Origin of the sequence: Weissella bombi (assembly GCF_900094835.1) — a bacterium.
GTDB classification, from domain to species: domain Bacteria; phylum Bacillota; class Bacilli; order Lactobacillales; family Lactobacillaceae; genus Weissella; species Weissella bombi.
On the sequence record NZ_FMAO01000004.1, the window covers coordinates 57,672 to 115,342 of the forward strand.

Annotated in this window: 59 protein-coding genes, 1 pseudogene and 3 other annotated features (2 of these 63 cut by a window edge); of the genes and pseudogenes, 6 read left to right on the forward strand and 54 right to left on the reverse strand. The window is 36.8% G+C overall.

What is annotated here, in order from left to right; genetic code table 11:
• The 9 genes and pseudogenes from GA0061074_RS04125 to GA0061074_RS04165 all read right to left on the reverse strand — a co-directional run.
• Positions 1–499, reverse strand: the beginning of a protein-coding gene (locus GA0061074_RS04125) for a M42 family metallopeptidase (RefSeq protein ID WP_092462132.1). The gene continues 581 nt to the left of window position 1, outside the view; 499 of the gene's 1,080 nt are visible here — the first part of the coding sequence; it begins with the start codon at positions 497–499; its stop codon lies beyond the left edge, outside the window.
• Between the two features lie 20 nt (positions 500–519).
• Positions 520–1,872 carry a peptide ABC transporter substrate-binding protein gene (locus GA0061074_RS04130; protein ID WP_240005832.1) on the reverse strand — a complete coding sequence of 451 codons (1,353 nt, stop codon included), beginning with the start codon at positions 1,870–1,872 and terminating at the stop codon, positions 520–522.
• Between the two features lie 41 nt (positions 1,873–1,913).
• Positions 1,914–2,156: a hypothetical protein gene (locus tag GA0061074_RS04135; protein ID WP_092462136.1), complete on the reverse strand. Its 243-nt coding sequence runs from the start codon at positions 2,154–2,156 to the stop codon at positions 1,914–1,916.
• Between the two features lie 197 nt (positions 2,157–2,353).
• Positions 2,354–2,970: pseudogene (locus GA0061074_RS04140) on the reverse strand (bifunctional 2-keto-4-hydroxyglutarate aldolase/2-keto-3-deoxy-6-phosphogluconate aldolase).
• A gap of 63 nt (positions 2,971–3,033) precedes the next feature.
• Positions 3,034–3,576, reverse strand: coding sequence for a 6-phospho-3-hexuloisomerase (gene hxlB, locus GA0061074_RS04145; protein ID WP_092462139.1), 543 nt, complete (start codon positions 3,574–3,576; stop codon positions 3,034–3,036).
• Complete coding sequence (locus GA0061074_RS04150) at positions 3,573–4,199, reverse strand: orotidine 5'-phosphate decarboxylase / HUMPS family protein (RefSeq protein WP_092462141.1); 627 nt, start codon at positions 4,197–4,199, stop codon at positions 3,573–3,575. The genes hxlB and GA0061074_RS04150 overlap by 4 nt, the downstream gene beginning before the upstream one ends.
• On the reverse strand, positions 4,196–5,158 hold the full coding sequence (locus tag GA0061074_RS04155) for a sugar kinase (protein WP_092462143.1): 963 nt from the start codon (positions 5,156–5,158) through the stop codon (positions 4,196–4,198). Before GA0061074_RS04155 ends, GA0061074_RS04150 begins: the two co-directional genes overlap by 4 nt.
• Before the next feature lie 35 nt (positions 5,159–5,193).
• Entirely contained in the window at positions 5,194–6,489 is a 1,296-nt protein-coding gene (locus GA0061074_RS04160; protein ID WP_092462145.1) for a transporter permease, read from the reverse strand.
• Position 6,490: 1 nt separating this feature from the next.
• A complete protein-coding gene (locus GA0061074_RS04165; RefSeq protein WP_092462147.1) occupies positions 6,491–7,240 on the reverse strand; it encodes a sugar phosphate isomerase/epimerase family protein in 750 nt (249 codons plus the stop codon).
• Between the two features lie 360 nt (positions 7,241–7,600).
• On the opposite strand from GA0061074_RS04165, the gene GA0061074_RS04170 reads away from it, so the two are divergent.
• Positions 7,601–8,593 carry a LacI family DNA-binding transcriptional regulator gene (locus GA0061074_RS04170; RefSeq protein WP_092462149.1) on the forward strand — a complete coding sequence of 331 codons (993 nt, stop codon included), beginning with the start codon at positions 7,601–7,603 and terminating at the stop codon, positions 8,591–8,593.
• Between the two features lie 68 nt (positions 8,594–8,661).
• Here the strand turns inward: GA0061074_RS04170 and GA0061074_RS04175 are convergent, their stop codons facing one another.
• From GA0061074_RS04175 to GA0061074_RS04190, 4 genes are all read right to left on the reverse strand, one after another.
• The gene (locus tag GA0061074_RS04175) at positions 8,662–9,030 is read right to left on the reverse strand and encodes a DUF2255 family protein (RefSeq protein WP_092462151.1); all 369 of its coding nucleotides are present in this window, start codon (positions 9,028–9,030) and stop codon (positions 8,662–8,664) included.
• 53 nt (positions 9,031–9,083) lie between these two features.
• A complete protein-coding gene (locus tag GA0061074_RS04180; protein WP_092462153.1) occupies positions 9,084–9,725 on the reverse strand; it encodes a hypothetical protein in 642 nt (213 codons plus the stop codon).
• Between the two features lie 152 nt (positions 9,726–9,877).
• Positions 9,878–11,182 (reverse strand): PTS sugar transporter subunit IIC, encoded by a 1,305-nt coding sequence (locus GA0061074_RS04185; RefSeq protein ID WP_092462155.1) that lies wholly within the window; start codon positions 11,180–11,182, stop codon positions 9,878–9,880.
• Between the two features lie 14 nt (positions 11,183–11,196).
• Complete coding sequence (locus GA0061074_RS04190) at positions 11,197–12,567, reverse strand: glycoside hydrolase family 1 protein (RefSeq protein ID WP_092462157.1); 1,371 nt, start codon at positions 12,565–12,567, stop codon at positions 11,197–11,199.
• Positions 12,568–12,721: 154 nt separating this feature from the next.
• Here GA0061074_RS04190 and GA0061074_RS04195 point away from each other — a divergent pair, with 154 nt between their 5' ends.
• The gene (locus GA0061074_RS04195; RefSeq protein WP_092462159.1) at positions 12,722–13,447 is read left to right on the forward strand and encodes a GntR family transcriptional regulator; all 726 of its coding nucleotides are present in this window, start codon (positions 12,722–12,724) and stop codon (positions 13,445–13,447) included.
• Between the two features lie 96 nt (positions 13,448–13,543).
• On the opposite strand, the gene GA0061074_RS04200 is transcribed toward GA0061074_RS04195, so the two are convergent.
• The 13 genes from GA0061074_RS04200 to GA0061074_RS04260 all read right to left on the reverse strand — a co-directional run bounded on the left by GA0061074_RS04200 (position 13,544) and on the right by GA0061074_RS04260 (position 26,764).
• Positions 13,544–14,695 (reverse strand): ArgE/DapE family deacylase, encoded by a 1,152-nt coding sequence (locus GA0061074_RS04200; RefSeq protein ID WP_092462161.1) that lies wholly within the window; start codon positions 14,693–14,695, stop codon positions 13,544–13,546.
• Between the two features lie 346 nt (positions 14,696–15,041).
• Positions 15,042–15,848 carry a hypothetical protein gene (locus tag GA0061074_RS04205; protein WP_092462163.1) on the reverse strand — a complete coding sequence of 269 codons (807 nt, stop codon included), beginning with the start codon at positions 15,846–15,848 and terminating at the stop codon, positions 15,042–15,044.
• Between the two features lie 966 nt (positions 15,849–16,814).
• Entirely contained in the window at positions 16,815–17,591 is a 777-nt protein-coding gene (locus tag GA0061074_RS04210; protein WP_092462165.1) for an HNH endonuclease family protein, read from the reverse strand.
• 54 nt (positions 17,592–17,645) lie between these two features.
• A complete protein-coding gene (locus tag GA0061074_RS04215) occupies positions 17,646–18,872 on the reverse strand; it encodes a DNA/RNA helicase domain-containing protein (protein WP_092462167.1) in 1,227 nt (408 codons plus the stop codon).
• Positions 18,842–19,594, reverse strand: a complete 753-nt coding sequence (locus tag GA0061074_RS04220) for a helix-turn-helix domain-containing protein (protein ID WP_092462169.1) — start codon at positions 19,592–19,594, stop codon at positions 18,842–18,844. The genes GA0061074_RS04215 and GA0061074_RS04220 overlap by 31 nt, the downstream gene beginning before the upstream one ends.
• 70 nt (positions 19,595–19,664) lie before the next feature.
• A complete protein-coding gene (locus GA0061074_RS04225; RefSeq protein ID WP_092462171.1) occupies positions 19,665–20,108 on the reverse strand; it encodes a hypothetical protein in 444 nt (147 codons plus the stop codon).
• Between the two features lie 236 nt (positions 20,109–20,344).
• On the reverse strand, positions 20,345–22,228 hold the full coding sequence (locus GA0061074_RS04230) for a P-loop NTPase fold protein (RefSeq protein ID WP_092462173.1): 1,884 nt from the start codon (positions 22,226–22,228) through the stop codon (positions 20,345–20,347).
• A gap of 274 nt (positions 22,229–22,502) precedes the next feature.
• Positions 22,503–22,895 carry a 30S ribosomal protein S9 gene (gene rpsI, locus GA0061074_RS04235; protein WP_092462175.1) on the reverse strand — a complete coding sequence of 131 codons (393 nt, stop codon included), beginning with the start codon at positions 22,893–22,895 and terminating at the stop codon, positions 22,503–22,505.
• A gap of 26 nt (positions 22,896–22,921) precedes the next feature.
• A complete protein-coding gene (gene rplM / locus GA0061074_RS04240) occupies positions 22,922–23,365 on the reverse strand; it encodes a 50S ribosomal protein L13 (RefSeq protein ID WP_092462177.1) in 444 nt (147 codons plus the stop codon).
• A gap of 156 nt (positions 23,366–23,521) precedes the next feature.
• Positions 23,522–24,271 (reverse strand): tRNA pseudouridine(38-40) synthase TruA, encoded by a 750-nt coding sequence (gene truA, locus GA0061074_RS04245; RefSeq protein WP_092462179.1) that lies wholly within the window; start codon positions 24,269–24,271, stop codon positions 23,522–23,524.
• A 12-nt stretch (positions 24,272–24,283) separates the two neighbouring features.
• Positions 24,284–25,087 (reverse strand): energy-coupling factor transporter transmembrane component T family protein, encoded by an 804-nt coding sequence (locus GA0061074_RS04250; RefSeq protein ID WP_092462181.1) that lies wholly within the window; start codon positions 25,085–25,087, stop codon positions 24,284–24,286.
• Complete coding sequence (locus GA0061074_RS04255; RefSeq protein WP_092462250.1) at positions 25,080–25,946, reverse strand: energy-coupling factor transporter ATPase; 867 nt, start codon at positions 25,944–25,946, stop codon at positions 25,080–25,082. Before GA0061074_RS04255 ends, GA0061074_RS04250 begins: the two co-directional genes overlap by 8 nt.
• Positions 25,922–26,764, reverse strand: a complete 843-nt coding sequence (locus GA0061074_RS04260) for an energy-coupling factor ABC transporter ATP-binding protein (protein ID WP_092462183.1) — start codon at positions 26,762–26,764, stop codon at positions 25,922–25,924. The genes GA0061074_RS04255 and GA0061074_RS04260 overlap by 25 nt, the downstream gene beginning before the upstream one ends.
• A 195-nt stretch (positions 26,765–26,959) precedes the next feature.
• On the opposite strand from GA0061074_RS04260, the gene GA0061074_RS04265 reads away from it, so the two are divergent.
• On the forward strand, positions 26,960–27,562 hold the full coding sequence (locus GA0061074_RS04265) for a TrmH family RNA methyltransferase (RefSeq protein ID WP_092462185.1): 603 nt from the start codon (positions 26,960–26,962) through the stop codon (positions 27,560–27,562).
• A 137-nt stretch (positions 27,563–27,699) separates the two neighbouring features.
• On the opposite strand, the gene GA0061074_RS04270 is transcribed toward GA0061074_RS04265, so the two are convergent.
• The 26 genes from GA0061074_RS04270 to cysS all read right to left on the reverse strand — a co-directional run bounded on the left by GA0061074_RS04270 (position 27,700) and on the right by cysS (position 52,333).
• A complete protein-coding gene (locus GA0061074_RS04270; RefSeq protein ID WP_092462187.1) occupies positions 27,700–29,379 on the reverse strand; it encodes an NAD(P)/FAD-dependent oxidoreductase in 1,680 nt (559 codons plus the stop codon).
• A gap of 270 nt (positions 29,380–29,649) precedes the next feature.
• Complete coding sequence (locus GA0061074_RS04275; RefSeq protein WP_092462189.1) at positions 29,650–30,594, reverse strand: metal ABC transporter solute-binding protein, Zn/Mn family; 945 nt, start codon at positions 30,592–30,594, stop codon at positions 29,650–29,652.
• Positions 30,578–31,438: a metal ABC transporter permease gene (locus tag GA0061074_RS04280; protein ID WP_092462191.1), complete on the reverse strand. Its 861-nt coding sequence runs from the start codon at positions 31,436–31,438 to the stop codon at positions 30,578–30,580. The genes GA0061074_RS04275 and GA0061074_RS04280 overlap by 17 nt, the downstream gene beginning before the upstream one ends.
• A gap of 1 nt (position 31,439) precedes the next feature.
• The gene (locus tag GA0061074_RS04285; protein ID WP_092462193.1) at positions 31,440–32,174 is read right to left on the reverse strand and encodes a metal ABC transporter ATP-binding protein; all 735 of its coding nucleotides are present in this window, start codon (positions 32,172–32,174) and stop codon (positions 31,440–31,442) included.
• Between the two features lie 216 nt (positions 32,175–32,390).
• On the reverse strand, positions 32,391–33,284 hold the full coding sequence (locus GA0061074_RS04290; RefSeq protein ID WP_092462195.1) for a serine hydrolase: 894 nt from the start codon (positions 33,282–33,284) through the stop codon (positions 32,391–32,393).
• Positions 33,285–33,457: 173 nt separating this feature from the next.
• Positions 33,458–33,823, reverse strand: coding sequence for a 50S ribosomal protein L7/L12 (gene rplL, locus GA0061074_RS04295; protein ID WP_042491800.1), 366 nt, complete (start codon positions 33,821–33,823; stop codon positions 33,458–33,460).
• Positions 33,824–33,910: 87 nt separating this feature from the next.
• A complete protein-coding gene (rplJ, locus tag GA0061074_RS04300; protein WP_092462197.1) occupies positions 33,911–34,414 on the reverse strand; it encodes a 50S ribosomal protein L10 in 504 nt (167 codons plus the stop codon).
• 29 nt (positions 34,415–34,443) lie between these two features.
• Positions 34,444–34,570, reverse strand: a sequence feature (ribosomal protein L10 leader region).
• A 65-nt stretch (positions 34,571–34,635) separates the two neighbouring features.
• Complete coding sequence (rplA, locus tag GA0061074_RS04305) at positions 34,636–35,325, reverse strand: 50S ribosomal protein L1 (protein ID WP_092462199.1); 690 nt, start codon at positions 35,323–35,325, stop codon at positions 34,636–34,638.
• A gap of 94 nt (positions 35,326–35,419) precedes the next feature.
• Complete coding sequence (rplK, locus tag GA0061074_RS04310) at positions 35,420–35,845, reverse strand: 50S ribosomal protein L11 (RefSeq protein WP_042491805.1); 426 nt, start codon at positions 35,843–35,845, stop codon at positions 35,420–35,422.
• 143 nt (positions 35,846–35,988) lie between these two features.
• Complete coding sequence (gene nusG / locus GA0061074_RS04315; RefSeq protein WP_092462201.1) at positions 35,989–36,546, reverse strand: transcription termination/antitermination protein NusG; 558 nt, start codon at positions 36,544–36,546, stop codon at positions 35,989–35,991.
• Between the two features lie 103 nt (positions 36,547–36,649).
• Complete coding sequence (gene secE, locus GA0061074_RS04320) at positions 36,650–36,820, reverse strand: preprotein translocase subunit SecE (protein WP_092462203.1); 171 nt, start codon at positions 36,818–36,820, stop codon at positions 36,650–36,652.
• A 21-nt stretch (positions 36,821–36,841) separates the two neighbouring features.
• Positions 36,842–36,991 carry a 50S ribosomal protein L33 gene (gene rpmG, locus GA0061074_RS04325; protein ID WP_092462205.1) on the reverse strand — a complete coding sequence of 50 codons (150 nt, stop codon included), beginning with the start codon at positions 36,989–36,991 and terminating at the stop codon, positions 36,842–36,844.
• A 67-nt stretch (positions 36,992–37,058) separates the two neighbouring features.
• Positions 37,059–37,610, reverse strand: coding sequence for an RNA polymerase sigma factor (locus GA0061074_RS04330; protein ID WP_159426651.1), 552 nt, complete (start codon positions 37,608–37,610; stop codon positions 37,059–37,061).
• A 123-nt stretch (positions 37,611–37,733) separates the two neighbouring features.
• Positions 37,734–38,567, reverse strand: coding sequence for a 23S rRNA (guanosine(2251)-2'-O)-methyltransferase RlmB (gene rlmB / locus GA0061074_RS04335; protein ID WP_092462209.1), 834 nt, complete (start codon positions 38,565–38,567; stop codon positions 37,734–37,736).
• On the reverse strand, positions 38,551–38,976 hold the full coding sequence (locus GA0061074_RS04340) for a Mini-ribonuclease 3 (RefSeq protein ID WP_092462211.1): 426 nt from the start codon (positions 38,974–38,976) through the stop codon (positions 38,551–38,553). Before GA0061074_RS04340 ends, rlmB begins: the two co-directional genes overlap by 17 nt.
• A gap of 58 nt (positions 38,977–39,034) precedes the next feature.
• Positions 39,035–39,655: an orotate phosphoribosyltransferase gene (pyrE, locus tag GA0061074_RS04345; RefSeq protein WP_092462213.1), complete on the reverse strand. Its 621-nt coding sequence runs from the start codon at positions 39,653–39,655 to the stop codon at positions 39,035–39,037.
• 2 nt (positions 39,656–39,657) lie between these two features.
• On the reverse strand, positions 39,658–40,365 hold the full coding sequence (gene pyrF / locus GA0061074_RS04350) for an orotidine-5'-phosphate decarboxylase (RefSeq protein ID WP_092462215.1): 708 nt from the start codon (positions 40,363–40,365) through the stop codon (positions 39,658–39,660).
• 10 nt (positions 40,366–40,375) lie between these two features.
• On the reverse strand, positions 40,376–41,350 hold the full coding sequence (locus tag GA0061074_RS04355) for a dihydroorotate dehydrogenase (protein WP_092462217.1): 975 nt from the start codon (positions 41,348–41,350) through the stop codon (positions 40,376–40,378).
• 19 nt (positions 41,351–41,369) lie between these two features.
• A complete protein-coding gene (gene carB / locus GA0061074_RS04360; protein WP_092462219.1) occupies positions 41,370–44,546 on the reverse strand; it encodes a carbamoyl-phosphate synthase large subunit in 3,177 nt (1,058 codons plus the stop codon).
• Positions 44,539–45,624 carry a carbamoyl phosphate synthase small subunit gene (locus GA0061074_RS04365; RefSeq protein ID WP_092462221.1) on the reverse strand — a complete coding sequence of 362 codons (1,086 nt, stop codon included), beginning with the start codon at positions 45,622–45,624 and terminating at the stop codon, positions 44,539–44,541. The genes carB and GA0061074_RS04365 overlap by 8 nt, the downstream gene beginning before the upstream one ends.
• A gap of 8 nt (positions 45,625–45,632) precedes the next feature.
• On the reverse strand, positions 45,633–46,910 hold the full coding sequence (locus GA0061074_RS04370; RefSeq protein WP_092462223.1) for a dihydroorotase: 1,278 nt from the start codon (positions 46,908–46,910) through the stop codon (positions 45,633–45,635).
• A complete protein-coding gene (locus GA0061074_RS04375; RefSeq protein WP_092462225.1) occupies positions 46,891–47,814 on the reverse strand; it encodes an aspartate carbamoyltransferase catalytic subunit in 924 nt (307 codons plus the stop codon). The genes GA0061074_RS04370 and GA0061074_RS04375 overlap by 20 nt, the downstream gene beginning before the upstream one ends.
• A gap of 272 nt (positions 47,815–48,086) precedes the next feature.
• Positions 48,087–49,040, reverse strand: coding sequence for a KpsF/GutQ family sugar-phosphate isomerase (locus GA0061074_RS04380; protein WP_092462227.1), 954 nt, complete (start codon positions 49,038–49,040; stop codon positions 48,087–48,089).
• Positions 49,024–49,875, reverse strand: coding sequence for a 3-deoxy-8-phosphooctulonate synthase (gene kdsA, locus GA0061074_RS04385; RefSeq protein ID WP_092462229.1), 852 nt, complete (start codon positions 49,873–49,875; stop codon positions 49,024–49,026). The genes GA0061074_RS04380 and kdsA overlap by 17 nt, the downstream gene beginning before the upstream one ends.
• Before the next feature lie 198 nt (positions 49,876–50,073).
• Entirely contained in the window at positions 50,074–50,553 is a 480-nt protein-coding gene (locus tag GA0061074_RS04390; RefSeq protein WP_092462232.1) for an S-ribosylhomocysteine lyase, read from the reverse strand.
• A gap of 83 nt (positions 50,554–50,636) precedes the next feature.
• Positions 50,637–50,849, reverse strand: a binding site (T-box leader).
• A gap of 71 nt (positions 50,850–50,920) precedes the next feature.
• Positions 50,921–52,333 (reverse strand): cysteine--tRNA ligase, encoded by a 1,413-nt coding sequence (gene cysS, locus GA0061074_RS04395; protein ID WP_092462234.1) that lies wholly within the window; start codon positions 52,331–52,333, stop codon positions 50,921–50,923.
• Between the two features lie 195 nt (positions 52,334–52,528).
• On the opposite strand from cysS, the gene GA0061074_RS04400 reads away from it, so the two are divergent.
• Positions 52,529–53,545, forward strand: a complete 1,017-nt coding sequence (locus tag GA0061074_RS04400) for an aldo/keto reductase (protein WP_092462236.1) — start codon at positions 52,529–52,531, stop codon at positions 53,543–53,545.
• 81 nt (positions 53,546–53,626) lie between these two features.
• On the opposite strand, the gene nadE is transcribed toward GA0061074_RS04400, so the two are convergent.
• Positions 53,627–54,451 carry an ammonia-dependent NAD(+) synthetase gene (nadE, locus tag GA0061074_RS04405; protein ID WP_092462238.1) on the reverse strand — a complete coding sequence of 275 codons (825 nt, stop codon included), beginning with the start codon at positions 54,449–54,451 and terminating at the stop codon, positions 53,627–53,629.
• A gap of 27 nt (positions 54,452–54,478) precedes the next feature.
• Positions 54,479–55,954: a nicotinate phosphoribosyltransferase gene (locus tag GA0061074_RS04410; protein ID WP_092462240.1), complete on the reverse strand. Its 1,476-nt coding sequence runs from the start codon at positions 55,952–55,954 to the stop codon at positions 54,479–54,481.
• Between the two features lie 137 nt (positions 55,955–56,091).
• Here GA0061074_RS04410 and GA0061074_RS04415 point away from each other — a divergent pair, with 137 nt between their 5' ends.
• Both GA0061074_RS04415 and GA0061074_RS04420 read left to right on the forward strand, forming a co-directional pair.
• On the forward strand, positions 56,092–56,760 hold the full coding sequence (locus GA0061074_RS04415; RefSeq protein WP_159426652.1) for a YoaK family protein: 669 nt from the start codon (positions 56,092–56,094) through the stop codon (positions 56,758–56,760).
• A 52-nt stretch (positions 56,761–56,812) separates the two neighbouring features.
• Positions 56,813–57,080 (forward strand) — a binding site (T-box leader).
• Between the two features lie 101 nt (positions 57,081–57,181).
• A protein-coding gene (locus GA0061074_RS04420) for a MetQ/NlpA family ABC transporter substrate-binding protein (protein ID WP_092462244.1) crosses the window boundary here: on the forward strand, positions 57,182–57,671 show its 5' portion. It continues 341 nt past the right edge of the window; the window shows 490 of its 831 coding nt (coding positions 1–490); its start codon is at positions 57,182–57,184; its stop codon lies beyond the right edge, outside the window.

Consider the following 57,671-nt stretch of genomic DNA (forward strand, 5'->3'; position numbering starts at 1 on the left):
CAACATCCGGGAAAATTGGACATCCAGTGTCAATTTTAAAATCATTAATCGTTTCATCACGACTAGTTGAGCCAACGTCAATTGACATCTCAGCAATCTTTGGCACTTGCTTCTTTTCCTCGTCAGTCATAAAGTGAGGTGGCTTACTAGCAACGACTCCTTTAATATATTGACCATCCTTATTACGCACTCGAACGCGTGTTGTTGGAACATTTGTTGGTGCCCAACCACCTAACGTGACAAACTTAATCAATCCATTTGGACGTACAGCTTGCGCAATGAAGCCAACAGAATCCGCATGAGCATCAATTTGCACAACTGGCTTTTTACCTGTATTTTCTGTCCGATCAACATAGCTATTAAAGATACCATCACGGCTAACTTTCCCATACGGCGTAGCACGTTCTTCAAAATACTTAGCTACTTCCGTCTCAAATCCAGGCACCCCATTCAAATCAGAAAATGCTTTTACTAGTTCAATCTGTTCTTGTTCTTTCAAAATTATCCCCCTAAATACGGTTACTTGTTGGCTACATAAGCCGTCTTGTAACTATAATGTCCGTTAATTTGGTTGTAACTAATCCCCTTTAGATTTGGGTTAACCAAATCTTCATTGTTTTGTTGATAAATTGGCGTTATAACTTGATCCTTCATCAGAATCTTTTCAGCCTTCACCAAATCATTCCAACGAGCTGTTTTATTAGCAGCGTTTTTATTCAATGAATCTGTAATGGCTTGATCATATGCTTCATTCTTCCAACCAGTGTGGTTTTGTGCACTATCACTTGGGAAAATTTGTAAGAAAGTATATGGATCAGCAAAGTCGGCTGACCAACCTTGGAATGAAATATCGAAGTTTCCTTCGTTAACTGAAGCAATTCGACTCTTCTGTGGCACCTTTTGTAGTGTCAAATCAAGCTTAGGCAAATTCTTTTGCAATTGATCTTGAATAAAGACAGCTACTTGCTCAGAAGCACTTGCATCGGCAGTAATAACCGTTGCACTAATCTTATCCTTACCAACTTCCTTCAAGCCTTCAGCAAACAACTTTTTAGCTAACTTTGGCTTGTACTCTGCCGTATTCTTTACTTGAGAAGCATCGTAAAAGTCTTGCTTACCATTTGGTTTTGTTGCAACCTTACGTGGTACAAATCCAGATGCTGGTTGTGAACCATTCTTTAGGATTCTGTCAGTTAGTTGCTTACGATTAATTGAAAGTGAAATGGCTTGACGAATCTTAGCATTTTCAAGACCATTATTACGCTTTAAGTTATATTGCAAGTATGACGTTGCAGCTAGATTACGCTTTACAACATCCTTATGCTTTGACAATTGTTGTGCTTGTTCACCAACTAACGTCATTTGATCTAACTTCTTAGTTTGATACAAATTGTAGGCAGTTGATGGATCCTTAATAACTGAGTAATTAATCTTGCTCAACTTAACATACTTTTTATCCCAGTAGTATGGGTTCTTATTCAAAGTCCACTGCGTTGTTGAACCAGACCAACCCTTACTTACAAACGGTCCATTGTACAAAGTTGTTTTAGATGAAGTTCCATATTTATCACCTTGTTGCTCTACGAACTTTTGATTCAACGGTGCTAGCGTTTCACGTGCCAAAATCATTTTAAAGTATTCTTGTGGTGCAGCTAACTTAACTTCTAGCTGATATTTACCAGTAGATTTAACACCCAAGGTATCTGGTGCTTTTTCGCCATCCTGAATTGCTTTAGCATTTTCAATATTATCAAATAAATAAGCATATTCACTAGCTGTCTTTGGATCAACAGCTCTTTGCCATGCGAAAACGAAGTCTGCAGCCGTTACCGGATCACCGTTACTCCACTTACCGTCCTTACGAAGATCGATTGTATATGTTTTTTTATCATCAGAAACCTTAGTTTTTTGTGCTAAAGACTTCTTTGGTGCCCTTTGCTATCGTAAACATATAAACCTTCGGTAATATTATCAAGCTGCGTAAAAGCATTTAATTCTGTTGCCTTTGCTGTGTCCAATGATGAAATTTCAGTACTAGAATACGTACTAATAACTTGTTTCACCTTTGCATCGGCTGTATGCGTTACCACGCCAATTCCGGCAATGACACTCGTCGCTAATACAGCCGCCTTCATTCCTATTTTATCAATTCCCATTAATCTGCCCCCTAGCCTTATGTAGCCACCCTTTAATTAAAATATTAGATATTTTTAATTTTTTAATTATATCTAATTTTCAGGGACTAAGCAAGGATATAACAGTTTTTTAACTTGAATTTTTATATTAAAAGTTAGAAATATTCTCCACAAAAAAAGGCTATAGCACTCAAATACTATAACCATTTTTTAATTTTTTAAAGTGGCGTTGCTACGCTAAGAAGACGTTCATACTCTGCTCGATACTCTCTGGCACGATCTATCACTCCTGAAAAATCACCTTCAGAAGCCTTACCCGTTAAATCACTACCTGTCCCAACTGCTATAACACCTAAATCAAACCATTCATGCATGTTTTCTAAGTTGACGCCTCCCGTAGGCATAACATTAGCAAACGGTAATGGTACTTTAATTGCTTTTACAAAGCCTTTTCCAACCGTACTACCTGGGAAAATTTTAACAATATCAGCACCATATCGTAATGCCGTTTTAACCGCAGTAATCATCATACATCCTGGTAAATACGGAATTTGGTATTCATTACAAATAAAGGCAGTTTCTTGATCAAACGATGGGCTAACTACGAATTTTGCACCAGCCATAATTGCAATACGTGCAGTAACAGCATCCAACACCGTACCAGCACCTACAATCACTTCCTCATCATCAATAAATTCTTCACTAATTCTTTTAATAAGCACATCAGCCGAAGGTGCCGTAAAGGTTAATTCAATCGCCTTAACCCCCCTTCAATACAGGCAAGCGCTGTTTGATATGCTTCTTCTGCTGTAGAACCGCGTACTACTGAAACTATCCCTGCTTTACTTAACTATGACAAAAATTCAACTCTTTGCATAATTTCTTCCCTCTAACTTAATTACTCCATGTTACTATGAGTAGCTTTAGCAGTTTCATTCGAAATATTATCCCGACGGCTAAGCATTAAGCACAAAACATCTAAAGTAATATGAACGCTTTGATCAAATAAGGTACTTAATAATTGAATAGACTTAACGCCATCCCCCGATTTAGTAGCTCCTGGCACAACAATTGTTGCATCCCCAATTCGACCTAACGGTGAATTAGCATTGCTTGTAACCGCAACTAATTTAACACCATTTTCCTTAGCCTTTTTACTTGGATCTAAAACACTGCCAGTCTTTCCAGATCCTGATACAGATACCAGTACATCACCCGTCTGAATTGAAGGTGTTATTGTTTCACCAATAACGAAAACAGAATAACCAATATGCATCAAACGCATTGCAAAACCTTTAGCCATCAATCCTGAACGTCCGGCACCCAAAATAAAAATACGTTTGTTTTTATCAATAATTTTTTCTGCTGCAACAAGTTGCGTCTCATCAACTAATGCCATTACTTCATTTACTTCATCGACTACTTCATTTACTAACGTCATTGTATTGCCTCCATGAATTCTTTAGCTGAACTAATCGGATCAGAGGATCCTGCTATTTTACCACCGACAATAATAACATCCGCTATTCCTTGATTAGAAATTTTTTTAGCTTGGTCGAGATCTACACCACCGGCAACAGCAATTTTCTTAATCTCTGGGTGACTTTCATGAAATGCTTGTATTGTATCCACTGCATTAAACGTGGTAGTTGCATCCTTTGAATGATGTAATCCATAAATTGCATTTGGCATATTTGATATTTCATTTACTTTTTGATCATCAATTTCCATTAAATCAATAAATATGTCTTTACCCGTATCTTGTGCAATTTCATAAGTTTTCTTTAACGTCCCCAATGAAGATGCACCCATAACAGTTAAAATATTTGCAGAAGTTTCATATCCTTTAACAAACTCATATTCGCCTTCGTCAATGGTTTTTAAATCAATTAAAAGCTGTGACTTTTCAAGTTTAAAATCAGCTTTTTTAAGTGCTTCAAGTCCATAATCTTTAACAATTGATGTTCCTAGTTCAATAATGTCGACTATTCCATCTAATTCCTGTGCAAGATTCAATGCCTTATCCAAAGGAACACGATCTATCGCAACTTGTAATTTTGTCATTCTTCAGCAACCCCTTCTTTTAGATAAAATTCCTTTAACTCTGTTGGCGTTGGATAACCGTCGTTATCACCAACTGTTTGTACCTGTAACGCTCCAACTGCATTACCACGGAGAACTGCTGACTTAAACGTCTTTCCTTCTAATAGTGCCGTAATAACACCTAGCGCAAAGCCGTCACCTGCACCAACAGTATCGACAACTTGCTGTACTTTGAATCCATCAACAGTATAACTTTGACCATCAGCAGTTTTAACATAAGCACCAGCAGGGCCAATCTTTACAACAACAACTTTAGTACGATTCCCTTGCAAATAAAAGTCAGCAATCTTTTCTGGATCATCAGATCCCATCAAAATTTTACCTTCTGCCATACCTGGTAAAACAATTTCAGCCATGCCAGCCAATTCATTAATGGTCTTAATCATCTTTTCTTCAGATGACCAAAGCGTTGGCCGTAAATTAGGATCAAACGTTGTTAAAATGTTATTTTGAATTAATCTTTCAAAAAGTTCGCGAAAAGTTGCTTCAGAAATATCTGAGATGGCTGGAAAAATACCTGACATATGTGCAATTTTTACACCATTCAAATCAATGTTTTTAATAATATCTGATGTTAGATGGCATGCAGCTGAATCTTTACGATAATTAAACGTCTTAGGATCCCCCTGAGTTACTAATTCTTTTAACTGATGTCCCGTAAAATGCCCTTTGTCTTCTGATATATACGTTGTACCAACATTATGTGATTTAATAGTTTTTTTAACATACCTTCCAAATGGGTCAGCTCCAACTTGTGAGATATATTCTGTAGTATGCCCTAACCTTGCAACACCAATAGCCACATTTAGCTCAGCACCACCCATTATTTTATGAAAGTTAGTCGCATCCGTTAACGACACATCTTCATCTTTAGATGCAAATGTTACTATAGGTTCGCCAATTGTAATAAATTCACTCATTTTTTATTTCCTCGCTTTATTCATATTCTGTTTTATTAACCGAAAAATGCGTATACAAGCATTTCATTGATGATTGATACAATCCACATAATTGGTACACCATATTTCAAGAAATCTTTTGACTTTACCTTCATATAATCGAGCCCCCACACATTCCAAGATTGTGTGATATCAGTTGATACGGCCATTAAAGTGGGTACATACAATAATGGTAATAGGAAAGCATCATTGAACAATCCCGTTCCTGTAAGAACAGCAGCTGTAGCAGCACCTGCTCCCCAGACTTGTAGTGGTCCACGGAACAAAGCTAATGGTGCTAAGATACCAAGTGCAACCGCTAGGACTAAATGGCTGTGTGGCAAAATAGCATTAAACAAAGGCTCAAAGTGTTGTGCGTTTAATGTTGCCGCACCACTAAACATAATTAACGCCATCATAAAGATAATCAAACCTGAAATATCACTAATTGCCTTTGAAACAGTCATATTAATGAAATCAACGGTACCTTTATAACTTTTCATATTTCCGGTAAGTAACATTGCAATAATAATTGAAAGTACTAAGGATGGAATTGCATCCCACTTAAACAACATGTTCATCGCAACTGGAATGATTGGAACAACATAAGCAACACAGGGTACTTGTTTTGTTTCTACACCAGAATCATCAAATCCTGCACCAATTGTAGTTAAGTTTACATCTGCATTCTGTGGCTTAAATTTTTTACGCATAATAATCAAGAATAAGATAACAAATGCTAATTGAACAAACATAGCTGTCCAACCAAATTCAAGATATTTACCACCATAAATAGCGTGTGGGAAAAATGCCTTAATTTGATTATATAGAACAACGTTGACATACATTGGTGCCCCAATAGCTAGCGAAAACGCAACAAGGGCAATTTCACGAGGAATTCCAATTGATAAAAGAATTGGTAGCAAAATAACACCAATGGCAATAACAGATCCAACACCATAGGCACTAATAAAGATAAATGCCGTAACCAAAATAACCAAAATAGCGGCGATTAATGGTTTTTTCTTTCCCACCTTGTTAGTAGCTTCCGATATAGCTGGCGCAATACCACTTTCAACTAACACACGTCCAAACCAAGATCCAAAAACAATATAGATAATTGTTGGTCCATAATTCAAAGCTGGTTCCGCAAATACTTTTTGGATAGCCGTACCAAATGGAATCATACCAATGATTGACCATAAAATAGCCATTACGAAGAAACCAATCACCAAATTACCACCCTTTAAGATATAAAAGATAAAGATGGCAAATGATACCAACAATAAAATAGAAATAATTGTTGAACCCATATTAATCACCTATTTCCGCTTTCAATAGCTGAATCTGTTGTTCAATTTGTTTCTCTGTATCCATCGGATATTCTAATGCAAACGAAACATCGTGAGGTAAATGGTTCAAAATGTTACGCCAATCATAGATTCCTTCGTCCAAATCATCCGAAGTACTTAATTCACCACCGTCAACAATTGTATTTTTTAGATGAATATAATCTGTAACATCATATAGTGCATCAGCACTGGCGACTGCATCACCATGTGTAAACGCCCAATTACCAAGATCATAAACATAACCAACGTTTATATAGCCAGCATTATGAACAGCATTTAAAAATGTTTTAATTGGCTCTACAGTCCCACTCAAAATTGTTTGGTCATTTTCTACATTCATTTGAATTTCATTTAGTGGAAACTTACTTAATTCTTCTTTTAAGTTACCGTTAAATTTGTTAAAACTTCCCGTATTAAATTTGATTTTGGAAATTCCTAAAATTTCACCTTCATTAAAATACCCCAATAATTTTTCATTTATTTTGCCATCTTCAGTAAACACAACATCAGGAACACTGTAATTAACAATTAAGCCCAACTCTTTTGCTCGTTCACCAACTTGAACAATTTCTTCATTAAAATTTTTAAAATATTCCCTTCTAACTTCAATGCCATCAGCACCCAATTTTTTAATACGATCAACTAATTCTAATTGTGTTACACCTCGCTTAATTTCCTTTTCAAAAATCCAAGTATTTAAAATTACCGTCATGATAACCCCCATCATAATTGTCTAGTAATAAAATTTTTAGTTTTTAAACCAATGCCAAAATACAAAAAAATGTAGATTGGTTAATATTTCAAAATAGGTTTAACGTTTTCCTTAACAGCATTAATAGTAAACGAATAATCTATTTTTCGCAAGCGTTTTCGTGGATGTATTTATAAATGTTATTCTACATTAAAATATGAATTCATCATAAAAAGGTGTAACGTTTCCCTATAAATGAATCAGCTAATACACATAAAACAGTTAATCGCATGTTTTTATATTTTTAACTTTTTTCAAAAAATTATATTTCACAATTTTTTTAATTTATAATAGACTATACAAAAAACGACGGAGGCAAAAATGGATAACGAAAGACGAAAAAGAAAAGCAAATATGAAAGACGTTGCCCAATTAGCTGGCGTCTCCATAACAACCGTTTCTAGATTTTTGAACGGTAATTTTAAAAAAATGTCTAGTGAAACTGCTGATAAAATCAAAAATGCCATTGAAAAACTTAATTACATTCCTAATGCAGCGGCACGACAAATGGTGACAAACTCTAGTAATTTGATTGCTGTTATTGTCTCTAACATTGATGACTATTTTTCAACCGAGTTATTTAAAGGAGCTAGCTCGATTTTAGAAGCTAATGGTTATATGGCGGTACTTTTTGACAGTAATACCAATCCTGATAGAGAAAGAGAAATTATTAAAACAACAAGTACTTATAATTTTGATGGTCTTATATTTCAACCTAATTTAAATGATGTATCACATATATTTACTGAAATAGCAGTGGATACTCCTACTGTAATTGTTGACCGCAACTTAGATACTTCGATGTGGCCCCAAGTACTAACTGATAACTTTGCGAGCGCACAAAAGGCAACCCAAATATTTAAGAATGAAGGCTATTCACGTGTAATTATTCTGTCTTCTCCTGTTGATAGTACTTCTACCAGACGTGATCGTTTCTTAGGTATTAAATCCGTGATTTCAAATGTGGAAATAATCGAAATTCCTGATGATTCGTATAATAAGAAAAAAGTATATCAACATCTTAAGAACTTGTTAGCCGACAGCACAGATAGAACCTTAATTTTTTCTCTAAAAGAGCGTTGGTTACTTGAGTTTGTGCCAATGTTGATTTTTGATGGTCTAATCGATAACGATCGTATTGCCATAACAGGTTTTGCAGATACAAATACCGCTCGAGCAATAAGTCCTAATTCAAAATTCATTACCCAAAGTCCGTTTTTAATGGGGAGTGTTTCAGCAGAAATGTTACTAAAACAGCTACATAATGAACCAATTGAAACCCAAAAATTCGTCGTGCCAGCTAAATTTTTATAATAAAAAAACGCCCGTAAAGTAATTTAAATTACTCTACGGGCGTTTTTAGTCTTGAATTTTCAATAACTCTACTTCGGCAATACTTCAACCGTTGCACTCCTTGTTTTTTCTGACAGCATTGGTGCAACATATGGGCTGGGATCATACTTCACATGATAAGCTTCATCAATTTTATCTAAAATTGATGCGTCACTTTCTGATTTAAAAATAACGTCTAAACGCTTATCGTTTACTACAATATTGCCCTCATGCTGAGCCATCGCACTTTGATACCACGATGAATTTGCACCATTATAAGCACGAACAAATAGTCTACCATCTACTACAACCGACCAAATCCAAGTAGGTGTTCCTGCTACCCCATTAGCACGAAATGGTGCAATATGAAAATCATCATGATCATTAAAATAAGTTAATTGTTCATTATTCCAAGTCATATTATCCCTCCATAACTACAGTATAAACCATTTAAATAATTTCCAGCTACCAATTACTTTTTAGGAAATTCAAAAGTTAGCTTAGCTTTTTGATTGGTTGCTGCAACAATATTTCGATAGAATTCTTTAGTTGATTGTTCCAATAAATCATTATATTTAGCAACATATTTTTGCTTTGACTTTGCGTCTAGTACTTTATTAATCATATCTGTTTCATTTATATCAGCGGTAAATGAACTAAAGACACCGTTATGCTCATCTAGCACTTTAAAATTAGGATTACTGTACCCTATAAAAATAAATTTCTTAACAGTAACTTTGTACGTATTATTTCCAGTTGCCGTTATGTCGACGTCTTTACCATCAACCCCTAATTCAGCGTCAAAAGAGGCTTGCATAATTTTCTGACGATTTGTACCAAAAATATTTTGCCCAAATAATTTGGTTGTTCGCTTCTCATTTAAAATTTCAGATAAGCCTAAATTAACCATGACAACTTTCTTTTCCTTCGTCAAAGCTTTCACGGTTAAAGTATCCTGTGACACTGTTTGAGTTTTAGGTGCTAAATCATTTTTATTATGTTGATGACTGACTTGATATGAAATCAACGCAATCGCACCAACCACTAAAGCACTAATAATAATACCCAAAATAAACCCAAATCTAACGGGTTTTCCAATATGTCTTTTTATCAAAAAATTCACCTGTTTCTAATCTTATTCAATTCATTATATAAAAAATGGTGAATAAAAGCATTAGTCACAGAATATAAATAAAAGGCTACTAAACTCTAACGAAGTTCAATAGCCTTAAATAATATTTGTAAATTCTCTTATAATTAAGAAACTTACTTTGAATTTTTAAGCATAACTGCTTCACTAACCTTCAAAAATGGTAGATAGAAACATACACCTTCAACAATGATAATGAGCTGCACAATTACTGCTCGCCAATCACCACCAGTTGCCAAGAATCCACTTAATAGCGGAGGCGTTGTCCACGGAACTAACACTACCACTCTATGCATCCAGCCAATTGCTGTAAAGAAGTATGCTATTAAAATACCAATAACCGGCTGCAAAACAAATGGAATCATCATCGGAATATTAAAAACAATAGGGAAACCAAATATAACTGGCTCATTAATATTAAATATGCCTGGCGCTAATGATAACCCAGCCACTTCACGTGAAGCCTTTTGTCTAGAAAAAATAAACACTGCAATTAACAAGCAAATAGTAGATCCAGTTCCACCAATCATACCAAAAGTATCACGGAACGTATTCGTTATAATATACGGAATATGCTCATGGGCACTATACGCTGCCATATTCTTATTCATATTAATTAACAAAACAGGATCTAACAATGTTCCATTGATGACTGTTTGATGAATTCCCAATGTAAATAGTAAATTACCTATACTATAAATAAATAACATACCTGGCAAACTTGTATTGAATGATCTTAATGGGTCTTGAATTAACGTACTAATCAACGTAATAACATCAGTATTCCAAAAAACAGACAATAATGCGCCGACTAAAGCAAACAATCCTGTCGTTAACACAGTTGGAATTAAAGAATTGAATGATTCCGCCACCATTGGTGGAATACCATTTCCTAAATGAATTTGTAGATGCTTTATTTTTGTTAACTTAATGAATATTTCAGTTGCTAACAATCCAACTATGATTCCGCCAAACATACCAGTGGTACCTAAATTATCAAACGATAAGCCACCTGTCACAGTTGCAGTTTTTGTACTGTTAGCTATCGTTAAAGCAATCTTTTCAGGCATAGTCATGATTAGGGCCGCTATAGCTAAAATAGCCGCTGCCATAGGATTTTGGAAACCTTTATTTCTAGCTAATACATAACCGATTGCTGGTGCTAATACTAATCCTGCAATATTTAATGTTCCATTTGTAATTAGGTTACCCCATACTTGTAACTTAGTTAACGTTTCCCCAGACGCAACAAATGGAAAAAACACATTATTTATCAGGACACCAACACCGGCTAGTATAAACAAAGGCATAATCATCGCAAATGCATCTCGCAACGATCTCAAATGAACCTCGTTTCCAATCCTGCTTGATACTTCAGCAAACTTTTCTAAAAAACGATTATTAGATACTTTGTTGTTCATAACAACACCTCTTATTAAATTGTCTCACCATTGCTTTTAAATGCTTTTTGTAACCAATAATAACTCTGTTTAGGAACTCGTTTTAAGTCCTTCAAGTCATGGTTACTGCGATTTACATAAACCACACCATATCGCTTATCAACGTTTCCAGCAGAACTAGGAATATCAATTAATCCCCATCCTAGATACCCAATAACATCGGCCCCTTTTTGAACAGCATTTTTCACAGCTTGAATATGGTCACGTAGGTAATCAATACGATAACTATCGTTAATAGTATTTTCACCATCCCATGTTTCTCTAACACCAATGCCGTTTTCAATTGGGAATATAGGCAAATTTGTGCGATTAAATAAATCAATCAACACATTTTCAAAACCTACAGGATCAATTTGCCATCCCCATTCATTTTCTTCTAAATATGGATTCTTCTTTCCACCATATTCAACATAATAATTTGGTGCAGTTCCTGTCGGAATTTGAGTACTGTCAATTGTTGTTGTTGCATAATAACTAAAACTGAAAAAATCACTTCTAACATGGCTTAATTCTTCAAGTTCTTTATCAACTAAAATATCTGCCATACCATTATTTTTCATAAAAGTAACGACTTCATCAGAATACTTACCTTCAGTAAAGAGGCGAATTAAATTATTATTTCCAAATTCCTTAAAACGTCTAACAGCAGCTGCATCCTTAGGATTTGGAGTTGCCGGATATACTTCAGAATAAGCCTCCATACCACCAATTTTTAAATCATGTTTATTATCATGAATGTAATTTGCTACTTTAGCATGAGCCATCATGACATTATGGCTAATTTGATACAAATCATGAAGTGACTTATCTCCGGTCAAATAGCCACTTGACTGAAAACTTGGTGTCGCACTATACAAATTTTGTTCATTAAACGTCAGCCAATATGTTACACGGTCACCTAGAGCATCGATCATTTTTTTACCAAAATCGTAAAATAAATCAACAACTTTTTTACTAATAAAACCGTTATATTTTTCTGCCAGATTCAATGGCATATCAAAGTGATATAGCGCAACCATTGGTTCAATACCTGCATCCAACAATTTATCAACTAAATCAGAATAGAATTGAATTCCCTCTTGGTTAAATTCACCTTCACCGTCTGGTTGTACACGACTCCACGAAATTTGAAATCGATAACAATTCATCCCCAAATCTTTCATTAACTCGATATCCTCAGGGTATCGATGATATTCATCAATAGCAACATCCCAATCAGATGATTCAGATCCGGCTAAATACGTATCGTAAACTGATTTACCTTTACCACCCTCGTGAGCTGCTCCCTCTGTTTGCATACTAGATACTGAATTACCCCAAAAAAAACCATTTCTAAGCGTTCCCATACTAATCCCCTCTCTCTTTTGTGATAATTGTAAAGCGCTTTCATTAATTTGTAAAGTCAAATTATATATAAGTAAATTCAATTTTATAATTGTGATTTATTTATTTTTTCGAATTGAAATTATATACTTAAATATAACCAGTAGGAGGAATACTATGGCAAAATATCTTGAGATAGCGCATCAACTAAGTGAGAGAATTAACAATAAAGAATATCTAGCTGGACAAAGTTTACCTGACCAAAAAAATTTAGCAACTGAATTTAAAACTAGCCGTATGACAATTCAAAAAGCAATTGATGTTTTAAATTTTGAAGGATTAACATATAGTGTTCAGGGATCCGGTACATATGTTAAAAAAAATGCAGATTTAATTTCTGACTTCAAGGTCCGTAGTGACCAATATGTAGGACTCACACAACTATTTGGGAAGAATCATAAAATTACCAGTCATATCATCGAATTTTATATAAGTAATCCTAATGAAGCTGAACAACAGGCTCTAAAAATAAATCGTAATCAAGCGGTCTATAAAATTACCCGTCTTCGTTATATTGACAATGATTCTCATGCTCTTGAATATACAACTATGCCTACAAATGTAATACCAGATATTACCGAAGAAATTTTGAAAAATAGTATTTATAACTATATACGCAATGATTTGAATTTAAGCATTGGTGCAGCATACAGAACTATCAGTGCCGAAAAACCTAATGATTTAGATCAAAAGCATTTAAACTGCAAAATTTCTGATCCAATTTTACAAATTCAACAAACTGTTTATTTGGACGATGGTAAGCCCTTTGAATATTCATATACAAGACAGCGCTTTGATAAAGGAAAGTTTGTTATTTTAGAACCTACCCATCCAAACGTTTAACTAATCAAACTGTCCAAAATAAAAACCGTGAACAAACATGCAACTATATCTCATGTCGCATGTTATGTTCACGATTTTTTCTTGTACTAAATTAACTTACTTCAAAAAATTACAAGCAATTCCCTGATAAGCATCAATCAAATTCAAATAACTACTGATAGTCGTGTACTCATTTAATTGATGTGTCACTGTATCACCATCAGGTCCAAGGATAACCGTTGGTAGACCAACATTATTCTTCACAAAGACACTCGCATCAGTTGCACCATTCATTATCGTTAATCCAACCTGACGATCATCGAATGCTGCTTGCGCCGATTTTTGTACAGTTTGGATAAAGTCATTATCTTTTTGTGTTTCAACGGCCTCAAAATTATGGATAATTTCCAATTCAAGTTTGGCATCGTATAAATCATTCAACTGCTCAATTGTCTCTTGAATACGTAGAATAACCTTAGCATTATTAAATGATTCAGTTGGACGGATATTCCCCTCTAACTCAGCTTGTGCAGGAATAGTATTAACTTGTTCACCACCGCGAATAACAGTAATACTATGTTGCACCTTGCCCAAATAAGGGTCTTCTGGTGCATCACTAAATAAATCTTTTTCCAAATTAATGTAGTTTACTAATCCTTGAATAGCATTAACTCCGCGTTCAGGTGTCGAACTATGAGCAGCTTTACCAGAACTCTTAATACGATAATTAAAGCTTCCAGAATGTGCATAAATAACCTGTCCATCGGTCGCTTCACCAATTACCAATGCATCAGCATCATCAATCGCATGTTGCTCGTTCAAACGGTAAGCTCCTTGCGCACCATATTCTTCTCCTGCTGTCACAATCAAACGAAGCGTTCCATTTAATTCCACATCAGAATTTTCATATAATTCGATTAATGCAATTGTTTCAGCGGCTAAACCACTTTTCATGTCAGCAGCACCACGACCGTACAACTTGTCACCATCAATATATGCTTCAAACGGACTGTGTTCCCAGGCTGATTCATCATCAATTGAAACCGTGTCTTGATGACCTGAGAAAACAAGCGTTTTCGTGTCTACATTCTGATTACCAATTTCTGCTTGAAGATTAGCACGGTTGTCGCCAAACTCATCAATATTTGCTTGAATACCATGATCTGATAACAACTGCTGCAAATACTTAGCAACCTCAATTTCATTACCATTTACCGTATTGATATTAACTAAATCCTGTAAAATCTTGATTTTCTCTGCTTTTTCCATTCTAAGATACTCCCCCTAAATTTACTATTACACATAAAAAGACTTCCACCCCTTTATACAAAAGGGTGAAAGTCTCACTGTACCACCTTAATTTTATGCTTTTTTCACAAAAAGCATCTCTTCAACTTACATTCAAATATAAGCCAGACGATAACGGGCCTACCGTAACAATTGCTTGCACAATTGTTAATGCTCCAAGCTCATCTTCGTTTTTCTCGCTTCCGGTTTTCTCAACTACCAACCATCTCTGTTCAAGCTAAGCAAAACTACTCTTCTCTTCATAGCATTTTCTAATCATTGTTTAATGAAATAGTACGCGTTTTATAAACTATTTTCAAGCTCTTTATTAACGATAAGCATTAATTAATTTTTGTAGCTCATCTTGAGCAGCTTGATCCTTTGACACAATAAAATCACTATCTGGCTTGAATGTACCGCGAGTACCATCATCTTGATACTCACCAAATCCTGATGTCACACTCATTTCATATCCCATAGCCTGCAATTCATAAACTTTTCCATTATCACCTAATACATACTTTGTAACCGGCTTACTCATGTCACCAGAATCAGAGTACCCATTAGCTGTTGATTGAACAACATCTTCTTGCTTCCCAGTTGTTCCATTTTTCATTATCAAAAATACACACCCACCAATAGCATGGATTGGAAATGCTTGTTGCCCAGGATTATTTAAGTCCTGTACCTGAATTTCGCCATCTGGCGTATTGGCATACCAATCACCTCTCCCAGCAGCCCCATGGTTGAAGTATTCATCATTAACTGCCATATTACCTATTTCAGCCCTTTGTGATGCCCAATCCAAAAATGAAGCGTTAATAGATTGTTTTTGCTCATCTGTTAAATGAACTGGTGCTTGTGTGTTAGAAGTATCTTCCGAACTTGATGAGGATGAAGACGAAGACGAACTAACACTAGTTTCTTCTTGTTGTTTACTGCTACTTGTTTCTTTATCAGTTTTTGAGCTTTTTGAATTAGCCTTATCTATTTTCTTAGACATTGAACTATTCTTAGCTTGTTTCGTTTTTAATTCATCACGATGCTCTGATTGCTGATTTGCATACAACGCACCGCCCGTACCAGCAATAACGGCTAAAACACTAACTATACCTACCCAGATTCCCTTATGCATAATATACTCCCCCTTGTATATTATAATTATATCATTTTAGTGCGTTTGTTTTGGTTGTAGGTGTTTAAGCCTAAAAGCTCATAAAAGTCTTTAACTGTGTAAGCAAACCCCACATTAATTTGTATTTTCTATAAATAGAGTCAAAAATTTCACGCTTTTTTATTTTTCCTGTTCATAGCTAAAAACACTAGTTTTTACGCCATAGTGTAACACTAATGGCAATTTCATAACATCGTCCGCAATACAATTAATTATTATTAGAACATTATATCTAGTGTTACCAACAGCTAACTCAGATAAGCTATCGACAGCAACTAACTGCGAACGAAATTCAAATAAACCTATAACGTTTACTAAGCCGAATTACGTGCACAACAGTCTCGCTATTTTGATGAATTTTCAGAAATCTTATCGCAATACGAACCTAATTACTCAGCAATGGATCAGATTATTCTAAGGTACAAGAAAAATCTAAAAAATATCAGAAACGTTTTTTTATAGACACTCTCTAATGGCTTGATCAAAGGTATTAATCGTCACATTTAATAAATTCGCCAAACAGCATATGGGTATGGTAACTCATTAAATTACTTTTTCAGAATATGATTACAATTATTGAACAGACCACATATACCAGTTTTATGAATTTACTCACTAAAAAAGCTTGTGAATCTGACAAAAGTCATCAGATCCACAAGCTATATTTAACATACTCTTTAAGTAAAATAGTTTGTATTTTGAAAATGAATTTCAAAGTCAAGAAGCTTATTTCATTTAAAAATTGCAAGAATCATAATGACTAGCTAAAGCTTTTTTATCAGGATAATCATCTACATTTTGTGGTAAGTATAACGAAACACCAGCATATTTTCCATAAACAGAATTCATTAGACTAGGGGCCACCTCAACAATATATTCATTATTTATTCTAATAAGTTTTTTGTCAAATAGTAAATGCAAATCACTTCATAACAATAGACCATTCTTACTTATATTAGTTTCTTTTCCCATATATGGAAAAATATGTGCTGCCTCTAACACTGATTCAACATTTACCTTTGAAATAGAACATGTTCTATCATAAATATCTAACAATTTATTGCGAAAAGAAACTTGACCTTGACGGATTATAATAGCTCTTTGCTGCTGTTTTCTAGCATCAACAATATTTTTAAAATCAAATTCTTGGCCTAATATATTTTGATTATTAAAAGTTAATATTTTTTTTATTTCTGATTCTGATCTATTCATGTCAATCAACTTTTTATCATTCGCAATTTGAATAATAAAAAAACCATCATACCATGAAAAAATCATACCTATAAAAAACTTATATATATTTTGTCCTTCTTTTTTTCCGTTTTGTTGTATGATAACATCGACAGGAATCTTTTTATTCATATTTTGTGCTAAAGAAATATTTGCAGCTAAATGGTCTTTATCATAGAAAATACCTTGATTTTTAGTTGATTGCTGATGATACAAAAATATGCCTATTTTATTCTTATCTAAAATAATTTCAGAATCCTGATACGGACCTTTAAGGGTTTGTTTTATAGAGGTCGCAAAGTTGTTATCTTTAGCTTTAAATATTCCCATTGCAGGACTTACTATTAAATTACCGTTATCCGTTCTTTTACTTTTAGGTAAACTCCCTAAAGTATCGTGCTTCTGATAAAACCATTCCAAAACATCTTTTTGATCTTTTTCTAAATTTTCAAGATACTCATAAATATTTTGCATTGTAGCTCCTTATTTGTCTAATTTTTTTAGATCCATCTACAAATATAGTATAACTTATTTTGTTAACCCCCTTAACTTTTCGCGTAATTTATCATCCACTGCATAAATATATAAACCATGAACACCACGCGTTAACAATACATTAACAACGTTTTTTAAATATTTTTTATTTTCAAGAGTATTGTATGTTCCTTTCACTTTACGAATTTTTTGATGATCCATTGATTTATCAGCATCAATATCGAGTGAATTGGTTTCTTCATTCCATACTACAGATGGTCCAAGAATGACTCCTATGTAATTTAAATCAATACCTTGGACTGTAAAGTCACTTCCCATTTCATTAATGCTACTATCAATCTCTTGCCAAGGAATTTGCTTTTTTTGTGCCTCTTTTACTTCAGGTAACTCTAAGTTCCAAGGCATAATCTCATCCCCAAATGTCACATTCCAAAAAAGACTACCATCCTTTGGCCTTGAGCCTTGTGAATATTTCCAATCATAAGTAGCCACCATTCTACTTAAACCGTTATTTTGATTTTTTATTTCTATTGCTTTTCTAAATGCACTTGCATCATCAAAAAATTTAATCTCATAACCGTTATCTTTTGGTGTAGTAACTAATGAATTTTTATCAAAACGTGCTAATCTTTGAATCCATTCTATTGTGTTCTGATTTGCATTAATACGCCATTGCTCATTTAAATTAATCGTGATAGTCTTGTCGCCATTTAAAATACTCATTAATTGATCATTATCTTCAACTTTTGATCTTGCCGAGACAAGTTGGTTAGGATCATAAATTAAAACCAAAGTTTTAGCTAATTTATGTAATGCAATTAACTCCGGTTCCCAGGTCTCTGATTTAGCACGACTATAATTGCCACTCCACAATAAATGCGCTTCATCCACTAATAAAATATCAACTTTTTTACCTTTATTAATAAATGCAGAAACATCCATTACCATGTTTTTACCCATATTAAGTTTTTTGGCAATTTGTTCATACGTCCGACGTTGCTGTTCATGCCTTACTAGTAATGCCACAGAATATTCATGACTTGTCATATCGTCATTTTCTGTAACTTCTACTGATTTCTTCCAAAAATCATAAAATAACTGTGACATCAAAACTGTTTTTCCCGATCCAGCAAGACCTTCTATTTTTATAATCGCATTGTCATTTATTCCGTCTAACGTTTCATTAATTTTTTGCGTAATTAATTCTTTCGCTTCCAGCTGTTTTGGGCTTAAAGACTTAAATGGGCTATTGGCAAACAAAGCCGAATTATGGAATTATGCACTTCTACGAAACTTGACACAACGTTTCTTTGCCGTAACTGTTCCCAAATTTCAGGAAAAAGAGCAGCTCGATATGCATTTCGTTCATAAAAATCCGCTGATAAACCATTGTTACGACCATTATAAATTTTAGAAAACTTCGGATCACCTAATAAGGAATCCATAAACATTTGCTCTAATTCTAAAGTTGCTGACTTATTAAATTTTGAATGACCAACAATATATAATGTTTCTTTATTATTATCAGCATCTGCTTTAATTGTATTTAACTTGTCATTACTTGCGTTTAAATGCTCATTTGTCCTTCTAACGATTGAACTAGCTTCACCCACGTACGCTAATTGTTTAATACTGTTCGTATACTTATTACGCTGTTTTCCTACCCCCAAATACAACGTTGGAAAATTCATCAATACTTCAGCATTTTCATGTTCTTGGAATTCATCTATTCCCTTTTTTGAATAATCGATTTCCTCAATCTTTAAATTGTCATTACTTAAAAAACCAAACAACGATAAAATTTCAGTCGCATTAAAATTTAAAATTTCAAAATACTTAGCGATTATATTATTAGGTATTGCCCTTTTGTTATTTTCCCAATTCTGTATTGCCTGTCTTGTAACATTTAATCTATTAGCAACATCATCCTGAGTAAGACCTAATGCAATTCTTTTTGATTTTATTAAATTATATATTTCCATATTTTAATTATCGCAAAACAAAAAAATATACAAAGCAACAATATGTTGCTTTGTATATTTCAATCAAAATTTACCGATATGCACTAATTAACTTTTGTAGCTCTGCTTGTGCTGCATTATCACCAGACAAAACAAAATCTTGGGCTGGTTGATAATCACTAGTCGTCCCATCATCGTTATATTCACCAAAACCAGTGGTTAAACTAACTTGTTCGTCACTGGTTTTTAGCCCATAAACTTTATCGTTGTCGCCAAGAATATATTTTGTAATAGGTTTACTCATGTCTACCTCATCAGAATAACCACCAGCTGTTGATTCAACAACTTTATTTTGACGCCCAGTTGAATCATCTTTCATCGTTAAAAATACAACACCACCAATTATATGAATAGAAAATGCTGTTAGTCCCGGATTATTCTCATTTTGCACCTTCATTTGTCCATCTAGTGTGTTGGCGTACCAATCCCCCCTGCCAGACGCACCATAACCAAAATAATAGTCATTTACAGCCATATTTCCAATCACCGTAAGTTGATCATCCCAATTTAAAAACGCCTTATTAATTCCGTTTTAACCTGTTCAGTTTTTAGCGCCTTCTTTTGTGTCTGCTGATAACCATAGAATCCACTTATCCCAATAATTACTAATGCTATAACACCACGCCTCCCGTATATTTTTATGTGATAATAATTACCATATATTATATAATAGAAAACTTTTAATATACAAAAAGAATATATTATCTATAATTAATCACTCAATTTATTATTAATATCCTGTAATGTTTTTAATAAATTTTTCAAATTAAATTGATCAATTTTATCAATTTCAGCTGAATATTTAAGGAATTCTTCTACATCATTAATAAATTTCTCTAAATCTAAAGTTTCATTTTTATGAAAATCTTTAATGTTTAAAATGCCAATATATTCAGAATTTAAATATTGATTTAGCATTGGAGCTTTTGAACCCTTCACTAGTAAATCTTCATAAAGAAATTTTGAATTAATAATTTCTCTAAAAATATTTATTTTAAATCCTTTTATAAGTATTTTACGTTGAGTTTCATAATCTTTTGAAAAAATAGAGTGTAATAATTTTTGAGCAATATTCTTAGATTTTTTGTCATTTACTGATTTAACAATATGTTTTACATGTTCCATAACTTTTTTGTTCCGAGCAATTGCAGTATACAAAAAAGCAATGAGCGATTCATCAAATAATTCACCGTCTTGTAGTATAACTTCTTTATTAACTGCCTTAGCTAATAAATCAAGTAAAATTTTTAAATAAGGCTTATCAGCTAAGTAAATACCATTTTCTTCAAAAAAAACGAAATTATTAATTAAAGATAAAATATTTCCAGAAGTCTCTCCTGAATCACAAAATTCTTCAAGTAATGTCTCCTGTAACTCTTTAAGTTGAACATCATTCATTTCTCTAAAATAAGATAATTTCGAAAGATTTGAAGTATTACTTTCTGTACTAAATAATTCACTCCAATTTTCGACAAATTTTTGCGCATCAAATACACCATTAAAAACTACATTATTTATTTCATTTGTGTATATAATGTTTTCACTTAATGTTTTATCATGATGATAGCGTAATGTTATTTGTTCCGCTTTTGATTTCTCCTCGTTCTCATTTAAATGAATAAAATGAAAGTCTCTTGTATTAAGAATATTACCTAATTGATACAAATCACCACGTACTAATCTCCCTTCTCTATATTCATTAGCAATCACAAAAAGATTTAGAAATGCGGATCTTTTAATACTATCCACTTTTTTTCCCTCGTTATGACAATTGCCCAGATACTTATCTAAAGATTGATCAATTATATCGAATGTTTCTAAAATAAATTGAAGCGTTCTTAAATTAAACTGATCTTTATTATTTTGAACATACTCAGCTAAAATATTCACCAACCAAATAGAATCATTTTTCAAATAATTTATCTCAGATTTTTCAAAAAAATCCCTTTTTACACTCTTTATATCATATGAAAATGGAATAATTCGGCTAATAGTTTTTTCATAAATTTTATTGAATCTTTCTGGTTCATTAGAAATGATTTCCTTTGAATTACCTACTATAATAACGCGATACCCGTATGATTCAATTATGTTGGTAAGTAAAAATCCAAGGAAATCAGATATTTTAATACTATTATTGATTCTCTCTAAATCATCAATAACCAATACTGACACTTTTTTTTTACTTTGTTCTTGTAATTGTTTCCTGATTGTAAATTCACTGGCTGCATTAGCCAATGGTTTAAAAACAGACAATTTATTACCAAATACACTAAATAAACCTTTGGCTATTCTCTTTGCATCCTTAATATTTTCCTTAGTGGCATTATTTTCTAAGTCTAATCCAATACTTGAAATAAAAAGATTATTTATTAAATCTATTTTTAATTCACTAAGGTTTTCGTACCCATAAACAGAAAAATAAACTACTTTATGTTTTATTTGTAATTGAGGAATGACCTTATTTTTAAGAAAATAAGTTTTACCCGATCCCCAAGGTCCATCTAGCATAATAGCAAATTGATCTTTGGCTGATACAAAATTTAATAAACTGTCTAAAATACTATTGTTGTCTATATTGTTGGTTAGCTTCATAATCCCCCCCAATAATATTGGTTTGTGCACAAAAATATGTAAATTCATTATATTTATAAATTTTAGTATATCACTAAATTTATAGCGTTATCCTGCATTATTTCCATTCAAAAACAAACAATAATTTATTCCCAAATGCTATTTCAGAGAACTTCATATTAATGATTTTCATACATTATCAACCACAAAAAAACTCCCAAGTCGGTAAAACCAACTTGAGAGTTATTTTTATATTCGGATCTTGAACAATCCCATAAAGTGTAATAAGTAAATATTAACGCTTTGAGAATTGTGAAGCCTTACGAGCTTTCTTAAGACCTGGCTTCTTACGTTCCTTCTTACGAGGGTCACGAGTAAGTAGACCGGCCTTCTTCAATGAAGCGCGGAAGTCAGGATCAACTGTCAATAGGGCACGGGCGATACCGTGACGGATTGCACCAGCTTGACCTGAGAAACCTCCACCATTAACGTTAACCAAAACATCGTAGTTTCCTAGAGTTTCAGTAACGTTAAATGGTTGCACCATAACCTCACGCAAGTTAGCGAAAGGAATGTATTGTTCTGATGAAAGACCATTGATCGTGATGGCACCGTTACCAGGTACTAGACGTACACGGGCAACAGAGTTCTTACGACGGCCAGTTCCAGAGTATTGTACTTGAGCCATGATTAAACTATTCTCCTTTCGTTAAATTAAATAAGGTTGGTGATATCCAACACTTCAGGGTTTTGAGCTGCGTGTGTGTGCTCTGAACCAGCAAACACATGTAGCTTCAAAGCTTGTTGGTGACCAAGAGTACCCTTTGGCAACATACCTTGAACTGAAAGTTCGATCAAACGTTGTGGGTTCTTCTCGCGCAAGTCACCTGCTTGACGCATCTTCAAACCACCTGGGTGATTTGAGTGGTGGTAATAAATCTTGTCAGTAGCTTTCTTACCAGTCAAAGCAACTTTACCAGCATTGATAACAATAACGTTATCACCAGTATCGATGTTTGGTGTATAAGTAGGCTTGTTCTTACCACGCAAGATTGATGCTACTACAGTTGACAAACGTCCTAATGCAATATCAGTTGCATCAACGATGTACCACTTGCGATCGATCTCACCTGGCTTTGCCATATAAGTTGTACGCATGGAAAATTTCCTCCAGTTTTCTGTTTGTTTACTTTACCAATAATTAAAAAGTCGTACCAGGACATTCCCATTTGTGGTTGGTAAACAATACCGAATACTATATTATCTCGTTTTAGATAATTAGTCAATGAAATGACCCTGGTAACTTGACCTTTTTTAATATTTAACGTCCATCAAATATAATCCTTGGGCTGGTGCGGTAAATTGGGCTTGCTGGCGATCTTTAACTTCAAACAATCGCTGAATATCATCTACCGGACGAATACCATTACCAATCTCTAATAACACACCAACCATAATCCGAATTTGGTTATACAAGAAACCATTTCCTGAGAATTCAAACCAAATTTCTTCTATTTCGGGTTTAACCCACATTTTAGCAGAATATACCGTTCGTACCGTCGTTTTTTGCTGAAAACCTGATGCAACGAAACTTAACCAATCATGTTCACCAACATAATCACCGATTGCTTGTTGCATAAGTTCTGGATTTAAACGACGATGCCAATGGCCGGTATAATTGCGCTTAAATGGATCAATATATTCCGTTGTTGAAAAGCGGTAAAAATAAGTTTTATCATGGGCATTAAATTGCGCATGAAAATCATCTGACACCTTTTCAACTTTTTTAATACCTATATCGTACGGTAACATCGTTGAAAGCCCCTTACGAACCGCGTCAGCCGGAATGTCAAAGGGTAGGTCAAAATGTGCGACCTGTCCCTTAGCGTGCACACGAGCGTCTGTACGTCCTGATCCTTGCACGCGAATATGCTCAGCTGGATTCTTAGCCATCTTATTAACGACTAATTCCATCTCGGCTTGTACCGTACGTTTATTTGGTTGTACCTGCCAACCATAAAAATCAGTCCCATCATAAGCAATGGTCGCTTTATAACGTGGCATATTTCATCCTTTCTACATCATCCAACGTGTTGCAATTAAAACAACCGTAAAGATAATAAAACCAATAACTGCAATCGTGTCTTGCATATGCCATGTCAAAACGCGATATTTTGTTCGTTGATCACCACCACGGTAACCACGTGCTTCCATTGCATCCCCCAACTCAATTGCTCGTTTAATAGCGTTCACAAACAACGGAATTAGAAGTGGCACAAATGATTTAATCCGGGTCATTAGTCCACCCTCATTAAATCGTACCCCACGTGCTCGTTGCGCATTCATAATACTTTGCGCCTCATCCATTAACGTTGGCACAAAACGCAAAGCAATGGATAGCATTAATGCTAATTCGGAAACGGGTAGTCCGAGCTTCTTAAATGGTTTTAACAAGCTTTCCATACCATCAGCAACAGCTAGTGGTTGTGTTGTTAAGGTTAAAATTGTTGAAAACATAATAATCAACATAAAACGAACAAACACCACAATACTGTTAATAACACCATCAGTTGTTATTTTAATGAACCACCAATGCACTAAGACATCCCCCGTTTGCACGAAGAATAGCTGCAATAGGGTCGTAATTAGCATCAATAAAATCAACGGTCTAACACCGCGAATAAAGACACCAACACCCAATCCGGTCAACATAATTGCAAACAATGTGAAAAGAGTCGCAATTACATAACCAATCACATTATTAGCAAAAAAGATAACAAAGATAAAAGCGATACTCAAAACTAGCTTCGTGCGCGCATCTAAACGATGAATCCACGAATTACCAGGCATGTATCGACCAATAATCATATTACTAAACATGATTTACCTCCCCTTTTAACTGGGCGGCTAACTGATCAGCTAATTGATCAATATCTAACACATCATGCAACTGAACGCCCTTTTGTGCCAAGGCATCCGCAAATTGCTTAGCTGCCGGCACGTCTAACTGCTTTTCACGTAGCCAAGCCTCATCAGCAAAGATGTCGGCTGGTGAACCTTCCTTAACCACAGTACCGTGTTCAAAGACAACAACATGGTCAGCATATTGTGCGACATATTCCATTTGATGCGTAATTAATACAACGGTTAATTGCTTCTCTTTTTGCAAATCAGTAAACAACTGCATTAACTCTTGTTGACCTTTTGGATCTAAACCGGCCGTTGGTTCATCTAGAATTAACAAATCTGGCGCCATCGCAATCACACCAGCAATTGCCACACGACGCATTTGCCCACCAGACAATTCAAACGGTGAACGTTCATACAATTCATGTGCAATACCGACTTTTTCCAGCGCTACCTCAGCCGACGCCTTAGCAACTTCTTCAGATGCACCAAAGTTTTTAGGTCCAAACATCACATCTTTTAAAACGGTTTGTTCAAATAACTGTGCTTCAGGGAATTGGAATACTAATCCAATATGTGAGCGAACCTCATTTAATTCTTTTAATTTCGTTTCAGCGGTTACAACCTGCTTGCCGATAGTGACAGTACCGGTCGTTGGCAATACCAACCCATCTAGATTTTGGACCATGGTTGATTTACCTGAGCCGGTATGACCAATCACAGCAGTAAATTGCCCTTCTGGAATATTAAAAGAAACATCATGTAATCCTGGTGTCGCAAACGGCGTATTTGGTTGATAAGTAAACCCTACTTGGTTGAAATTGATTGCCATAACCATGTCACCAACCCTTCCGTTGTCAAATATTCATCAGGTACCGTAATACCGCGTTGACGTAACTTTTCTTTCAACTGCTCTGCAAAAGGAACCGCTAAACCAAAACGACGCAATTGTGCGGCATTAGCAAAAATATCTGACGGCACACCAGTTTCAATTAATTCACCATCATTAATAACCATAACGCGATCAGCACTAGCTGCCTCATCAATATCATGCGTAATCGAAATAACCGTCAATTCACTGCCCATACGTGCCTTTAATTCACGTACCAATGCGATCATCTCCCGACGGCCTTTTGGATCCAACATTGCTGTTGCCTCATCTAAAATCAAAATTTTAGGTTGTAATGCTAATACTGAGGCAATCGCCACACGTTGTTTCTGTCCACCTGACAAACGTGCTGGTTCACGGTCTGAAAAGGGCATCATCTGAACTTCTGTTAATGCAGCATCAACCCGTTTTATCATCTCTTCACGGACGATGCCACGGTTCTCCATACCAAATGCCACATCATCTGCAACTGTTGCGCCAACGAACTGATTATCAGGATTCTGAAAAACCATCCCAACCATGTCACGAATGGTCCACATGTTTTCTTCATTGGCGATAACATCATTAATTTTAATTTCACCCTTAGTAGGTGCTAATAAGTAATTTAGTAATTTTGCAAAAGTTGACTTACCAGAACCATTATGGCCGATAACGGCAACCCATTCACCTTTTTCAATTGTCAGCGACAAATCATGTAAGGCTAGCGTTTCACTATTTGGATATGCGTAATCTACATGCGACAACGATATAATTGGCGTCATGTCCGCGCCTCCTTTTTATTTTCTCATAACTATTATCATAACAAATTAATGACCAATATGCTTTGAAATGTGTTATTTCATCTTATTTTATCAAGCATTGTTTCGTTTGACACGTGATATTGCCACGACTAAAATAAAATTATTATACAATCGTTTTTTAATTAGGTTTATCCCTAATTCACAAGGAGACTCACTATGTCAGAAATAGACCTTAGCCGTTCAGCAGATTATCGTAACGTTACCGACTTTTATAAAGGTAAAACGGATGATGAAATCCGTACTGCCCTTGATATGCAACGCGGTGAAATGATTTCTATCATGCAAAATTTAAGTCATGATTTTAATAAGGCATCTGCTGTTCGAAATAGTAATGCATTCGGTATGCGTAAACTTATTTTCTTAAATCCTGAAAACCCAGCAATTCCAGATGCTAAGGAAGGCATTAAAAAATGGGATCGCCGCGGTTCATTAGGTACGCAAAATTATGAACATATCGAACATCATCGCATTATTGATTATCCTGCTATTTTTGAACAATTACATCAAGAAGGTTATACAATCTACGCTATTGATAACACCCCTGGTTACAATCCACAATCACTATATGATATGCATTTTCCTGCCAAATCAGCATTCTTGTTTGGTGAAGAAAAACTTGGCTTGGCTGATGATTTAATTGCAGCCGCTGACGAAATGGTATATATCCCCCAATATGGTAGTGTTCGCTCAATTAACGTTGGTGTTGCCCATGGTGTTATTGCTGCATTCTATGCTTCACAACATCAACCTCATGCCTAACAAGAGAGAGACAAAAGTCGTTTTGAAACGTGTTTATTCATAAAACTTACAGGCTTATAATTAATATATTTTGAACAAAAAAATCACTGATGACAGTAATGTTTACTATCATCAGTGATTTATTTTTTTATAATTAATTATTTACGCATATCGTTGTAGCGTGAACGAGCCTTACCATACCATGAGTTAGCAAAAGTACGTTCTAGCATTGGTGTTACCCAGTAGTCCAAACCGATTGTACGACCAGCACCGTTCATTAATGCTAGTGATGCAAATGGAATCAACAAAGCGGCAACGCTAACACCTGATCCGGCAAATACCATTACCAAACCAAAGATGAAACCGATGAATGCTGACAATGAAGTCAACAAACCAAAGGCTAGTAACCAACCAATAATTGTTGCAAGAACACCAGCACCGCCACCAAGTGTTGCACCTAGTGAAATCCAAGTAATTCCCATTACAATACGCAAAGGTACAGCCCACAAGACGTTACCAACACGTGAAGTCCAACCAAAGAATGGGTTACGTCCGTTTGGTGTACGGAAGAATTCATCCAATGTGTATTGGAACATGTGGTATCCACTTGTAATTTGCATAAAGAAGTAGAAGTTAATGATGTGCTTGAACATGTTGGCGATGAAGCCAGTTACAGGCAATCCTTCCTTACCAAGCTTCATGTTACCAATTTGTTGTACAACACCAACAGTGTAGTGTGAACCGATTGATACGGCATAACCTTGGTAGTGACCCTTAAATTCATGACGATCACCAGTTTGACCAGTTACATCATAAACAATGTTAGGGACAACTGTGTTGGCAGCTGATTCTCCACCTTCAACAGTTTGTGGTGTCCAACCAGCACGTGGATTGTCAGGATCTGCCAAAGCAGGTTCTTGATAAGCAGCCACGTCACCAGCAACATAGATATCTTTTTCGCCCAAAGCACGTGAGTATTCATCAGCTAGGAAACGACCACCAGGGCCTTGTTGCAATCCCCACTTAGCACCTTGTGGCTTAGCCTTAACACCGGCAGTCCATACCAAAGTTTCAGTAGGTACTTCTGTACCATCCTTCAATAGAGCAGAGTGCTCCTTAACTTCAACGACACCAGCTGACTTACGCAACGTGATGCCGTGGTTGATCATGTATTGCTCACCCTTATCAGCCAACTTACGGTCTGAAAGCATGTTCAAAATCGTTGGTACAGCTTCAATAACTTCCAACTTGATTTCTGATTCGTCCAAGTTGTTAGCACGTGCTAATTCACGACGTTGTTCAATCAATTCACCAGCTAATTCAACACCAGTAAATCCTGATCCAACAACTGCAATCGTCAACTTAGCAGCACGTAGCTCTGGATCTGATTCCATGGCACCTTCACGAATAACTTCTTCGATATGTGCACGTAGCTTAACAGCTTCTTCAAATGACCACAATGTGTATCCGTATTCTTCAACACCAGGTGTACCGAACGTGTTAGTTGTACCACCAGTAGCAATAACTAGCTTCTCATATGTAAATTCGCCTTCTGAAGTCTTAACGACATTGTTAGCCTTGTCGATATCTTCAACATTTGCCGTGACAATCTTCACATTTGACTGGTGCTTGAATAGCGTACCCAAATCAAATTGAACGTGCTTTGGTTCAACACGCTTCGTAGCAACTTCGTGCAATTCAGTCATATAAGTCATAAATGAATGACGATCAATCAAAACGATTTGATAATCAGTATTTTTTAACTTTTTAGCCAACTTACGAGTAGCGAATACTCCAGAAAAGCCGGCTCCTAGTACAACAATGTTCTTACTAGACATTTAAAATTCTCCTCAATAAAAATTTCTACAACATAAATAAATTTATAAGTCCAACGATACATTGTATCGTTGAAAAGCTCATTTGTAAATATTATTGCTCAACTCCAAACGAAGTCTGCCCAAGCGATAATATTTCAACACTTCCATTATAGCAACTTTTTAAAGAAAACAATCACAAATTCTTCATATTTTTTTAAATTGTTTTTAAAACGCAGTCCACAAAAAAGTACATTAATTAGAAAAAGTCCTAATTAATGTACTTTAATAGTCTTATTTTGCTAACATACCATCGTGAATTTTATCAATATTCCACTTAACCATGTCGTAATAAGTATCCCCTTTAGTACCCTTCTTAGCCAAAGAATCTGTATAAATCTTTGAATAAATTGGTAGGTTAGTTTCTTTTGACACTTGTTTCATTGATTTTGGTGAAACTGAACTTTCCACAAACAATGATTTTACATCAGAATTATCAATTTTAGCCAATACTTGCTTCATTTGTTCTGGTGTACCTTGTGCTTCGGTATTAATTTCCCAAATAAACGCAGGTGTAATACCGTATGCCTTTGAGAAATACTTAAAGGCTCCTTCCGAAGTCACAAGCAAACGTTGTGACGCTGGAATATCTGCAAACTTATGTTGTGCTTCAGTATGCAAAGCTTGTAATTTCTTAACATAAGTATCAGTACGCTTTTGATATGCCTCAGCATGCCTAGGATCTTTTTCCTGCAAAACTTGACTAATCAATTTTACGTACTTCACACCATTATTTAAGTCTAACCAAGCGTGTGGATCCGTTTCATTTTCTTTACCTGATTCAGTTAAATACATTGGCTTAACATTCTTTGAAGCTGCGAAAACTTCCTTATTATCGCGTTTGTTAGCAGTTTTCGTTAGCTTATTAAACCAACCACTACCACCAGTTTCTAAGTTCAGACCATTATGGAACAATACATCCGCTTCAGTTGCAGCTGCAATATCGTTTGTAGTTGGATCATACTCATGCGGATCAGTTCCACGTTTTACAATGCTGTATACATCAACATCCTTACCACCAACTTGTTCAACCATATCTTCTAAAATAGAATTGGTTGTAACAACGCGTAATTCATCACTTTTAGCATTAGTTTGTTCATGACGATTCTTTACAAAAGCCACAATACTCCCACCAGCTACTAAAACAATTAATAAGACAATACTAATCTTCTTTAACATTTTTTACTCCTAGTTTGGTAATAAATCCTTGCTTAGGCGCAATAATAAATGAAAGTAAAAATATTATTGCTGCAACCAATACAATGGCTGGTCCTGACGCCCAGTTCATTGTATACGACAAATACAAACCGATTATGGAAGCAACGGCACCAATAGTTGATGACAAAACCAACATATAAACTAAACGATTTGTCCAAAGAAAGGCTGTCGCAGCTGGCGTGATTAACATCGCCACAATTAAGATAATTCCAACAGTTTGTAGTGCTGAAACCGTAACTAGTGTCAGAATAATCATCAGACCATAATGGATAATACTTGTATTTAAACCATATGATTTAGCAAAAACCTCATCGAACGATGTGATTTGCAACTCTTTAAACAAAATAACAACGAACAGAATCACAATTGCTAACACAACAACTGTTGATACTAGGTCTTTATCCGATACGGCTAGAACATTTCCGAATAAAATGTGATGTAAATTCGTTGATGATTCTGCCATTGAAATCAGAATAAATCCTAAAGCAAAAAATGCTGAAAATACAATTCCAATAGCAGTATCATTTTTTAGCTTACTGTTTGCAGCAACAAAACCAATTAGCAAAGCAGCAATCACACCAAAGACAGTAGCACCAATTAACAAATTGACACCTAACATATATGCAACGGCTACCCCTGGTAGAACAGAATGTGAGATAGCATCTCCCATTAATGACATACCACGTAAAATAATAAAACTACCAATAATACCGGACATAATTCCAACCATAATGGCGGCAATCAACGCACTTTGCAAGAAGTTATAATGTCCTAATGCATGCATGAATTCTACTATACTAGCCATTTTAAGCACCTGCCATCTTATTAAACAACACGGCACTCAAATCAGCAGAAAAGGCTTGTTGTATATTCTCCTGAGTATAAACCGTTGCGACGGGACCATGCGCAATAATACCGTGATTCATAATCAATAAATCATCAAAGTACGCTGCGACCTTATTCAAGTCATGATGAACAACAATAATAGATTTACCATCATCACGCCATCCACGTAATACATTCATGATTTCTTCTTCGGACTTCATATCAATTCCAACGAACGGTTCATCTAAAATAACAACATCTGCTTGTTGCACAATTGCCCGTGCCACAAAGACTCGCTGTAATTGACCACCTGATAACTCGCCTATTTGACGATGCTCAAATTCCAATAAATTGACCTGCTTTAAAGCATTTCGTGCCGCCTCCTTTTCCTCGCGACCAGGGCTTTTGAATAATCCTAACTTACCATACGTACCAGTTAGAACCACCTCAAAAACACTGATTGGAAAGGTTAAATCAAGCGCAGCACGTTGTTCAACATAAGCAATTTTTTGCCGTACGCGATTAACACCAACACCGTCTAATGTTGTTTGACCCGAATGGCGAACAAGCCCCAAAGCACCTTTGATAAGTGTTGATTTTCCTGCCCCATTTGGTCCGATAATACCCGTAATTTTACCAGGTGCAAACTTAACCGATAAATCCTTAAATACAGGCACATTGCTGTAAGCGACTGTTAAGTCGTTGATTTGCAGCATAAATATGTCTCCTATTCTATTTTTTGTTGTCGCTAAAAATATTTTTTCATAACGCAACTTATTCATAATAATAAATTTCATAAAACTAATCAATATGTTTTATGAAATGAAAAATATTTGTAATCATATATCGTTTTTGTAAAGGAAAGTTTTACGAACTATTAATTTGGAGACAAAAAAACAACCAATACATTCATCGTATCGGTTGTTCTTTTGTTATTTAATCAGCTCTCGATAAGTTTGGCGTGATAATTTTTCAATTAAATCAATACCACTCTGTTCAGATACGTCACCATTCGTCAACACGGCAATAACATAATCTGCTTTTTGTGTTTTAATATGTCCTAAACTATTTACCATCCAGCCGTCATCATCGTCTGGTAGCCAACCATTTTTGAGTGAAATTTGGGCATTTTTAGGAACACCTGCGCTAACACCCCAAGCCTGATCATCATTAACTTGACTCATCAAACTGCGCGCATACTGCTGTGAATCAGCAGACAGAACATTACTTTTATAAAAAATATTGCGTAATAGTTTGATTTGATCAGACGCTGTCGTTGTTGAGTAGCCCCACGCACCCGCATTCATCTGTGAATCATTCATACCTAATTTTTCAAAAAGATTATCTGGCGCTTGATAGCCTCCCATTTGATACAACAAACTAGTTGTTGCATCATTATCACTAGCTGTAATCATACTATTAGCCAATTCTTTTTCATCATCCGTTAAATCGGTCTGTGAATTTTCATGTTCCAATAACAGCTCTCCCAATACTGAAACTTTAATGGCACTAGCCGTAACAAATTTATCAGTATTACTATGACGTAATGTAATTAATTCTTTCTTCTTATTATCATAGACAGCAATATCAACATTGATTGACTGTTTGCTTAGTGTTTTTTGCCATGACTGCTTGAGACTTTTTTTATGATTGACTAACCCAATTTTGGGTCCAACGGTATCAATGATTTTTTCACGTTGCGTCCAAACAAAAGCCGCTAAAAGAACCGTTACTATGCCCACAAGTAGAATTGCTAATCTTTTTGATTTATTAATTTTTGCATGTTGGTTATTCTGGCGTAACCCTCTTTGTTTTTTATTTCTCATAGCTACTAGTCTACAGTATTAACCTTTAAATAACATAACTTAATCATTTAAAAATTGTCACAATTCGCATAATCAGTCATTATTTTTAGCAGATTAAACAAACACAAAAAAAGCTACTTGCATAACACAAGTAGCTTTTTTAGTCATTTCTGACTTTTTATCTAAAGACCGAATTACTTTACAGTAACTACGGCACCAGCTTCTTCAAGCTTTGCCTTCAAGTCGTTAGCGTCGTCTTCTGAAAGACCTTCCTTGATAACTGAAGGTGCATCGTCAACAAGACCCTTAGCGTCCTTCAATCCCAAACCAGTTGCTTCGCGAACTGCCTTGATAACCTTAACCTTAGCTGAACCAGCTGAAGTCAATTCAACATCAAATTCAGTCTTAGCAGCGGCGTCACCACCAGCTGCACCAGCTGCTGCAACAGGGGCAGCGGCTGAAACACCAAATTCTTCTTCGATAGCTGAAACCAAGTCAGCCAAGTCCATGATCGTAGCTTCCTTCAATGAAGCAATGATTGAATCCTTATCAAATGCCATGATAAATAATCTCCTCTTAATATTTGCGTTAATTGCAAGTTTTATTTATGGGCTATGCCCGTTTAAGATGCGAATCTAAGCGAATGCTTAGGCTTCTGCTTCTTCCTTTGAATCTGATACAGCTTTAACTGCATAGGCAAAGTTGCGAACAGGTGCTTGCAATGTTGACAACAACATTGATAGCAAACCGTCGCGGTCTGGCAATGAAGCGTACTTATTGATTTCATCAATAGATACGATATTACCATCGATGAATCCACCCTTGATATCCAAGGCATCGATTTCATCAGCATACTTCTTCAATACGCGAGCTGGTGCAATTGCATCATCATTTGAAAATGCAACGGCTGAAGGACCAGCAAACAAATCGTTCAATTCAGATAAGTCAGCTGCTTCAGCGGCACGAGTCAAGACTTTGTTCTTGATAACGTGTAGCTCAACACCTTCTCCACGTAATTCAGCACGCAAATTGTTTGATTGCTCAACAGTCAATCCACGCACGTCAGCAACTACGGCAGACGTTGCGTTCTTGAACTTGTCAGCAACTTCGGCAACTTGTTGTGCTTTAACAGCAATGGTTGCTTCACTCATGGTGTAATGTTCCTCCTGTTTAGATTTTGATTCTTACCAAAAGACCCCCAGTACATTCTGCACCGGGGGTCAAAAGTCGCTTTCGCGTTTTTCACTTCCTCGGCGGGATATTAAGTCTTACGACACCTGCGTCTTAGGTAGAATCGATTTATTACTTCAACTACTTTAACAGGTAGTCGAGGAAGTGTCAACACACACTTACTATTTTAGAAAATTTCTAATTATAGTGAAGCGATGTCGATGTTCACAGCAGGACCGAATGTTGAAGCGATTGATACGTGTTGTACGTATGTTCCCTTAACAGCGGCTGGACGTGAACGCAAGATAACATTAGCCAATGACTTGATGTTTCCTGCAAGCTTGTCAGCATCGAATGATACCTTACCAACTGGTACAGCAACGTTTCCGTCACGATCAGTACGGTAAGTAACCTTACCTGACTTAGCTTCTGAAACGGCCTTTGCAACGTCAAACGTTACAGTACCCGTCTTAGGGTTAGGCATCAAGCCCTTAGGTCCCAAGACACGTCCAACACGTCCAACTTGTGCCATCATATCTGGTGTTGCAACAGCAACATCAAAGTCTAGCCATCCACCTTGGATACGTTGTACCAAATCAGCAGCACCAACAACGTCAGCACCAGCTTCTTCAGCTTCCTTAGCCTTATCACCTTGAGCAAAGACAACAACAGTTTGGTCTTTACCAGTACCGTTAGGCAAAACAACGGCACCACGCAATTGTTGATCAGCTTGACGCGTATCAACGTTTAGGTTAAATGCAATTTCAACAGTTGCATCAAACTTGGCAAAGTCAATGTCCTTTACCAATGCAGCAGCTTCTTCAACAGTGTATAACTTAGCACTGTCAACTTTTTCAGCAGCTGCTAAATAATTCTTACCATACTTAGCCATGGTAGCTATTCCTCCTTGCAAATGCGGTCAAACGGTCATCGACCTCCCGCTTGATCTTGCTTAGTTTCCTACGCGATCCGTACGTTACTTGTTATTAGCCTTCAACAGTGAAGCCCATTGAACGAGCAGTACCTTCGATCATGCGAACAGCTGCGTCTACATCAGCTGCGTTTAGATCTTGCATCTTAGTTTCTGCAATTTCACGTACTTGTGCTGCAGTAACTGTTGCGACCTTCTTCGTGTTAGGCTCACCAGAACCCTTTTCAACACCAGCGGCCTTCTTCAAAAGAACAGCTGCTGGAGGAGTCTTGGTAACGAACTCGAATGAACGATCTTCATAGACAGTAATAACTACAGGGATCAACAAACCACCTTGATCAGCAGTGCGAGCATTAAACTCCTTTGTGAATCCCATGATGTTAACACCAGCTTGACCCAAAGCAGGTCCAACTGGAGGTGCAGGTGTAGCCTTACCGGCTGGAATCTGCAACTTAACAATACTTGAAACTTTCTTAGCCACGATTGTTTCCTCCTTCGTGTTTGTGGTGTAAATGGCGCGTTTCGATTTACGCCTCCCACATATGCATCTATTAACAACACATACTAGATTATAATAACAAAACCCTTGCCACTTGGCAAGGGAAGTGTTCAACTTTATTTAATTTATTTAACAGGCTTGATGTCGTTAAATGAAATTTGTGTTGGTGTGTCACGACCAAAGATATTAATTAATACCGTAACTTCTTGGTGTTCATCATCAACGTCAGTAACAGCTGCACCTTCTTGGCCAGCAAAGCTACCAGAAATAACATCAACCAAGTCACCTACTGCTACGTCCAAATGCTCAACCTTACGTTCAACCATGTTCATACGAGCTAACATGTCATCAACTTCTTCAGGAAGCAATGGCACTGGTTTAGAACCTCCACCGTGAGATCCCAAGAATCCAGTAACACCTGGTGTGTTACGGACAACGTACCAAGCTTCGTCGGTCATAATCATTTCTACCAAAGCATATCCAGGAAAATCGTTTTCCTTAACGATCTTCTTTTCACCGTCTTTTTCAACTTCGACTTCTTGTTCTGGTACCAAGACACGGAAAATATAATCCGTCATCCCCATTGTTTCAATACGTGATTCCAAATTTGACTTTACACGATTCTCATATCCTGCATAAGTATGCAAGACGTACCATTGCTTATCGAATGACTCAGTTGCCATGATTGCCTCCTCAGACTAATTGACCTAATTTTTTGTAAATTAAAAACCCTCATATCTGAGGGCTTTATCTGCTAATTTATATTGATAGTATAGCGCATTTTGTTTACTTAGACAACCAAGTAATCGCTTGTTCAAATACCCAATCCGCTGCACCAAAGATTAAAGCAAATGCTAATCCAGTTATAACAACGATTGTTGTATTATGAACATTTTCATTGAATGTTGGCCAAGTCACTTGATGCATCTCATCAATAACACTTGATATAAACTTCATCACATTACTCCTGCTAAATACTTACATGGTTTCACGATGTAAAGTGTGACTATCACAATACTTGCAATACTTCTTAACTTGTAAGCGATCCGTACGTGTTGGCTTTTTAGTTACCATATAATTACGTGAACCACAAACACTACATGCTAAAGCGACTTTTTTCACTGCCATATGGCGTTACCGCTCTTTCTATATTTGATTTTATGACTAAAAGTGTAGCACTTTTACTATTAAACAGCTAGTGTTTTCTTACCTCACCATTGTAAAATAACTGCCACTTACGACGAACGCCATAACACCATGACCGCGAACGATTAATTATCTTAGCGGCCTCGACCATACCATAACCTTGCACCAATAAACTGACTAATTCACGTTCTTTAGCAGGTAAGGTTACGTACCACTCGGCAATAAAGTTTAACAGTTCATTCGCTGTTTGCTCACATGTTGAAACGGTTTGTTGCGTCTCATATGACACAATGGTTTCTTTTAAAATTGGTACTTGAAAATCAAGCACCCGATATTCATTACGCCATAATTGCACCACATGTGTTCGTAAAGAACGTTGATAATAGACCGTTAATGCAGCCCACGTTTGGTTACGTAATAGACTAAGTGTCTTATGCAACACAACTCGACATTCCTGTTGCCAATCATTGGGTTGCGGACGAATACGCTGTTGCTGATACATCTTCCAAACAAGACCTTCAAATTGTTTCAAGATTTGTTCAAAAGCTTGTTCATCCCCAGCTTGAGCCCGAACAATTAATTCTGATTGATTGTTATCCACCACCATTTATCACCCTTTCCCTACTAATGTAAGAAAAGCATATAGGGCTTCATGTTAATTGCCAAAATTATGTTAGCTATTATATCTAATTAACTGTGGGTTATGTCGTTAAATCATTAGCTTTTATGATAATGGGTTACGGCTATTATAACCTTGATAGATTAACAAACTAGCCGCTACCGAAGCGTTTAGACTCTGAACATGTCCAATCATTGGAATCGTTAAAGTTTCATCAACCGACTTCTTAAGAAGTGGTGAGATTCCCTTACCTTCATTACCAATAATCAACGCGGTTGCCCCTTGAGCATCCCAGCGACGATAATCCTTACCATTCATATCAGTACCAAATACCCAAACACCACGCTCTTTTAATTGCTCAACCGTTTGTACTAGATTTGTCACACGCGCAACGGGAACGTGTTCAATCGCACCCGTAGATGTTTTAGCAACGACTGATGTTAATTGCACTGCGCGACGTTTTGGAATGATAATACCATGGACACCTGCTGCATCTGCTGTTCGCATGATTGAACCCAAATTATGAGGATCTTCAATTGAATCAAGCACTAAGAAAAATGGTGCTTCATTCTTTTCAGCTGCTTTAGCAAACAAATCATCAATAGATGCATATGCATATGCTGCAATTGATAACACAACACCTTGATGGTTTTGACCATTCGTCAATTCATCAAGTTTTGCTTTTGGTGCATCTTGGATAATCAAACCACGCTTCTTTGCTAAGCCACTAAGCTCATTACGTGCTTTATCTGCCAACCCATTTTGTAACCAGACTTTGTTAATTTCAGTTGTTCCTTTCAAAGCCTCAACTGAAGCATGGTGACCAAATACAAATTCAACCTGGTCATCGTCTTGTTGGTTGTCTAATTTAGCAGTTCTCTGACGACGTTGCTTTGCTGGTTTACGATCAGCTTGTCGCTTGTTATTTTGTTGTCCCATGATTTACTGTTCGCCCACTTTCCACTTGTTTATAAATCCATGAAATTATTTCTTCTAAGCGTTCTGTCTGACCGCTTGCACCTAAGTAACCCATCACTGCTTCAAAGCCAGTCGAAATACGATATGTGACCACGTCAGTATTTTTAGCCTTTGTATGTGAGTTGGCATTACGACCACGTTTAAAATATTTTTTCTCAGTCTCAGTATAAATATCATCTGCTTGTATCAATTCATACAATGCCGCATGAGATTTAGCCGAAACATACTTTGTTGCTTCACGTTGTAACATCGCTGGCTTGGTAATACCCTTTGCTAGAAGATGTTGGCGAATATAAACTTCATACACTGCATCCCCATAATAGGCTAAATCCAAACCATTTAATTGTTCATAATTTATCTTCTCATTCATGTTTCCTATCATACCATTTTATCCACAAAAATTGGATAGTAAGTATTACTTAACCTTTTTAAATGAGTGTTTGTCGCCATTCTTGAATCATAGTTAATTCATTAGCTGTAATTTTTCCAGAATGTTGGGCAACTTGAAGTAAGCTAGAAAAATTACTTAATGATGCAAAATTTGTTTGAGCTGTGGCAAAATTCTTGTCTGCTGCAGGTAATTCATAAGAAAAAATTGACACCACACCAATCACGTCACCAGCTTCAGCACGAGTAGCCTTAACAGCGCCCAACACTGAACCACCCGTTGAAATAAGATCATCAATCAAAACTACTTTTTGTCCTTGAGTCAAAGCGCCTTCAATTTGCTTACCAGTACCATGATCTTTTGGTTTCGCACGTACATAGATTAAAGGTAAATTCATCTCCTGCGCTACCCAGGCTGCATGTGGAATTCCTGCCGTTGCAACCCCGCCAATTACTTGAACATCAGGATAGTGCGTTTTAATTAAATCAACCAAACCAGCTATCACAACCTGTCGTTCTTCTGGGAATGAAATGATTTTACGATTATCGGTATAAATTGGGCTCTTAATACCTGAAGCCCACGTAAAAGGATCATTGGGTTGCAACTTAACCGCTTCAATGTCTAACAATGCCTTAGCAACTTCAGTTTGATAATTTGTCATATTCACTCCTCATTAAATGCTTTAGTAATTTTTTCATAAGCTGCTACCGGATTAGTTGCTTGTGTAATTGAACGTCCGACTACAATGCCGTCAGCGCCATTCGCACAAGCCTGTTGCGGTGTCACAATTCGCTTTTGATCACCTTTATCATCACCCGCCAAACGAATGCCTGGTGTGATTGATAAAAAGTCTTTACGAGTTGCTTGATGAATCATCTTCGTTTCAAAAGCCGACGAAATGACCCCGTCCATCCCCGCATGATCTGCAATCTGCGCTAAGTGAACTACTGATTCTTCTAATGATACGGCTAACTGCTGCGTTACTTGTAACTCGTCTGGTGTAAATGATGTCAACTGTGTAATTGCCAGTAACTTCGTCTGTTTATTACTTACTTCAATTGCTGCTTTAGCTGCTGATAGCATTCGTTCACCACCAGCTGCATGTAATGTTAAGTAATCAATTCCCAAGCGAGCTAGATTTTTCGTTGCCTGACCAACAGTGTGTGGAATGTCGTATAATTTCAAATCCAGAAAAACGATATAGCCACGTGCTTTTAAATCAATTATTAATTGTGGGCCTTCACGATAAAACAATTCCATGCCAACTTTTACAGCCAAAGATTGTTGCGTTGAAAATTGATCTAAAAAATGCCAAGTCGTTTGTGCATCAGCAAAATCTAAAGCAATAAATATTGGTTTGTCTTTATTCATATTCACTCCTTTATTGTTGGAATTTTTCTTGATATTTAACCCACTCATCTTCGTTATCCATTAACGGATGTAAAGCATGTGTCACATCAACAACCGTTTCAAAATGATATTTATCTAGTGCTGCCGGCAATTGTTTAATTAATTTTGGCAAAAATAAAGGATCTTCACTATTCATAATTCCCACTTGAACTGCTGAAGCACCTGCCATCATTAGTTCTAATGCGTCATCAATTGTCGTTACACCACCAACACCAATAATGGGAATGTCAACAACCGAGGCTGCTTCCCAAATTAGTTCTACCGCTATTGGATGAATAGCTTGTCCTGACAAACCACCTTTACCACGATATAGACGAACAGAACGATTCATTAAATCCAAACTCATCCCAACCAGCGTGTTAACCATAGTCAAACCATCTGCCCCTGCTTTTTCAGCAGCAATTGCTAATGGCTTAATATCCGTTACATTTGGTGATAATTTGGCATAAATGGCTTTGGTTGTAACTGCGCGAACTGCACTAACTGCTGCTGTAATACCTTCAGCCGTTACACCAAACGCACGACCACCTTCATCAACATTTGGACATGAGAGGTTTAACTCAATCGCACTAATACTTGGTATTTGTTCAATAATTGTTGCTAATTCTTCAAATTCAGCGGCCGTTTCACCTGAAATTGATAACATTTTAGGTAAATCAGGCAATGCTGTCGCTAATTTTGGTAGGAAGTCTGCCTTCACTGCAGCCATACCAGGATTAGCCAACCCAACTGAATTTAACACCCCTGCTTTTGTCTGTATCTTCCAAGGTTGCGGGTTACCTTTACGTGGACTAATCGTTGTTGTTTTTAATACCAAAGCACCTAACTCATTCAAATCAAAATCATCTATGTGATCTAAACCATAATAATATGATCCTGATGATGGCATGAATGGATTCTTTAATTCTAAGCCGGGCAATGACACAGCGTAACGTTCGTTATTCATGGGGTATGTCTCCTTTATTTTACGCAGGGGTAACAGTAAACGATTGTGATTCAAGTACACTTAGTAATGCTCTTACAGTATCGAAAGCTGTAAATAACGGTACAGCATTTTCGATAGCTGCATTACGAATACGACGACTATCATTAACTGTCGCAATGTCTTGATGTGTTGAATTAATAACCAATTGTAATGCGCCGCTACTTAGAGCAGTGACTGCATTATGAGTTGTTTCACTAATTTTATCGAGGATTTGGACACGTAACCCATTATCTTGTAGGTACATGCCCGTCCCAGCTGTTGCAAATAATTGGAAGCCCAACTCATCAAAACGTTTAGCTAAAACAAGCGCCTCGGCTTTATCTTCATCAGCAATCGTAAACAACACATTACCTGTATGTGGGATTTTAATATTTGAAGCAACGAAAGCCTTATACAAAGCCTTTTCAAATGTCTTATCTGATCCCATCACTTCACCAGTTGACTTCATTTCAGGTCCCAATAATGAATCGACCGCTGGTAACTTTGTAAATGAAAAGATTGGTGATTTAACATGAACCATATCTGATTCTGTTACCAAGCCCGTCTCAAAGCCCATATCGTTTAATTTTTCACCCAGCATCACGCGCGTTGCCAATTGTGCTAACTTTAAATTCGTCACCTTTGAAATAAATGGTACTGTTCGAGAAGCACGCGGATTAACTTCAATAACGTATGCTGTATTATCATGAATTACAAATTGTACATTCATTAACCCAATTGTTTTAAGACTCTTAGCCAAAGCAATGGCAGCATCAACAATCTCCACACGCACCTTATCTGATAATGTTTGCGTTGGATAGACAGACATTGAATCACCAGAATGAACGCCTGCCCGTTCAATGTGTTCCATAATGCCAGGAATTACCACTGTTTGACCATCTGATAAAACGTCCACTTCTGCTTCTGAACCAACCAGGTATGAATCAATCAAAACTGGATGATCATGTGATACTTTCACGGCACGTCCCATGTAATCTTTTAATTCAGCTTCATTATTAACAATCTCCATTGCACGACCACCTAAAACATATGAAGGTCGTACTAATACGGGATAACCAATTTCAGCAGCTGCCTCTAACGCACCGATAATCGTTGTCGCCGTCTTACCAACTGGTTGTGCTAACCCCAATTGTTTAATTACCTGATCAAATTCTTCACGGTCTTCAGCCCGATTTAAATTATTAACATTCGTTCCTAAAATATTTACGCCTGCTTCAACCAACGGTTCTGCTAAATTAATGGCTGTTTGTCCACCAAACTGTACAACAACCCCGACTGGCTTTTCTAAGTCTGTAACATTTAACACATCTTCTAACGTTAGTGGTTCAAAGTACAACTTATCCGAAACAGAAAAGTCAGTAGAAACCGTTTCTGGATTCGAATTCATAATAATCGCTTCATAACCAGCTGCTTGAATTGCTTTAACCGCATGCACAGTTGCATAATCAAATTCCACACCCTGTCCAATCCGAATAGGTCCTGACCCCAAAACCAAAACACTTGGTTTCGAGCTAATAATAGATTCATTTTGCATTTCATAAGTTGCGTAATAATACGGTGTTTGTGATTCAAATTCAGCGGCAACCGTATCAACCATTTTATAAACTGGCTTAATAGCTGCTTTTGTCCGTTGATCTACAACTGCTTTAACTGGCCATCCCCAAATATCAGCGATTGTTTGATCAGCAAAGCCATTCTTTTTAGCATTTAACAAAGCTTGATTATCACCGACATGTTGGGCTAAATCTTGTTCGATTTCAATTAAGTGCAATACCTTATCCAAGAAAAAATAGTCAATCTTGGTGCGATTATGAATTTCATCAATTGAAATACCCCGTCGTAACAATTCGCCAATCATAAACAGGCGATCATCACGAGCCGGCATCAAATCTACCAACAACTGCTCAGTCGTCACATCATTAAAGTTAATGTCGCGTAATCCAATTGCACTAATTTCTAATGAACGTACCGCTTTATTCATCGCTTCTTCAATGTTGCGACCAATTGCCATAACTTCCCCGGTTGCCTTCATTTGCGTCCCCAAATGGCGATCAGCCGTTGTAAATTTATCAAACGGCCATCGTGGAATTTTAACGACTACATAATCTAACGCAGGTTCAAAAGCTGCTTTGGTTGTTCCTGTTACCGGATTTAAAATTTCGTCCAATGTTAACCCAACCGCAATTTTGGCTGCCATTTTAGCAATTGGATAACCTGTTGCTTTAGATGCTAGAGCTGATGAACGAGATACACGTGGATTAACTTCAATAATGTCATATTCAAATGAGTTTGGGTTCAAAGCCATTTGAATATTAACACCACCCTCAATTTTCAAAGCACGAATAATTTTTAAAGCTGCGTCACGCATCATTTGAAGTTCACGATCAGCTAAAGTTTGTACTGGTGCAACCACAATCGAATCGCCTGTATGAATACCAACTGGATCAAAATTTTCCATCGATGCAACAATAAGCGCATTATCGGCTGCATCACGCATCACCTCAAATTCAATTTCTTTATAACCCGCAATTGATTGTTCAATTAGAACTTGTGTAACTGGTGATAACTCTAATCCATTTGAAGCAATTTCTTTTAGTTCAGTTTCATTATTAGCAATACCACCACCAGTACCACCCAAGGTGTAAGCTGGTCGTACAATCACCGGATACCCACTTTGATTAGCAAAATCGACGGCCTCAGCAACCGTTACAGCAATCAGCGAATCTGGCACTGGTTCATGCAACCGGTTCATTAAATTCTTAAATGCTTCACGATCCTCAGCCTCTTCAATGGCTGATAGCTTGGTACCTAACAAAATAATTCCTAGTTCATCTAAAATACCAGCTTCTGCTAATTCTTTGGCCATGTTCAAGCCCGTTTGACCACCCAAAGTTGGTAAAATTGCATCTGGGCGTTCTTTACGTAAAATACGTGCTAAAAATTCGAACGACAACGGTTCAATATAAACTTCATCTGCGGTTTCACTATCCGTCATAATGGTCGCCGGATTAGAATTAACCAAAACAACTTCGTAGCCTTCTTCTTTCAAAGACATAGCAGCTTGAGTTCCTGAATAATCAAACTCAGCGGCTTGACCGATAATAATTGGCCCTGATCCGATTACCAAAATTTTGTGAATATCTGTACGTTTAGGCATGTTGTCGTTGTCCTTCCTTGTTTTGTGCAATCATTGCTAAGAAATCATCAAATAAATATTCTGCATCATGTGGACCTGGTGCGGCATCTGGATGAAATTGCACTGAAAATGCGGCGTGGTTCTTTAAATGCAAGCCTTCAACAGTATGATCATTAATTTCTTCATGAGTGATTTCTAGGTTGGTTCCTGATATCGAATCAGCAGCAACAGCGTATCCATGGTTTTGCGATGTAAAATCAATTTGATCTTTTACCATATTACGAACGGCATGATTAAAGCCACGATGACCAAACTTTAATTTGTAAGTCTCAGCACCATTAGCTAGCGCAAATAATTGATGACCTAAGCAAATTCCCATCAATGGCATGTTTTCTTGTAATTCACGAATAACAGGTAAAATGTGGGCCACGTCTTCTGGATTTCCTGGTCCATTTGAAAGCAAGACACCATCTGGCGCCATGTCTAAGATTGTTTTAGCATCCACGTCTGCCGGAAAGACCATCACATTGACACCTCGTTTTGCTAACGAACGTAAAATTGAATTCTTCAAACCAAAATCAATTAGTGCAATCGAAGGACCGTCTGTTGGATTAACGTACGTCGTTTTAGTCGTCATTTTGTCAACTTCATCAGTTACGGGCTTTGCTGCTTGTAATTGATGAATTGTTGTTTCGGTAACCTCATCAACAATTACCGCTCTCATCACCCCTTGCTCGCGAATTTCTTTTGTTAAAGCACGTGTATCAATCCCCGTAATACCTGGCAAATTCATTTTTTCAGCCCATTCAGCTAGCGACATTTGTTGACGCCAATTAGATGGCCGACGGGCAATTTCATGTGTGACAATCGCATTCGCTGTCGGCTTTAATGATTCATAGTCATCACGATTAATACCATAGTTACCAATTAGTGGATACGTAAACATTAAAATCTGACCCGAATAAGAAATATCTGTTAATGATTCTTGATAACCCGTCATCCCTGTATTAAAAACAAGTTCTCCTGCAACATCCTGTGTTGCACCAAACCCTTCACCAGTGTAAATTGACCCATTTTCTAAAACTAAATAACGTCGCATATTCCCTCCTATGCCTCATATACAATTTGACCATCGATCATGGTTAATAAAGTTTGACCATATATCGTTGCACCGATAAATGGTGTGTTCACACCTTTTGAAGCAAATTCATCTGCAGTGATTTTATGAGTATGTCCAATATCAAACAGTGCTAAATCGGCTGGTTGACCGACCTTAATCGCGGTTGCTCCAGTCAAACCAAACGCTTGTTGTGGTTGAATAACCATCCAATCTAACAACTGCGCTAAGGTCGCAATGCCTGATTTAACCAAATGGGTGTAAAGCAATTGGAAACTGGTTTCAATTCCTGTAATACCAAAAGCTGCGCCGATAAACGATCCTTCTTTTTCAGCCAAACTGTGGGGTGCGTGGTCTGTGGCTACCATATCGATGGTCCCGTCTAATAGCCCTGCAATCACTGCAGTTCGATCTGCTGGTGTTCGTAGTGGCGGATTCATTTTAAAGTACGCATTATCACTTGTAATATCTGTTTCATCTAGTAGTAGATGATGTGGTGATACCTCAGCAGTCACATTAACCCCTTGAGCCTTAGCAATGCGAACCAATTCAACCGATTCTTTCGTTGAAATGTGAGCGACATGATAATGTACACCAGTTGCTTTCGCTAAAACCAAATCTCGCGCAAGCTGTGACGATTCACCTAACGGATCCATCCCTGGTAAATTTAATTCTTCAGCTCGCTTACCTAAGTTCATTACACCACCGTTAATTAACGAATTATCTTCCACATGTGCGACTAATGGCCGCTGCGCTTTAGCGGCCGCCTTCATTGCTGCTAACATGGTAGCAGCCGTTTGCACACCTTTACCATCATTCGTAAATCCAACTGCACCCGCATCAGTTAATGCTTTGATATCACTCACATCTTCAGTCGTTAAATCTGTTGAAATAGCTGCATACTGATATAAGTGAACCAAACTGTTAGCGTCGTTGTTGGCTTTAATCATTTGAAAATTAGCCAGTGTATCCGGTACTGGATCTAAATTTGGCATAGCCAATACTGTTGTAAAGCCCCCTCGTGCAGCTGCTCTTGATCCAGTTGCAACAGTTTCTTTATACGCAAAACCTGGTTCACGAAAATGAACATGCACATCAACTAAACCTGGTGTCATCAAGACGCCATTTGCGTCTATCACACGGTCAGTCGTTTCAGTAATATTGTTTGCAACTTTCTTGATAACACCATCAACTACTAGCACGTCCTGATGCATCAAATCATTATCTGCTACGACAATTTGGGTATTTTTAATCAATACTGATGTCATTTATTTTGTCCTCCGTCAGACTAGCTAAAATTGCAATTCGTGCATAAACGCCATTCGCCATTTGTGTGAAAATACGTGATTTATCGGCTTCTACTAATTCGTCAGCAATTTCCACGCCACGGTTAACTGGTGCCGGATGCATTACAATGGCCGTCTTTTGTAAGCGGTCATAGCGTTCATGCGTTAACCCAAATTGCTGATGATATGTTGTTTCAGAAAACATGACATTATCTTGGTCAGCCAATCGTTCATGTTGCACCCGTAACAGCATTAAAACATCTAAAGCCTCTATGCCGGTATCTATTTCCTGATAGGTACCATATTGATCAAAATCAGTTGGATACCATTCTCTTGGGCCAGCAAAACTAACCTGTGCACCTAATCGATTCAAAATTTCTGCATTTGAGCGTGCGACTCTTGAATGAGATAAATCACCCACAATGCGAATCTTTAGCCCTGAAAAATGACCAAAGTTTTCATAAATTGTCATTAAATCAAGCAAACTTTGTGAGGGATGTTGACCACTACCATCCCCTGCATTAACTAGTTGCGGTATCAACGGTGAATTTTCAGCAATTAAAGGCACGTACCACTCATTAACATGATGCCGAAGAACTACAGCATCAACACCGATTGCACCCAATGTTTTTAAAGTATCACTTAACGATTCCCCTTTTTGGGTTGAACTGGTTTGTGGATTAACCTGAATTTGCTGCCATCCTAATTTTGATTCGGCCATTTGAAAACTACTGGCAGTACGCGTTGAATTTTCAAAGAATAAATTAGCAACATATCTAGTCTGTTTAGGAACTGATAACTCGCCATTTTTATAAGCCAAACTTGTCGTAATTAGTGTCATAATTTCTTGTTTCGTTAAATCATTTAAGTTCACAAAGTTTCGCATACTATCTCCTCATTTTCTACACAAAAAAGCCCTATGAATCCAGTGATCCATAAGGCTTAATGCGTTGCTAGATAGTCTTCTACCCACTTGTGGTATCTGCCATCAACTTGCATATCCTTTGTTAGCCTCACTGGACTACATTTAAAGGTTATTCTTGATTGACATAACTATAGCATGTTTATTTATCTAGGTAAACAGTTTACTTAATAGTTAAATATACTTAAACGTTTAACCTATTTATTTAAATACATTTATTATTTTAATCAGCGTTATTATTCATCGACCACGTCGTTGATTGTAATCACACCAACCACTTCATCCTTTTCAGTAACAACTAAGTTAGAGATATTGTGGGCCGCCATCTTACGCCATGCAGCTCGATTTCGTTTATTAACGTCAATGCTAATAAAGCCTTCTGTCATATAATCAGCTGCCGTTGATGCCTTAACCTTGGTAACATGAAGCATTTTCTTACGAATATCACCATCAGTCACAATACCAACCACTTCATCCTTATCCTTAACTAATGTCATTCCAATACCAAAATCACTAATACGGTAGATAACATCATTAAGTGGTGTTTCAAGATCCACATACGGTACTTTTGTGTGCATAACGTTTTTAACTGTTTGCAACAACAACTTTCCAATTGATCCACCTGGATGATACAAAGCGAAATCTTTCTTCGTGAACTGCTTTTCTTTTTGCACAGCAATTAATAACGCATCCCCAACCACCAACGTCGCCGTTGTCGAGTTAGTTGGCGCTAATTTAGTAACGTCCGCTTCAGAAGCAACATCAACAATTAATGCCTCCTGCGTATTTTTGGCTAACGTTGAATCGGAAGCCCCCGTCAATGCAATCGTCTTCAAGTCTTTACCAAAGATTTCTTGCAAAGCAAAGTAAGTCTGCAAAACTTCTTCCGTCTCACCACTATTAGATACAAAAACAACCACATCATCTGCTGACACACGACCTAAATCACCGTGGAAGGCATTACCAGCATCGATGAAAAAACTAGGTACACCAATCGAAGAAAATGAAGCCGAAATTTTTTCAGCAATGATTCCCGATTTACCAATAGCGATAAAAATTAAACGACCCGTCATCTCTAAGACGTCATTAACAAATTGATCAAAACTTTCATCTAATTCATCACGAACCTTTTCCAAAGTTTTAATCTCAATATCAAAGGTCTCTTTCGCATCTTTATAATAAGTCTTCATCTGCATACACCACCTTACTGTTAAGATGTTCATGGAACAGCTTGTTGGCTTCTTCTAAGATTGGACGTGCCTTTGATAGGTACAACTGACTATCTTGGTCAGAAATAGCCTTAGGTGGATTTGGATGGACTTCTGCAAAGATACCATCAATTCCAATTGCTAAGGCGGCACGCATTAATGGGAAAATATAATCACGGTTACCACCGGAATGATTACCATAACCACTTGGAATCTGGACAGAGTGGGTAGCATCAAAAATAACTGGGTAACCTGTTTCACGCATCTGGATTAAGCTTGTCATATCAACTACTAATTGATGGTAACCAAACATAGTACCACGTTCAGTTACTAGGACACGCTTGTCTTCTGTCTCAACTTTCGTCACGGCACTTTGAATATCTTCAGGTGCCATAAACTGTGCCTTCTTAATATTAACAACACGGCCAGTCTTAGCTGCTGCTAGTAACAAATCAGTTTGACGACTTAGATAAGCTGGAATCTGTAGTACATCTGCCACTTCTGCAACTGGGGCACATTGATATGACTCATGCACGTCAGTCACAATTGGGACATTGTATTCTTCTTTAATCTTACGTAAGACCTCTAAACCAGCTTCCATTCCGGCACCACGGTCAGATGACATCGAACTACGGTTAGCCTTATCAAACGATGCCTTAAACACATAATTAATGCCTAATTCATCGGTAATTTTTTTCAATTCTTCAACAACTTCAACACAAGTTTCATAAGATTCAATGGCACATGGGCCCGCTAGTAAAGTTAAACGATCGTCCTTAAAGCCATACTCTTGAAATACTTCACTAATTTTTGGCATATCTATTCCCCCGTTTTTGACTAGTTCAATTGATAAACATTATTAGAAATTATTAATTTTTAAATATTATATGCTAACTTTTCCATTTTGGCACGATTAAAGTCTTCGTTTTATTTCCTAAAAGGACAAAAAAAGTTGGTTAACTGCTTGTAAATTAAGTGTTTTGACCAACTTTATTTTTGTAATTAAACTGTTACTTTATGCTTCCACAACATGACGAACATAAGGGTCGTCTGAGAAACCTTGATCCAAAATAATACGTGCCCATTCCTTTGCTGAGTGCAAACTGTGGTCCTTGTAATTTCCACATTCACGCATTGTTGTTGCTGGCACATCATCCCATTGAATATCATCACGAATCTTACGTAGTGCATGTGTAAAGGCTGCTGCTACTTCTGTTGTTGAGTAATCTTGCCAACTAATTACGTGGAATCCAGTACGGCAACCAAATGGTGAAATATCAATGATACCATCCAACTCATCACGCACTAAGCTGGCAAACAAATGCTCCAAAGTGTGCACACCAGCTGTTTCAATAGCGGTCTCGTTTGGTTGCGTTAGACGCAAATCATAGTTAACAATTTGGCCACCTGCCGGTCCTTGTTGGGTTTCAATCTTACGGACGTATGGTGCCTTTACTTTTGTGTGATCCAATGAAAAACTTTCAACTTCTGCCATGATAAATTCCTCCTAAATATTCAACATAATCCCCGTTAATCGACATCGTTCTTTAAACAAAAACGTCCCGTAATCAATTAAGATTACGGGACGTTATCACGTGGTACCACCCGAGTTTAATAAGTATCTAACTTATCCTCTCAGCGCTATAACGGGCGCTCCCGAATGGCATTGACGCATTGTTCATGTCATTTATGACTCCAAGACCATCTTCCGATAATGCCTTTATCAGTTTCCAGCAACCACTGACTCTCTATAAAACGCCTTTATCGTACTCATCTTTTCCATGTCGATAAGGCTATGCTAAATCTAATCCCACGTTGTGTCAACCGTTTAATTAAAAAAAACTCATTTTTGTCATTTATTATTAACGATGCCAACGTGTTCCCTGTGGCGTATCTTCAAGGATAATGTCTTGCTGTGCCAATAAGTCACGAATTTCATCAGAACGTGCAAAATTTTTAACCGCACGTGCTTCATCACGTTCTTTAATCAAAGCATCAATATCCGCATCCAATAATTCGTCCTGAGCCAAACCATCAACGCCAAAGACTCCCATCAACGTCGCAATACTATCTAAAATAAATTGAATAGTTTGTTGGTAGACCTCTTGGGCATTTGCATATTGATTAGCTAAATCAACTAACCCATAAATCGCTGTCAATGCATTCGGCGTATTAAAATCATCATCCATCGCTGCATTAAATGCAGTAATAAACTCGTTAGCTTGCGCCATTATTTGGTTATCATCCCCAGCAAGTGCACCTTGCAAACGGAATTGCAAATTACGATAACCGGTACGAATATGGTCTAGATTTTTACCTGCTTGCGCCATGTTGCTCTCTGAATAAGCAATAGCACGGCGATATTGTGTCGTTGCCATAAAGAAACGTAGCACCATTGGATCATCAATTTGTTGCAATAAATCATGCACCGTTACGAAGTTTCCTAGTGACTTTGACATCTTCTCATTTTCATCACCAACTGTCACAAAACCATTATGCAACCACATGTTTACAAACTGCTCGCCTGTATGTGCTTCACTCTGAGCGATTTCATTCGTGTGGTGTGGGAACGCTAAATCAATTCCACCACCATGAATATCAAAATGATTTCCTAAATACTTAGTCGACATAACAGAGCATTCAATGTGCCAACCAGGACGCCCTTTACCCCAAGGAGAATCCCAGGCAATCGCACCATCCCCATTTTCACCCTTCCACACAGCAAAATCCATTGGATCTTCTTTGCGAGCCAACTCTACATCATCCAAACGACCTGCAGCATTCGAAGTCATATCGCTTAAATCTTGATGAGCCAAAGCACCATAATTTTTAAATTTTTTAGCACGATAATACACGTCACCTGCTGACTCATAGGCATAACCCTTAGCAATTAAGTCAGTTACAAAATCAATAATTTCTGAAATATGTTCAGTTGCCCGTGGTCGCACTGTTGCTGGCTTAATATTCAAAGCAGCTGTATCCTCATTGAATGCAGCAATATATTTATCAGCTAATTCAGGTACTGTAATACCTTGTTCAGCTGCTGCTTTAATCATTTTGTCATCCACATCTGTAAAATTAGATACGTAATCAACCTCATAACCACGATACTCAAAATAACGTCGTATTGTATCAAAGGCAATTGCAGAACGTGCATTTCCAATATGAATGTAGTTATAGACAGTTGGCCCACAGACATACATACTGATTTTACCTTCATGCATAGGTTGGAAATCTTCCTTAGCCAACGTCATGGTATTAAACATTTTCATCATATTACGTCCCTCTCCTTTAAAAAATGTGGTGTCACCTCATTTTCATTAACTGACTAATTGTCAGCACATATAAGTATTTTAACATATTTCTTTGTCGCTAAGAATGCATGATAAGTTAGTTTGGACACCTTGCAAGATAACGATTACAATTAACGTTATATACTACATTAAGCAAATTCATCGGGGGAAAATTTAATGTACCAAGCAAATAAACAACGTTATGACAAAATGATTTATAACCGTGTTGGTAATAGTGGCCTAAAGCTATCTGCATTAGGCCTTGGACTTTGGCATAATTTTGGTAGTGTCGATCCTATTGAAAATCAAAAAGCAATTATTCACCAAGCTTTTGATTTAGGTATCACCTATTTTGATTTAGCTAACAACTATGGACCTGTGCCCGGTAGTGCCGAAAAAAACTTTGGTAATATTCTTGCCCATGACATGCATGCTTATCGTGATGAACTCGTTATTTCAAGTAAAGCCGGCTATGAAATGTGGGATGGACCTTATGGTAATTGGGGTTCTAAGAAAAGTATCATTGCTAGTGCCAATCAAAGTTTAGCTCGTCTCCAATTAGATTATGTTGATATCTTTTACTCACATCGTCCAGATCCAGACACACCAGTTGAAGAAACAGCACTTGCTTTAGATCAATTAGTTCGTGATGGTAAAGCCTTGTATATTGGTATTTCAAATTATTCCGGTATCCAAACGCAAGCAATTATTGATATTTTTAATGATTTAAAGACGCCTTTCATTATTCATCAACCTCGCTATAACATGTTTAATCGTCAAATTGAGCAAGACCTATTACCCGTTTTACGTGAAACAGGTAAAGCAGCAGCTGTTTTCAGTCCTCTATCACAAGGTTTGTTAACTGATAAATACTTAAATGGTATTCCTAAGACATCACGGGCAGCCAAAAGTACTAGTCCTTTCTTACACACAAATCAAGTTGACGCTACCATTAAAACAGTGCAGCGCCTAAATGAAGTTGCTAAAAACCGTCATCAAACGTTAGCTGAAATGGCGCTAGCTTGGGACCTTAGACATTCAGAAGTTGCTAGTGTCATTATTGGTGCTAGTCGACCAGAGCAATTAGTTGATAATGTTAAGGCATTAAACAATTTAAATTTCAGTCAGGCTGAGTTAAATCAAATTGATAGTATTTTAAGCCAACAACCTAATATCGATTGGCAAGCGCATTAAAGTTCAATAATAAAAAAGGGCCGTTAATCTACCATTTCAAAATGGTTAGACTAACGGCCCTTAACTTTGACTTTTTATATTTTAACGCCACCACTCATCAAACACAGTCACTGGTTGACGACGCTTGTGTTCAGAAGTCGTATACAAATGCTCGATTTGCTTAGCATCCGCATCAGACACTTCTCTACCTTCCAAATAATCATCAATCGCATTATAAGTGACACCCAAAGCATCTTCGTCAGGCAATGCTGGTCGATCTTCTTCTAAATCAGCTGTTGGTACCTTTTCATATAAGTTCTTTGGTGCATCTAAGTAAGCTAACAATTGGCGTCCTTGTCGCTTATTTAAACGGTACAATGGTGTCACATCAGCAGCACCATCCCCAAATTTCGTATAAAAACCTGCCAATGCCTCAGCAGCATGATCAGTTCCAATCACAACACCACGATTAGCCGCTGCAACGCCATATTGCGCAATCATTCGTTCACGTGCTTTGATATTCCCTTTATTAAAATCAGTTACTTCAATACCACTAGCTTCAAGTTGCTTTACAATACCTTCAACTGACTCTTTAATGTTGACCTTTACCATTTTGTCAGCACCTTGCCAATCAATTGCAGCCAATGCATCTGACTCATCAGATTGTTGACTGTATGGCAAACGCATCGCGATAAATTGATAAGTTTGGTCGCCCGTTTCCTCACGCAATTGCTCAACAGCAAATTGTGCTAGCTTACCAGCTAATAATGAATCTTGACCACCTGAAATACCTAATACAAGTGTCTTAAGACCGGTCTTGACTAAATAATCTTTTAATAATGAAATTGAACGATTAATTTCTGTTTCTGAATCAATTGTTGGTTGAACACCTAATGTTTGAATAATTTCTGCTTGTAATGGTCGCATAACAGCCTCCCTTAAGAAATAATACTATTAATTGTTTTTACTAATTTTATCAACGTATGAACGGGTTTTATTGATAAGATTCATCTTATGGTCCCATGCATCTTGTGACAAATCAACTGGATATTCTTGTGGATTCAAATCACGACGATATTCTGAATATAACGAATTAATATGATGTTGTGAAAAATCACGTACTTCATCCAACGCTGGCAATTCATAAACTAACTCACCGTTCACAAAAATATCTTGTAAGATTGGTCGTGCTGTATAATCCACGACAGTCTTATTTAGGTATGGATAGCTAGGGTGGAACATATACAATCCATCAGGCAAATTAGTTGGATCTTCATTCCATAAAGCAACGTAGTCCCCTTGTGACTTACCGTCAGAATTACGTGTAATTCGCCAAACTTGCTTTTGACCTGGCGTTGAAATTTTTTCAGCTGAGCCCGAAATCTTAATGGTATCAGTCATATTACCGTTTTCATCTTCGATTGAAACAACCTTATAAACTCCACCAAGTGCAGCCTGGTCATATGCCGTGATCAACTTTGTTCCAATACCCCATGTATCAATTTTAGCACCTTGGAACTTCAAACTCTTAATTGTTGATTCATCCAAATCATTTGAAGCGACAATTGATGCATTAGGGAAACCAGCTTCGTCCAACATCTTACGAACCCCTTTAGAAACGTAAGCCAAATCACCAGAATCAATACGTACACCAATAAAGTTAATCTTATCGCCCATTTCTTGTGCCACACGAATTGCAGCTGGTACACCAGAACGTAGTGTATCGTAAGTGTCTACCAAAAAGACAACATCATGATGCGTCTCAGCATATGCTTTAAAGGCTTCATAATCATTACGATAGACCTGTACCAAACTATGTGCATGGGTACCAGAAATTGGAATACCAAATAGCTTACCTGCCCGCACATTTGAAGTCGCATTAAAGCCACCAATGTAAGCAGCTCGTGTTCCCCAAAGAGCGGCATCCATTTCTTGTGCACGACGTGAACCAAACTCCATCAAAGTTTGATCACCAACAACTGAACGAATTCTTGATGCCTTCGTGGCAATTAAAGTTTGATAGTTAATGATGTTTAGTAATGGTGTTTCAATTAATTGCGCATCAAAAACAGTTGCCTCAACCTGCACAATTGGTTCATTGTTAAAAACAACATCTCCTTCATGAGGTGTACGTACTGTTCCCTTAAAACGCCAATTTTTTAAATAATCTAAAAACTCTTCATTAAACTCCCCAGTTGAACGTAGATAATCAAGATCACTCTGAGAAAAATGCAAGCCACTCAAAAAATTAACAAATCGTTCTAATCCAGCAAAAACGGCATAACCATTTTGAAATGGCATTTTACGAAAGTACATCTCGTAAACCGCTTTGCGTTCATGAATTCCCTTCATAAAATACGTTTGCATCATTGATAATTGGTATGCATCGGTGTGTAATGCCAAGCTATCATCTGGATATGCTAAAGCCATAACATAATTCTCCTCAATTTTTTTATTAGTACCATTCTACCACAAATCACAGGGTGTAAAGTCAGCTCTATTATACTTCCTAGTGGTATACTGATAAGATTGTCACTTAAATAATTTATATATAAGGAATGATTATCATGATTCATAACTATCCAATTAAAGAATCGATGCGTACGGGGATGCTACTTGCAGCAACAGCAGGTTTTATTGATGCTTACACATTCACCATTCATGATATGCGTTTTGCTAGTTTCCAGAGTGGTAATTTATTACAGATTGGTTTAAATGTTGCTGGTGGTAAATGGTTACATGCACTGCTTTACTTCTGGCCAGTATTTGCCTTTTTAATTGGTACTAGTTTTAACCAACTTTTGAAACATTTTGCAAAAAATCGTCACCAATCACATACTATGATAGCTTTGCTTGTTGAATTGATAGGTTTAATCGTCGTTGCTTTGCTTGAATATAATAATATTTCAGCTGATATTATCTTACCTTTACTTGCTTTCTTTATGGCAATTCAGGCAGATACATTTAACCTCATTCACGGTATGCCCTATATGACCATCTTAAGTACCGGTAATTTACGCACGCTTAGTAGCGGATTGACCAACGGTTTATTATGGCACGATAAAGAATCGTTGCATCGTGCTGGACGAGTAGCACCAGTTATCTTAGCATTCTTTATCTCAGCAATTTTAGCTTTTTTTGCAATTCAATTATTTCATCAAGGTGCACTATTTATCGCACCAATTTTAATACTTGGTCTTCTTATTTTAGTAAATCGAGAAGAAAAACAAGAATAGCTGTTGACATAAGTGTCAATATCAACTAGAATACGGATAGTATTTTAGAATAATAAACAAGTTGATCAGGGAAGTAGTTTAATTATAATTTGTTAAGAGAGACAGCATTTGGTGTAAGTTGTTCAAATTATATTAATCGAAAATGGCCTGTGATTGGCGTTAATGAGTAGCAAGTCTATAAATTAACGACGGAATGGTCTACGTTAAAAGACACACGAATCGGCATAGCATCATATCGCTCACTGCCCGCTCGTTGCTAAGGTTTTAACTAGTAATGGTTAAAATGAATGTAGAATGGTAACACGAGACTCGTTTCTATCGGATTATATATAATCTTGATGGGACGAGTCTTTTTTATTTCCATGCCCTTCTAAAATACCAAAAAATAACTACTAATATACTCAAAAGGAGAACTATTATTATGCATAAAGGATTGAAAATTGGTGCTATCTTAGCCGTTAGTGCCTTCGCTGCTGGAACTGCTGCCCCTATTACTGCTAACGCTGCTGCAAAAAAGACAGTTACTGTTGGAATTGTTGGTACTAGTGATAAGAAATTATGGGATAACATTAACAAAACAACGCAAAAGAAATATAACCTAACCGTTAAAACAAAGGTCTTTACTGATTACAATCAACCAAACAAGGCCGTAGCTGACGGATCACTTGATTTAAATGCTTTCCAACACACTTATTTCTTAGAGAATTGGAACAAATCAAATAATAACAAGGTAAAGGCAATTGGTAAGACATTCATCACACCTATCCGCCTTTACTCAGAAAAGCATAAAGATGTTAAAGACTTCAAAAAGGGTGATAGCATTGCCGTACCAAACGACAGTACTAATGAAGGTCGTGCTTTAACTTTGCTACAATCAGCTGGTTTGATTACCCTAAAGAAGGGTGTTGATT

Coding starts and splice junctions, on each gene's coding strand:
- GA0061074_RS04370 (WP_092462223.1), bottom strand. CDS start 46,910: ATGACATCAGTATTGATTAAAAATACCCAAATTGTCGTAGCAGATAAT.
- GA0061074_RS04150 (WP_092462141.1), bottom strand. CDS start 4,199: ATGACAAAATTACAAGTTGCGATAGATCGTGTTCCTTTGGATAAGGCA.
- GA0061074_RS04255 (WP_092462250.1), bottom strand. CDS start 25,946: ATGGCAATCAATTTCAACCAAGTAGGGTTTACTTATCAACCAAATACG.
- rplM (WP_092462177.1), bottom strand. CDS start 23,365: ATGCGTACAACTTATATGGCAAAGCCAGGTGAGATCGATCGCAAGTGG.
- GA0061074_RS04230 (WP_092462173.1), bottom strand. CDS start 22,228: ATGAAGCTAACCAACAATATAGACAACAATAGTATTTTAGACAGTTTA.
- GA0061074_RS04280 (WP_092462191.1), bottom strand. CDS start 31,438: ATGGCTAGTATAGTAGAATTCATGCATGCATTAGGACATTATAACTTC.
- GA0061074_RS04210 (WP_092462165.1), bottom strand. CDS start 17,591: ATGCAAAATATTTATGAGTATCTTGAAAATTTAGAAAAAGATCAAAAA.
- cysS (WP_092462234.1), bottom strand. CDS start 52,333: ATGATGAAAATGTTTAATACCATGACGTTGGCTAAGGAAGATTTCCAA.
- rpmG (WP_092462205.1), bottom strand. CDS start 36,991: ATGGCAGTGAAAAAAGTCGCTTTAGCATGTAGTGTTTGTGGTTCACGT.
- GA0061074_RS04260 (WP_092462183.1), bottom strand. CDS start 26,764: ATGACGCCAATTATATCGTTGTCGCATGTAGATTACGCATATCCAAAT.
- hxlB (WP_092462139.1), bottom strand. CDS start 3,576: ATGACGTTAGTAAATGAAGTAGTCGATGAAGTAAATGAAGTAATGGCA.
- GA0061074_RS04265 (WP_092462185.1), top strand. CDS start 26,960: ATGTCAGAAATAGACCTTAGCCGTTCAGCAGATTATCGTAACGTTACC.
- GA0061074_RS04250 (WP_092462181.1), bottom strand. CDS start 25,087: ATGTTTAGTAATATGATTATTGGTCGATACATGCCTGGTAATTCGTGG.
- rplA (WP_092462199.1), bottom strand. CDS start 35,325: ATGGCTAAGTATGGTAAGAATTATTTAGCAGCTGCTGAAAAAGTTGAC.
- GA0061074_RS04375 (WP_092462225.1), bottom strand. CDS start 47,814: ATGCGAAACTTTGTGAACTTAAATGATTTAACGAAACAAGAAATTATG.
- rplJ (WP_092462197.1), bottom strand. CDS start 34,414: ATGAGTGAAGCAACCATTGCTGTTAAAGCACAACAAGTTGCCGAAGTT.
- pyrE (WP_092462213.1), bottom strand. CDS start 39,655: ATGACAAATTATCAAACTGAAGTTGCTAAGGCATTGTTAGACATTGAA.
- nusG (WP_092462201.1), bottom strand. CDS start 36,546: ATGGCAACTGAGTCATTCGATAAGCAATGGTACGTCTTGCATACTTAT.
- GA0061074_RS04200 (WP_092462161.1), bottom strand. CDS start 14,695: ATGGAAAAAGCAGAGAAAATCAAGATTTTACAGGATTTAGTTAATATC.
- GA0061074_RS04415 (WP_159426652.1), top strand. CDS start 56,092: ATGATTCATAACTATCCAATTAAAGAATCGATGCGTACGGGGATGCTA.
- rpsI (WP_092462175.1), bottom strand. CDS start 22,895: ATGGCTCAAGTACAATACTCTGGAACTGGCCGTCGTAAGAACTCTGTT.
- GA0061074_RS04355 (WP_092462217.1), bottom strand. CDS start 41,350: ATGAATAACGAACGTTACGCTGTGTCATTGCCCGGCTTAGAATTAAAG.
- GA0061074_RS04400 (WP_092462236.1), top strand. CDS start 52,529: ATGTACCAAGCAAATAAACAACGTTATGACAAAATGATTTATAACCGT.
- GA0061074_RS04275 (WP_092462189.1), bottom strand. CDS start 30,594: ATGTTAAAGAAGATTAGTATTGTCTTATTAATTGTTTTAGTAGCTGGT.
- GA0061074_RS04195 (WP_092462159.1), top strand. CDS start 12,722: ATGGCAAAATATCTTGAGATAGCGCATCAACTAAGTGAGAGAATTAAC.
- GA0061074_RS04165 (WP_092462147.1), bottom strand. CDS start 7,240: ATGACGGTAATTTTAAATACTTGGATTTTTGAAAAGGAAATTAAGCGA.
- GA0061074_RS04290 (WP_092462195.1), bottom strand. CDS start 33,284: ATGAGAAATAAAAAACAAAGAGGGTTACGCCAGAATAACCAACATGCA.
- GA0061074_RS04285 (WP_092462193.1), bottom strand. CDS start 32,174: ATGCTGCAAATCAACGACTTAACAGTCGCTTACAGCAATGTGCCTGTA.
- GA0061074_RS04170 (WP_092462149.1), top strand. CDS start 7,601: ATGGATAACGAAAGACGAAAAAGAAAAGCAAATATGAAAGACGTTGCC.
- GA0061074_RS04190 (WP_092462157.1), bottom strand. CDS start 12,567: ATGGGAACGCTTAGAAATGGTTTTTTTTGGGGTAATTCAGTATCTAGT.
- GA0061074_RS04225 (WP_092462171.1), bottom strand. CDS start 20,108: ATGGCTGTAAATGACTATTATTTTGGTTATGGTGCGTCTGGCAGGGGG.
- GA0061074_RS04160 (WP_092462145.1), bottom strand. CDS start 6,489: ATGGGTTCAACAATTATTTCTATTTTATTGTTGGTATCATTTGCCATC.
- kdsA (WP_092462229.1), bottom strand. CDS start 49,875: ATGCCAAAAATTAGTGAAGTATTTCAAGAGTATGGCTTTAAGGACGAT.
- truA (WP_092462179.1), bottom strand. CDS start 24,271: ATGCCACGTTATAAAGCGACCATTGCTTATGATGGGACTGATTTTTAT.
- GA0061074_RS04340 (WP_092462211.1), bottom strand. CDS start 38,976: ATGAATGAGAAGATAAATTATGAACAATTAAATGGTTTGGATTTAGCC.
- GA0061074_RS04135 (WP_092462136.1), bottom strand. CDS start 2,156: ATGGGAATTGATAAAATAGGAATGAAGGCGGCTGTATTAGCGACGAGT.
- GA0061074_RS04220 (WP_092462169.1), bottom strand. CDS start 19,594: ATGGAAATATATAATTTAATAAAATCAAAAAGAATTGCATTAGGTCTT.
- GA0061074_RS04175 (WP_092462151.1), bottom strand. CDS start 9,030: ATGACTTGGAATAATGAACAATTAACTTATTTTAATGATCATGATGAT.
- GA0061074_RS04155 (WP_092462143.1), bottom strand. CDS start 5,158: ATGAGTGAATTTATTACAATTGGCGAACCTATAGTAACATTTGCATCT.
- GA0061074_RS04185 (WP_092462155.1), bottom strand. CDS start 11,182: ATGAACAACAAAGTATCTAATAATCGTTTTTTAGAAAAGTTTGCTGAA.
- rlmB (WP_092462209.1), bottom strand. CDS start 38,567: ATGGGACAACAAAATAACAAGCGACAAGCTGATCGTAAACCAGCAAAG.
- nadE (WP_092462238.1), bottom strand. CDS start 54,451: ATGCGACCATTACAAGCAGAAATTATTCAAACATTAGGTGTTCAACCA.
- carB (WP_092462219.1), bottom strand. CDS start 44,546: ATGCCTAAACGTACAGATATTCACAAAATTTTGGTAATCGGATCAGGG.
- GA0061074_RS04205 (WP_092462163.1), bottom strand. CDS start 15,848: ATGCATAAGGGAATCTGGGTAGGTATAGTTAGTGTTTTAGCCGTTATT.
- GA0061074_RS04410 (WP_092462240.1), bottom strand. CDS start 55,954: ATGGCTTTAGCATATCCAGATGATAGCTTGGCATTACACACCGATGCA.
- GA0061074_RS04390 (WP_092462232.1), bottom strand. CDS start 50,553: ATGGCAGAAGTTGAAAGTTTTTCATTGGATCACACAAAAGTAAAGGCA.
- pyrF (WP_092462215.1), bottom strand. CDS start 40,365: ATGAATAAAGACAAACCAATATTTATTGCTTTAGATTTTGCTGATGCA.
- GA0061074_RS04380 (WP_092462227.1), bottom strand. CDS start 49,040: ATGAAGACTTATTATAAAGATGCGAAAGAGACCTTTGATATTGAGATT.
- rplL (WP_042491800.1), bottom strand. CDS start 33,823: ATGGCATTTGATAAGGATTCAATCATTGCTTCATTGAAGGAAGCTACG.
- GA0061074_RS04365 (WP_092462221.1), bottom strand. CDS start 45,624: ATGCGACGTTATTTAGTTTTAGAAAATGGGTCAATTTACACTGGTGAA.
- GA0061074_RS04270 (WP_092462187.1), bottom strand. CDS start 29,379: ATGTCTAGTAAGAACATTGTTGTACTAGGAGCCGGCTTTTCTGGAGTA.
- secE (WP_092462203.1), bottom strand. CDS start 36,820: ATGAAGTTTATATCAAGTGTTATTGATGAGATGCATCAAGTGACTTGG.